The sequence below is a fragment of the Intrasporangium calvum genome (assembly GCF_028446585.1).
In the GTDB taxonomy this organism is placed as follows: Bacteria; Actinomycetota; Actinomycetes; order Actinomycetales; family Dermatophilaceae; genus Intrasporangium; species Intrasporangium calvum_A.
This window is the reverse complement of the sequence record NZ_JAPFQL010000011.1, coordinates 54254-109874: the sequence shown is the minus strand read 5'-3', so window position 1 is coordinate 109874 and position 55621 is coordinate 54254. Positions and strand designations below refer to the sequence as shown.

Annotated in this window: 56 protein-coding genes (2 of these 56 cut by a window edge); 16 read left to right on the top strand and 40 right to left on the bottom strand. The window is 69.1% G+C overall.

What is annotated here, in order from left to right; translation table 11 throughout:
* The 13 genes from nuoK to OO014_RS04345 all read right to left on the bottom strand — a co-directional run.
* Positions 1-207, bottom strand: the 5' portion of a protein-coding gene (gene nuoK, locus OO014_RS04405) for an NADH-quinone oxidoreductase subunit NuoK (protein ID WP_272461063.1). It extends 93 nt beyond the left edge of the window; only the first 207 of its 300 coding nucleotides appear in the window; its start codon is at positions 205-207; its stop codon lies beyond the left edge, outside the window.
* Positions 204-1058, bottom strand: a complete 855-nt coding sequence (locus OO014_RS04400) for an NADH-quinone oxidoreductase subunit J (protein ID WP_272461062.1) — start codon at positions 1056-1058, stop codon at positions 204-206. Before OO014_RS04400 ends, nuoK begins: the two co-directional genes overlap by 4 nt.
* Positions 1055-1807: an NADH-quinone oxidoreductase subunit NuoI gene (nuoI, locus tag OO014_RS04395; RefSeq protein ID WP_272461061.1), complete on the bottom strand. Its 753-nt coding sequence runs from the start codon at positions 1805-1807 to the stop codon at positions 1055-1057. The genes OO014_RS04400 and nuoI overlap by 4 nt, the downstream gene beginning before the upstream one ends.
* Positions 1800-3245 carry an NADH-quinone oxidoreductase subunit NuoH gene (nuoH, locus tag OO014_RS04390; protein WP_272461060.1) on the bottom strand — a complete coding sequence of 482 codons (1446 nt, stop codon included), beginning with the start codon at positions 3243-3245 and terminating at the stop codon, positions 1800-1802. Before nuoH ends, nuoI begins: the two co-directional genes overlap by 8 nt.
* Positions 3242-5740, bottom strand: coding sequence for an NADH-quinone oxidoreductase subunit G (locus OO014_RS04385; RefSeq protein WP_272461059.1), 2499 nt, complete (start codon positions 5738-5740; stop codon positions 3242-3244). The genes nuoH and OO014_RS04385 overlap by 4 nt, the downstream gene beginning before the upstream one ends.
* Positions 5737-7068, bottom strand: a complete 1332-nt coding sequence (gene nuoF / locus OO014_RS04380; RefSeq protein WP_272461058.1) for an NADH-quinone oxidoreductase subunit NuoF — start codon at positions 7066-7068, stop codon at positions 5737-5739. The genes OO014_RS04385 and nuoF overlap by 4 nt, the downstream gene beginning before the upstream one ends.
* A complete protein-coding gene (gene nuoE, locus OO014_RS04375) occupies positions 7065-7829 on the bottom strand; it encodes an NADH-quinone oxidoreductase subunit NuoE (protein WP_272461057.1) in 765 nt (254 codons plus the stop codon). Before nuoE ends, nuoF begins: the two co-directional genes overlap by 4 nt.
* A gap of 79 nt (positions 7830-7908) precedes the next feature.
* Complete coding sequence (locus tag OO014_RS04370) at positions 7909-9348, bottom strand: NADH-quinone oxidoreductase subunit D (protein ID WP_272461056.1); 1440 nt, start codon at positions 9346-9348, stop codon at positions 7909-7911.
* Positions 9348-10103 carry an NADH-quinone oxidoreductase subunit C gene (locus tag OO014_RS04365; protein ID WP_272461055.1) on the bottom strand — a complete coding sequence of 252 codons (756 nt, stop codon included), beginning with the start codon at positions 10101-10103 and terminating at the stop codon, positions 9348-9350. Before OO014_RS04365 ends, OO014_RS04370 begins: the two co-directional genes overlap by 1 nt.
* 67 nt (positions 10104-10170) lie before the next feature.
* Positions 10171-10725, bottom strand: a complete 555-nt coding sequence (locus OO014_RS04360) for a NuoB/complex I 20 kDa subunit family protein (protein WP_272461054.1) — start codon at positions 10723-10725, stop codon at positions 10171-10173.
* A gap of 91 nt (positions 10726-10816) precedes the next feature.
* Positions 10817-11176 carry an NADH-quinone oxidoreductase subunit A gene (locus tag OO014_RS04355; protein ID WP_272461053.1) on the bottom strand — a complete coding sequence of 120 codons (360 nt, stop codon included), beginning with the start codon at positions 11174-11176 and terminating at the stop codon, positions 10817-10819.
* Between the two features lie 183 nt (positions 11177-11359).
* The gene (locus OO014_RS04350; protein WP_272461052.1) at positions 11360-12667 is read right to left on the bottom strand and encodes a geranylgeranyl reductase family protein; all 1308 of its coding nucleotides are present in this window, start codon (positions 12665-12667) and stop codon (positions 11360-11362) included.
* 109 nt (positions 12668-12776) lie between these two features.
* Positions 12777-13469 carry a demethylmenaquinone methyltransferase gene (locus OO014_RS04345; protein WP_272461051.1) on the bottom strand — a complete coding sequence of 231 codons (693 nt, stop codon included), beginning with the start codon at positions 13467-13469 and terminating at the stop codon, positions 12777-12779.
* 111 nt (positions 13470-13580) lie between these two features.
* Between OO014_RS04345 and OO014_RS04340 the strand changes: the two genes are divergently transcribed.
* Positions 13581-14885 carry an isochorismate synthase gene (locus OO014_RS04340; RefSeq protein WP_272461050.1) on the top strand — a complete coding sequence of 435 codons (1305 nt, stop codon included), beginning with the start codon at positions 13581-13583 and terminating at the stop codon, positions 14883-14885.
* Positions 14886-14894: 9 nt separating this feature from the next.
* Complete coding sequence (menD, locus tag OO014_RS04335) at positions 14895-16580, top strand: 2-succinyl-5-enolpyruvyl-6-hydroxy-3-cyclohexene-1-carboxylic-acid synthase (RefSeq protein WP_272461049.1); 1686 nt, start codon at positions 14895-14897, stop codon at positions 16578-16580.
* Here the strand turns inward: menD and OO014_RS04330 are convergent.
* The 3 genes from OO014_RS04330 to cobT are packed head-to-tail and all read right to left on the bottom strand — an operon-like array spanning position 16577 to position 19439.
* A complete protein-coding gene (locus OO014_RS04330) occupies positions 16577-17338 on the bottom strand; it encodes a 3-keto-5-aminohexanoate cleavage protein (RefSeq protein WP_272461048.1) in 762 nt (253 codons plus the stop codon). The genes menD and OO014_RS04330 overlap by 4 nt on opposite strands.
* Positions 17335-18339, bottom strand: a complete 1005-nt coding sequence (locus OO014_RS04325; protein WP_272461047.1) for an o-succinylbenzoate synthase — start codon at positions 18337-18339, stop codon at positions 17335-17337. Before OO014_RS04325 ends, OO014_RS04330 begins: the two co-directional genes overlap by 4 nt.
* A gap of 47 nt (positions 18340-18386) precedes the next feature.
* Positions 18387-19439, bottom strand: a complete 1053-nt coding sequence (cobT, locus tag OO014_RS04320) for a nicotinate-nucleotide--dimethylbenzimidazole phosphoribosyltransferase (RefSeq protein ID WP_272461046.1) — start codon at positions 19437-19439, stop codon at positions 18387-18389.
* 189 nt (positions 19440-19628) lie between these two features.
* Between cobT and OO014_RS04315 the strand changes: the two genes are divergently transcribed.
* On the top strand, positions 19629-20510 hold the full coding sequence (locus OO014_RS04315; protein ID WP_272461045.1) for a hypothetical protein: 882 nt from the start codon (positions 19629-19631) through the stop codon (positions 20508-20510).
* Here the strand turns inward: OO014_RS04315 and OO014_RS04310 are convergent.
* Positions 20493-21074, bottom strand: coding sequence for an NUDIX hydrolase (locus OO014_RS04310; RefSeq protein WP_272461044.1), 582 nt, complete (start codon positions 21072-21074; stop codon positions 20493-20495). The genes OO014_RS04315 and OO014_RS04310 overlap by 18 nt on opposite strands.
* Positions 21075-21107: 33 nt before the next feature.
* Between OO014_RS04310 and OO014_RS04305 the strand changes: the two genes are divergently transcribed.
* Positions 21108-22043, top strand: coding sequence for a 1,4-dihydroxy-2-naphthoyl-CoA synthase (locus tag OO014_RS04305; RefSeq protein WP_272461043.1), 936 nt, complete (start codon positions 21108-21110; stop codon positions 22041-22043).
* Between the two features lie 30 nt (positions 22044-22073).
* On the opposite strand, the gene OO014_RS04300 is transcribed toward OO014_RS04305, so the two are convergent.
* Together OO014_RS04300 and OO014_RS04295 are read right to left on the bottom strand one after the other, a co-directional pair.
* Entirely contained in the window at positions 22074-23195 is a 1122-nt protein-coding gene (locus OO014_RS04300; RefSeq protein WP_272461042.1) for a tyrosine-type recombinase/integrase, read from the bottom strand.
* Complete coding sequence (locus OO014_RS04295; protein ID WP_272461041.1) at positions 23170-23697, bottom strand: hypothetical protein; 528 nt, start codon at positions 23695-23697, stop codon at positions 23170-23172. Before OO014_RS04295 ends, OO014_RS04300 begins: the two co-directional genes overlap by 26 nt.
* Before the next feature lie 530 nt (positions 23698-24227).
* Here OO014_RS04295 and OO014_RS04290 point away from each other — a divergent pair.
* Together OO014_RS04290 and OO014_RS04285 are read left to right on the top strand one after the other, a co-directional pair.
* Positions 24228-24446 (top strand): helix-turn-helix transcriptional regulator, encoded by a 219-nt coding sequence (locus tag OO014_RS04290; protein ID WP_272461040.1) that lies wholly within the window; start codon positions 24228-24230, stop codon positions 24444-24446.
* 385 nt (positions 24447-24831) lie between these two features.
* Positions 24832-26469, top strand: coding sequence for an AAA family ATPase (locus tag OO014_RS04285; protein WP_272461039.1), 1638 nt, complete (start codon positions 24832-24834; stop codon positions 26467-26469).
* A gap of 323 nt (positions 26470-26792) precedes the next feature.
* Here the strand turns inward: OO014_RS04285 and OO014_RS04280 are convergent, their stop codons facing one another.
* The 5 genes from OO014_RS04280 to OO014_RS04260 all read right to left on the bottom strand — a co-directional run bounded on the left by OO014_RS04280 (position 26793) and on the right by OO014_RS04260 (position 30931).
* A complete protein-coding gene (locus tag OO014_RS04280; RefSeq protein WP_272461038.1) occupies positions 26793-27686 on the bottom strand; it encodes a hypothetical protein in 894 nt (297 codons plus the stop codon).
* Complete coding sequence (locus tag OO014_RS04275) at positions 27683-28279, bottom strand: DUF6932 family protein (RefSeq protein WP_272461037.1); 597 nt, start codon at positions 28277-28279, stop codon at positions 27683-27685. Before OO014_RS04275 ends, OO014_RS04280 begins: the two co-directional genes overlap by 4 nt.
* Positions 28280-28582: 303 nt before the next feature.
* Positions 28583-29101 (bottom strand): hypothetical protein, encoded by a 519-nt coding sequence (locus tag OO014_RS04270; protein WP_272461036.1) that lies wholly within the window; start codon positions 29099-29101, stop codon positions 28583-28585.
* A gap of 362 nt (positions 29102-29463) precedes the next feature.
* Entirely contained in the window at positions 29464-30066 is a 603-nt protein-coding gene (locus OO014_RS04265) for a recombinase family protein (protein ID WP_272461035.1), read from the bottom strand.
* Positions 30067-30382: 316 nt separating this feature from the next.
* On the bottom strand, positions 30383-30931 hold the full coding sequence (locus tag OO014_RS04260) for a zinc ribbon domain-containing protein (protein WP_272461034.1): 549 nt from the start codon (positions 30929-30931) through the stop codon (positions 30383-30385).
* A gap of 103 nt (positions 30932-31034) precedes the next feature.
* Between OO014_RS04260 and OO014_RS04255 the strand changes: the two genes are divergently transcribed.
* Both OO014_RS04255 and OO014_RS04250 read left to right on the top strand, forming a co-directional pair.
* A complete protein-coding gene (locus OO014_RS04255) occupies positions 31035-31253 on the top strand; it encodes a helix-turn-helix domain-containing protein (RefSeq protein WP_272461033.1) in 219 nt (72 codons plus the stop codon).
* Positions 31254-31341: 88 nt separating this feature from the next.
* Positions 31342-31890: a hypothetical protein gene (locus OO014_RS04250; protein WP_272461032.1), complete on the top strand. Its 549-nt coding sequence runs from the start codon at positions 31342-31344 to the stop codon at positions 31888-31890.
* A gap of 34 nt (positions 31891-31924) precedes the next feature.
* On the opposite strand, the gene OO014_RS04245 is transcribed toward OO014_RS04250, so the two are convergent.
* The 5 genes from OO014_RS04245 to OO014_RS04225 all read right to left on the bottom strand — a co-directional run bounded on the left by OO014_RS04245 (position 31925) and on the right by OO014_RS04225 (position 35858).
* Positions 31925-32194 (bottom strand): hypothetical protein, encoded by a 270-nt coding sequence (locus OO014_RS04245; protein WP_272461031.1) that lies wholly within the window; start codon positions 32192-32194, stop codon positions 31925-31927.
* A gap of 59 nt (positions 32195-32253) precedes the next feature.
* Positions 32254-33135, bottom strand: coding sequence for a hypothetical protein (locus OO014_RS04240; RefSeq protein ID WP_272461030.1), 882 nt, complete (start codon positions 33133-33135; stop codon positions 32254-32256).
* Between the two features lie 129 nt (positions 33136-33264).
* Positions 33265-34281, bottom strand: coding sequence for a DUF4192 domain-containing protein (locus OO014_RS04235; protein ID WP_272461029.1), 1017 nt, complete (start codon positions 34279-34281; stop codon positions 33265-33267).
* A 244-nt stretch (positions 34282-34525) separates the two neighbouring features.
* Positions 34526-35557, bottom strand: a complete 1032-nt coding sequence (locus OO014_RS04230) for a restriction endonuclease (protein ID WP_272461028.1) — start codon at positions 35555-35557, stop codon at positions 34526-34528.
* 94 nt (positions 35558-35651) lie between these two features.
* On the bottom strand, positions 35652-35858 hold the full coding sequence (locus OO014_RS04225) for a hypothetical protein (protein ID WP_272461027.1): 207 nt from the start codon (positions 35856-35858) through the stop codon (positions 35652-35654).
* A gap of 338 nt (positions 35859-36196) precedes the next feature.
* On the opposite strand from OO014_RS04225, the gene OO014_RS04220 reads away from it, so the two are divergent.
* Positions 36197-36625, top strand: a complete 429-nt coding sequence (locus tag OO014_RS04220; RefSeq protein ID WP_272461026.1) for a helix-turn-helix domain-containing protein — start codon at positions 36197-36199, stop codon at positions 36623-36625.
* A gap of 67 nt (positions 36626-36692) precedes the next feature.
* Here the strand turns inward: OO014_RS04220 and OO014_RS04215 are convergent, their stop codons facing one another.
* The 4 genes from OO014_RS04215 to OO014_RS04200 form a co-directional block, all read right to left on the bottom strand.
* Entirely contained in the window at positions 36693-37184 is a 492-nt protein-coding gene (locus OO014_RS04215; RefSeq protein ID WP_272461025.1) for a DUF6994 family protein, read from the bottom strand.
* A 13-nt stretch (positions 37185-37197) separates the two neighbouring features.
* Positions 37198-38712 carry a type I restriction-modification system subunit M gene (locus OO014_RS04210; RefSeq protein ID WP_272461024.1) on the bottom strand — a complete coding sequence of 505 codons (1515 nt, stop codon included), beginning with the start codon at positions 38710-38712 and terminating at the stop codon, positions 37198-37200.
* Positions 38713-38832: 120 nt separating this feature from the next.
* A complete protein-coding gene (locus OO014_RS04205; RefSeq protein ID WP_272461023.1) occupies positions 38833-40089 on the bottom strand; it encodes a restriction endonuclease subunit S in 1257 nt (418 codons plus the stop codon).
* On the bottom strand, positions 40086-42848 hold the full coding sequence (locus OO014_RS04200) for a DEAD/DEAH box helicase family protein (protein ID WP_272461022.1): 2763 nt from the start codon (positions 42846-42848) through the stop codon (positions 40086-40088). Before OO014_RS04200 ends, OO014_RS04205 begins: the two co-directional genes overlap by 4 nt.
* A gap of 296 nt (positions 42849-43144) precedes the next feature.
* Between OO014_RS04200 and OO014_RS04195 the strand changes: the two genes are divergently transcribed.
* Positions 43145-43279, top strand: coding sequence for a hypothetical protein (locus tag OO014_RS04195; RefSeq protein ID WP_272461021.1), 135 nt, complete (start codon positions 43145-43147; stop codon positions 43277-43279).
* A 145-nt stretch (positions 43280-43424) separates the two neighbouring features.
* On the opposite strand, the gene OO014_RS04190 is transcribed toward OO014_RS04195, so the two are convergent.
* Together OO014_RS04190 and OO014_RS04185 are read right to left on the bottom strand one after the other, a co-directional pair.
* Positions 43425-44171 carry a hypothetical protein gene (locus OO014_RS04190; protein WP_272461020.1) on the bottom strand — a complete coding sequence of 249 codons (747 nt, stop codon included), beginning with the start codon at positions 44169-44171 and terminating at the stop codon, positions 43425-43427.
* A gap of 8 nt (positions 44172-44179) precedes the next feature.
* Positions 44180-44362: a hypothetical protein gene (locus OO014_RS04185; protein WP_272461019.1), complete on the bottom strand. Its 183-nt coding sequence runs from the start codon at positions 44360-44362 to the stop codon at positions 44180-44182.
* Between the two features lie 854 nt (positions 44363-45216).
* Here OO014_RS04185 and OO014_RS04180 point away from each other — a divergent pair.
* On the top strand, positions 45217-46509 hold the full coding sequence (locus OO014_RS04180; protein ID WP_272461018.1) for an HNH endonuclease signature motif containing protein: 1293 nt from the start codon (positions 45217-45219) through the stop codon (positions 46507-46509).
* A 225-nt stretch (positions 46510-46734) separates the two neighbouring features.
* Here OO014_RS04180 and OO014_RS04175 read toward each other — a convergent pair whose 3' ends face one another.
* The gene (locus OO014_RS04175) at positions 46735-47703 is read right to left on the bottom strand and encodes a hypothetical protein (protein ID WP_272461017.1); all 969 of its coding nucleotides are present in this window, start codon (positions 47701-47703) and stop codon (positions 46735-46737) included.
* Positions 47700-48275 carry an RNA polymerase sigma factor gene (locus tag OO014_RS04170; RefSeq protein WP_272461016.1) on the bottom strand — a complete coding sequence of 192 codons (576 nt, stop codon included), beginning with the start codon at positions 48273-48275 and terminating at the stop codon, positions 47700-47702. The genes OO014_RS04175 and OO014_RS04170 overlap by 4 nt, the downstream gene beginning before the upstream one ends.
* Positions 48276-48345: 70 nt before the next feature.
* On the opposite strand from OO014_RS04170, the gene OO014_RS04165 reads away from it, so the two are divergent.
* From OO014_RS04165 to OO014_RS04145, 5 genes are all read left to right on the top strand, one after another.
* A complete protein-coding gene (locus tag OO014_RS04165) occupies positions 48346-49899 on the top strand; it encodes an MFS transporter (protein WP_272461015.1) in 1554 nt (517 codons plus the stop codon).
* Between the two features lie 78 nt (positions 49900-49977).
* Complete coding sequence (locus tag OO014_RS04160) at positions 49978-50208, top strand: hypothetical protein (protein ID WP_272461014.1); 231 nt, start codon at positions 49978-49980, stop codon at positions 50206-50208.
* 34 nt (positions 50209-50242) lie between these two features.
* A complete protein-coding gene (menE, locus tag OO014_RS04155; RefSeq protein ID WP_272461013.1) occupies positions 50243-51421 on the top strand; it encodes an o-succinylbenzoate--CoA ligase in 1179 nt (392 codons plus the stop codon).
* A 57-nt stretch (positions 51422-51478) separates the two neighbouring features.
* Positions 51479-51790: a PLD nuclease N-terminal domain-containing protein gene (locus tag OO014_RS04150; protein ID WP_272461012.1), complete on the top strand. Its 312-nt coding sequence runs from the start codon at positions 51479-51481 to the stop codon at positions 51788-51790.
* A 29-nt stretch (positions 51791-51819) separates the two neighbouring features.
* Positions 51820-52698, top strand: a complete 879-nt coding sequence (locus tag OO014_RS04145) for a 1,4-dihydroxy-2-naphthoate polyprenyltransferase (protein ID WP_272461011.1) — start codon at positions 51820-51822, stop codon at positions 52696-52698.
* 208 nt (positions 52699-52906) lie between these two features.
* On the opposite strand, the gene OO014_RS04140 is transcribed toward OO014_RS04145, so the two are convergent.
* The 3 genes in view from OO014_RS04140 to resB are tightly spaced (at most 3 nt apart) and all read right to left on the bottom strand, a layout consistent with a single transcriptional unit that may run on beyond the window.
* The gene (locus OO014_RS04140) at positions 52907-53218 is read right to left on the bottom strand and encodes a DUF4229 domain-containing protein (RefSeq protein WP_272461010.1); all 312 of its coding nucleotides are present in this window, start codon (positions 53216-53218) and stop codon (positions 52907-52909) included.
* Between the two features lie 3 nt (positions 53219-53221).
* Positions 53222-54280: a c-type cytochrome biogenesis protein CcsB gene (gene ccsB / locus OO014_RS04135; protein WP_272461009.1), complete on the bottom strand. Its 1059-nt coding sequence runs from the start codon at positions 54278-54280 to the stop codon at positions 53222-53224.
* On the bottom strand, positions 54277-55621 hold the 3' portion of the coding sequence (resB, locus tag OO014_RS04130; protein ID WP_272461008.1) for a cytochrome c biogenesis protein ResB. Its footprint extends 302 nt past the window's final position; 1345 of the gene's 1647 nt are visible here — the last part of the coding sequence; its start codon lies beyond the right edge, outside the window; it ends in the stop codon at positions 54277-54279. Before resB ends, ccsB begins: the two co-directional genes overlap by 4 nt.

The following is a 55621-nucleotide window of genomic DNA, read 5'->3' as shown; positions in this document are numbered from 1 at the left end:
GGCGGCGACGACCATGACGAATAGCGCCATGACCTGCCCGTCGAGGCCCCCGTGGATCCGGGAGAACGTCACGAGCGCGAGGTTCGCCGCGTTGAGCATCAGCTCGACGCCCATGAAGACGATGATCGCGTTGCGGCGCATCAGGACCGTGGCCGTGCCGATCGAGAAGAGCACGATGGACAGGTAGATGTAGTTCAACGGGCTCACTGGTCCGCCCCCTTCTCGGCAGTCGTGGCGGAGTCGTCCGCGGCGCCGGGGCCGGCGGCGCGGCCCGGCAGCTCTTCACCGTGGGCCGACCGGAGGATGTGGCGCTCGACGTCGAGGAACTCGTCGGGCCGGGCCACCTGCTCGCGGGCCACGAGGACCCGGGAGACCGACTTGTCGCTCGGCGTGCCGTCCGGGAGCAGGGCCGGCGTGTCGACGGCGTTGTGCCGGGCGTAGACACCGGGGGCCGGCAGGCCGGCGACGAACTCGTTGTCGCGGACGCGGCGCGCCGCCCACTCGGCCTGGGTCAGCTTGGGGGCGATGCGCTCACGGTGCGCGAGGACCATCGCGGCCAGCGCAGCGGTGATCAGCAGGGCCGAGGTGATCTCGAAGATCCAGACGTACTGGCCGAAGATCAGCTCCGCCATCCCGGTGATGTTGCCGGTCTGGGCGTTGCTCGCCTCGAGGCGCTCGATCCCGGCCTGGACGGCGCCCTCGTCGAACGTGGCCGAGCCGATCGTCGAGGAGAGCAGTCCGACGAGGCCGACGGCGAGAATCGCGGACGACCAGCGGTGCCCCTTGATCGTCTCGACGAGGGAGTCGGACGAGTCGACGCCGACGAGCATGATGACGAAGAGGAAGAGCATCATCACGGCCCCGGTGTAGACGAACACCTGGACGGTCCCGAGGAAGTCGGCCTTCTGCATCAGGTAGAAGACGCCGAGGACGGTCATCGTGATGGCCATCCCGATGGCGGCGTGGACCGCCTTGCGCGCGAACACGAGGGCCAACGCCGCGAGCACGGCCAGCGGGGCCAGGACCCAGAAGAAGGCGGATTCGGTGCCGGAGGTCACGGGTTGGCCCCTTCCCGGGTCTGCGCCGCCGTCGGCGCCGTCGTGTGGACCACGTCGTGCTCGCCCGGCACGCTCGCGGCGAGGTTGCCGGGCTCGTTGTGGGCCAGCGGACTCTCGTCCACGGCCACCCGCGCGTCACGGGCCTCGACGTAGCCACGCTGGGCCGTCGTGGGACCGGTGACCTTGCCCTGGTAGTAGTCGCGCTCCTCCATGCCGTCGGCCATGGGGAACGGCGGCGGGAGCATGCCCTCCTGGAGCGGGGCCAGCAGCTGGTCCTTGGTGAAGATCAGCTTGCCGCGGTCGTTGTCGGCGAGCTCGTAGAAGTTCGTCATCGTGAGCGCCCGGGTCGGGCAGGCCTCGATGCAGAGCCCGCAGAAGATGCACCGCAGGTAGTTGATCTGGTAGACGCGGCCGTAGCGCTCGCCGGGGCTGAACCGGCCCTTGCCGCCGAGCTCGACCGGGGTGTCGTCGTTGTCGGCGCCCTCGACGAGGATGGCGTCAGCCGGGCAGGCCCAGGCGCACAGCTCGCAGCCGACGCACTTCTCCAGTCCGTCGGGGTGCCGGTTGAGCTGGTGACGCCCGTGGAAGCGCGGCTGGGTGGGACGTGGCTTCTCGGGGTACTCCTCGGTCGCCACCTTCCGGAACATCGTCGAGAACGACACACCGAAGCCCGCGACGGGCGCGAACATCTCGGCGAGGGCGCTCTTGCGCTTCCTGCCGCGGTCCTTGCTGACGTTGTCGTCAGCCATGGGTCTCCTCCTTGCCGGCGATGCCGTCGGTCGAGCTGGGAGCGGTGGGGTCGGAGGCCGAGCCCTGCACCGTCGTGCCTCGGGAGGCCGAGCCCGCGAGGACGCGGTCGGGCCGGGCCGGCTCGCGCAGTCGCTGCCCAGGCAGCGGGGGCACGGGGTAGCCGTCGGCGAACGGGTCGATCTCCTCGGGTGGAGCCGTCTCGGCGGCGGCCTGCTTGGCGTCGACCCGGTCGCCCCAGATCCACGTGACGACCAGGGCGAGCACGGCGACGACGCTGATCAGGATGAGCGTCGCCCGGTTGAAGACGAGGCCGGCGATGGTGACGCTGTCGTCACCGAGGAAGCCGAGCTGGGCGCCCCGGATGAAGGCGACGGCGACGACCCAGGCGAGGGTGATCGGGATGAGGAACTTCCAGCCGAAGCGCATGAACTGGTCGTAGCGGACGCGGGGCAGCGTGCCGCGCAGCCACACGAAGAACCACATGAAGAACCACATCTTCATCGTGAACCAGAGCAGGCCCCACCAGCCGCCGGTCAGCATGCCGTCGCCGATCATCGAGATCAGCGGGGGTGCCGCCGGGCCGCCGAGGAACATCGTCGTGGCCAGCGCCGAGACGGTGAACATGTTGATGTACTCGCCGAGGTAGAACATCGCGAAGGTCATCGCGGAGTACTCGGTGTGGAAGCCACCGACGAGCTCGCCCTCGCCCTCGGCGAGGTCGAACGGGAGACGGTTGGTCTCGCCGACCATCGTGATGACGTAGACGACGAAGCTGAAGAACGCGGGCAGGATGTACCAGAGCGAGCTCTGGGCCGAGACGATCTGGGAGGTCGACATCGAGCCGCTGTAGAGGAATACGGCGACGAGCGAGAGGCCCATCGCGATCTCGTAGGAGATGATCTGCGCGGTGGAGCGCAGCCCGCCGAGGAGCGGGTAGGTCGAGCCCGAGCTCCAGCCCGCGAGGACGACGCCGTAGGCGCCGACGGAGGCGACGGCGAGCACGAGGAGCACGGCCACCGGCACGTCGGTCAGCTGCAGCGGCGTCTCGTGGCCGAAGAGGGACACGACCCCGCCGATCGGGATGATCGAGAACGACACGAACGCCACGGTCGCCATGAGGATCGCGGCCGCCCGGTAGATGACCTTCTCGGCGTTGGCCGGCGCGATGTCCTCCTTGAGCATGGACTTCATGCCGTCGGCGAGGGTCTGCAGCAGGCCGAAGGGGCCGTTGCGGTTGGGGCCGGGACGCTGCTGCATCCGGCCGATGATGCGCCGCTCGAACCAGATGACGACCAGGGTCGACAGGAGCAGGTAGACGAAGATCAGGACGGCCTTGATCAGCGACAGCCAGAGCGGCGTGTCGCTGAAGTCGGCCGCCGGGTTCTCCGTCGCGGGCAGCGCCGAGACGAGGCCGTATGCCGCTGGGCTGAGTGTCATGCGACACCGTCCTTTGCGTGGGTGGCGGGGTCAGAGGCTGCGGCGCCAGCGGTCACGGCGACCCGGCGCCCGGCATCGGAGCCGAGCCCGGCTCGCACCGAGACGCCCCGGGAGTTGGTCGGCAGCCACACGACGCCGTCGACCATGCCGGCGGTGACGAGGGCGGGCACCGTGACGCTGCCGCGGGGGCCGGTGACGGTGACCGGGCCACCGTCGACCACGCCGAGGCGCTCGGCCGACGTGGGCGACAGTCGAGCCGCGGGGGCCTGCGCGGTGCCGGCGAGGAAGGGCTCCCCGTCCTGCATCCGGCCCTGGTCGAGCAGCGTCGGCCAGGTGGCGAGGACGTGGTCGCCGAGACCGTCGCCGACGGCCGGCGCGGCTGCGGCCTGGCCGGAGGCAGCCACGCCGCGGTCGCCGGACCAGGGGCCGAGCGCCGCGAACTGGGCGTGGACCTGGTCCGTGGTGCGCGTCTCGAGGAAGTGGCCGAGCTCGCTGGCCAGCATGTCGAGGGCGCGGTGGTCGCTGACGTGGTTGCTCGCGAGGGCCTTCTCGAAGGGCCGGACCCGGCCCTCCCAGTTGACGTAGGAGCCCACCTTCTCGGCCTGCGGCGCGACGGGCAGCACGACGTCGGCGAGCTGGGTCACCGCGGACTCGCGGATCTCCAGGGAGACGACGAAGGCCTTCTCGAGCGCGTTGCGGGTGTCGGACAGGCCGAGGTCGGCGGGGTCGATCCCACCGACGACGAGAGCATCCAGGTCGCCCGCCGCGGCTGCGGCGATGATGGCTGCGGTGTCGCGCGCCGGGGCGTCGGGCAGGGAGCCGACCTCCCAGGCCGAGGCGACCTCGGCGCGCGCGGCGGCGTCGGCCGTCGGACGCCCGCCGGGCAGCAGCGCCCCGAGGGCGCCTGCCTCGAGGGCCCCACGCTCACCGGCGCGGCGCGGCACCCAGGCCAGCCGGGCACCCGTCTCGGCCGCGAGCTGGGCTGCGGCTGCGAGGGCCCCGGGCGACGTGGCCGCCCGCTCGCCGACGAGGATGACTCCGCCTTCGGCGAGGCCGTCCCTGGCCGCGCTGCCCAGCTCGGTGCTGCGGAGGTCGCGCAGGACGTTGGCCTCCTGGCCGGGCACCGTCGGGATGAGCGAGCCACCCATCTTGGCGAGCCCGCGCGTGGGAGCCGGCCCAGCGGCATACACCTTGGTCTTGTTGCGGCGGAACGCCTTGCGCAGCCGCAGGAAGACGATCGGGCTCTCGTCCTCGGGCTCGAACCCGACGAGGAGGACCGTGCCGGCCTTCTCGAGGTCGGCGTAGGTCACGGACCCGCCCTCGGGGCCGGTGGCCGCGACGTGCTGGGCGAGGAAGGCGACCTCCTCGGCCGAGTGCGGCCGCGAGCGGAAGTCGACGTCGTTGGTGCCGAGCACGACCCGGGCGAACTTGCCGTAGGCGTAGGCGTCCTCAGTGGACACGCGGCCACCGACGAGCACGCCGGCCCGGGCCCCGGAGAGACCGGCCGCAGCGGCCGCGAGGGCCTCGGGCCAGCCGACGGCCTTGAGCTCACCGTTGGGCTGACGCACCATCGGGAACTCGATGCGGTCCGGCTGCGTCGCGTAGGTGAAGGCCCAGCGACCCTTGTCGCAGTTCCACTCCTCGTTGACATCCGGGTCGCGCAGGGCCATCCGGCGCAGCACGACGCCGCGCCGGTGGTCCGTGCGGATGGCGCAGCCGCTCGCGCAGTGCTCACAGACGGACGGCGTCGACACGAGGTCGAACGGCCGGCTGCGGAAGCGGTAGGCGGCGCCGGTCAGCGCGCCGACCGGACAGATCTGGACGGTGTTGCCCGAGAAGTAGCTCTCGAACGGCTGCTCCTCGTAGATGCCGACCTGCTGGAGAGCACCGCGCTCGACGAGAGCGATGAACGGGTCGCCGGCGATCTGGTCGGAGAACCGGGTGCAGCGGGCACAGAGCACGCACCGCTCGCGGTCGAGCAGGACCTGCGAGGAGATGTTGATCGGCTTCGGGTAGGTCCGCTTGACGTCCTCGAAGCGGGACACGGCCCGGCCGTTGCTCATCGCCTGGTTCTGCAGGGGGCACTCGCCACCCTTGTCGCAGACCGGGCAGTCGAGCGGGTGGTTGATGAGCAGCAGCTCCATGACGCCCTGCTGGGCCTTGTCGGCCACCGGCGAGCTGTGCTGCGTGTTGACGACCATGCCGGCCGACACCGTCATCGTGCACGACGCCTGCGGCTTGGGCATGGCGCGCGGGACGCCCTCCTTGTCCGGGAGGGCGACGTCCACGAGGCACTGCCGGCACGCGCCGACGGGCTCGAGGAGCGGGTGGTCGCAGAAACGCGGGATCTCGATGCCGATCGTCTCGGCAGCCCGGATGACGAGGGTCCCCTTGGGAACGCTGACGTCGACCCCGTCGATCGTCAGGTCTACGAGATCGGGGTTGGCCGGGGCTGCCGCGCCGCTCGCGGCGGCGTTGGTCGAGGTGGCGGTCATGCGGTCACCATCCCGCTGGTCTCCTTGGTCTGGACGTCGAAGAGGACCGACTTCTCCGGCGGGAAGAGCACGTGGGCGGGCGTGTGCATGCCTGCCTCGAACTCCTCGCGGAAGTACTTGACGGCCGAGGTGATCGGGCTGGTCGCCGCGTCCCCGAGGGCGCAGAAGCTGCGGCCGAGGATGTTGTCGCAGATGTCGACGAGCTTGTCGATGTCGTCCTGCGTGCCCTGGCCGTTCTCGATGCGGTTCATGATCTGGCGCAGCCACCAGGTGCCCTCGCGACAGGGCGTGCACTTGCCGCAGGACTCGTGGGCGTAGAAGTCCGTCCAGCGCGACACGGCGCGGACGACGGAGACCGTCTCGTCGAAGACCTGCAGCGCGCGGGTGCCGAGCATCGAGCCGGCCGCGGCGACCGAGTCGAAGTCGAGCGGCACGTCGAGGTGCTCCTCGGTGAAGATCGGCGTCGAGGAGCCACCGGGCGTCCAGAACTTCAGCTTGTGTCCCTGGCGCATCCCGCCCGCGAGCTCGATGAGCTCACGCATGGTGATGCCGAGCGGGGCCTCGAACTGGCCCGGGTTGGCGACGTGGCCGGAGAGGCTGAAGATGCCGAAACCGGTCGACTTCTCGGTGCCCATCCCCTTGAACCAGTCCGGTCCCTCGAGGATGATCCCCGGCACCGAGGCGATCGACTCGACGTTGTTGACCGACGTCGGGCGGGCGTAGAGGCCGGCGGCTCCGGGGAACGGCGGCTTGAGACGCGGCTGGCCGCGGCGGCCCTCGAGCGAGTCGAGCAGCGCCGTCTCCTCACCGCAGATGTAGGCGCCGGCGCCGGCGTGGACGGTGATGTTGACCTTGACACCCTTGCCACCGACGTTGTCACCGAGGTAGCCCGCCGCACGGGCCTCCTCGACCGCTCGCAGCAGGCGGCGGTAGACGTGGACGACCTCGCCACGCAGGTAGATGAAGGCGTGCTCGCAGCCGATGGCGTAGGAGCTGATGATGACGCCCTCGATCAGCGCGTGCGGGTTGGCCATCATGAGCGGGATGTCCTTGCACGTCCCCGGCTCGGACTCGTCGGCGTTGACGACGAGGTAGCGAGGGCCGCCGTCGGGCGGGCTCATGAACGACCACTTCATGCCGGTCGGGAAGCCGGCGCCACCACGGCCCCGGATGCTCGAGTCCTTGACGGCGCCCAGGACGTCGGCGGGCGCCATGTCGAGCGCCTTGCGCAGCGCGCGGTAGCCGTCGTGCTGCTCGTAGGTGGCCAGGGTCCAGGACTGCGGGGCGTCCCAGAACTTGGTGAGGATCGGGGTCAGCGTGTCAGTCACTTCGAGCCCTCCGTCCCGTCGGTCGGCGCCGCGGTGGAGTCGCTCTCGCCGGCGGGAGCGGTCCAGCCGTTGTCCTTGGCGATCCGCAGGCCGAGCAACGAAGCGGGCCCGGCGCCCGGGCCCTGGTCGGCGAGCCCGTCGTGGAAGCCGGCGAGGACGCGCGAGACCTGCTTGAACGTGCAGACCCGGTCGGGACCGCGCGTCGGCCGGACCTCCTTGCCCGCCCGCAGGTCGTCGACGAGCTGCACGGTGCTCTCCGGCGTCTGGTTGTCGAAGAACTCCCAGTTGGTCATGACGACCGGGGCGTAGTCGCAGGCGGCGTTGCACTCGACGCGCTCGAGCGTGATCTTGCCGTCGGCGGTCGTCTCGTCGTGCCCGATGCCGAGGTGCTCGGCGACCGTGTCGAAGATCTGGTCGCCGCCCATGATGGCGCACAGCGTGTTGGTGCAGACGCCGACGGTGTATTCACCGTTGGGGTGCCGCTTGAACTGCGTGTAGAAGGTCGCGACGCCGCTGACCTCGGCCTCGGTGAGGTCGAGCAGCTCGGCGCACAGCGACACGCCGCGGCCGGTGACGTAGCCGTCGACCGACTGAACCAGGTGGAGCAGCGGAAGCAACGCGGACCGCTTCTGGGGATAGCGGGCGATGACCTCGGCCGCGTCGGTGCGCAGCTGCTCGAGGACGTCCGGGGCGTAGGGCTCCTTCGACTCCGGGCGCAGGTGCAGGTGCCCGGAGGCGTGGGACGTGTCGTTGCCGCTCATGAGTTGTCCTTTCGCACGACGACGAGCGTTCCGGTCCTCGCTCGCTGGAGCTCGCTGCGATCCTCGCGCTCTGTCGCGCTCATCGGTCCACTCCTCCCATCACGGGATCGATCGAGGCCACGGCGACGATGACGTCGCCGAGCTGGCCGCCCTCACACATCGCGGCAACGGCCTGCAGGTTGTTGAAGCTCGGGTCCCGGAAGTGGGCCCGGTAGGGGCGGGTGCCGCCGTCGGAGACGAGGTGGCAGCCGAGCTCGCCCTTGGCGGACTCGACCGCGACGTAGGCCTGGCCCGGCGGGACGCGGAAGCCCTCGGTCACCAGCTTGAAGTGGTGGATGAGCGACTCCATCGAGGTGCCCATGATCTCGCGGATGTGGTCGAGGCTGTTGCCCAGGCCGTCCCCGCCGAGCGCGAGCTGCGCCGGCCACGCGATCTTCTTGTCCTCGACCATGACGGCGCCCTGGCTGCCCTCGGTCGCCTGAAGGCGGTCGGTGCACTGCTCGACGATCTTGAGCGACTCGTACATCTCGTCGAGGCGGATCCGCATCCGGCCGTAGGCGTCGGAGCTGGTGCGCGTGATGACGTCGAAGTCGTACGTCTCGTAGCCGCAGTACGGGGCGGACTTGCGCAGGTCGTGCGGCAGGCCGGTGGAGCGCAGGATCGGACCGGTGACGCCGAGGGCCATGCAGCCGGCCAGGCTGAGGATGCCGACGTCGGTCATCCGGCCCTTGACGATGGGGTTCTCGTTGACCAGGGCCTCGAGCTCGCCGATCCCGCGGCGCAGCTGCGGCACCATCTCGCGCAGCGCGTCGATCGCGCCGGGCGGCAGGTCCTGGGCCACACCGCCGGGGCGGATGTAGGCGTTGTTCATCCGGAGGCCGGTGACCATCTCGAAGATGCGCAGGATCCGCTCGCGCTCGCGGAAGCCGACGGTCATGACCGTGGTCGCGCCCATCTCCATGCCGCCGGTGCCGATGCAGACGAGGTGCGAGCTGATCCGGGTCAGCTCCATCATCAGGACGCGCAGGACGCTGGCCCGCTCCGGGATGTCATCGGTGATGCCGAGCAGCTTCTCGATGGCGAGGCAGTAGGCCGCCTCCTGGAACATCGGCGTCAGGTAGTCCATCCGCGTGCAGAACGTGACGCCCTGCACCCAGGTGCGGTACTCCATGTTCTTCTCGATGCCGGTGTGCAGGTAGCCGATGCCCGCGCGGGCCTCGGTGACCGTCTCACCGTCGAGCTCGAGGATGAGCCGCAGGACGCCGTGGGTCGACGGGTGCTGCGGACCCATGTTGACGACGATCCGCTCCTCGTGGAGCGCGGTCGCCTCGTCGACGAGGTCGTCCCAGTCGCCGCCCGAGGCGTTGAAGACGGTGGCGTCACCCGCGGCGGCCTCGTCGGCGGGCGTCGTCGCGTAGGGGTCCGCGCCGAGGCGCGGGTCGAGACCCGGGCTGGTGCCGTGCACCGTCTCGTCGTCCCCGCTGTCGGTGCCGGGGTGGGTGTTGGTGTGCGTGCTCATCAGTTGTACGACCTCCGCTGGTCCGGCGGGGGGACCGTCGCGCCCTTGTACTCGACGGGGATGCCGCCGAGCGGATAGTCCTTGCGCTGGGGGTGGCCCGGCCAGTCGTCGGGCATGAGGACCCGGGTCAGCGCCGGGTGACCGTCGAAGATGATGCCGAACATGTCCCACGTCTCGCGCTCGTGCCAGTCGTTCGCGGGATAGACCTCGACGATCGACGGGATGTGCCGGTCGTCCTCGGGGCAGGAGACCTCGACGCGGATGCGCCTGCTGCCGTGGGTGATCGACAGGAAGTGGTAGACGGCGTGCAGCTCCTCGCCGACGCGGTCGGGATAGTGCACCCCGGACACGCCGGTGCAGATCTCGAAGCGCAGCGCGGGGTCGTCCCGCAGGGCCCGAGCCACGGCGACGAGGTGCTCGCGGTGGACGTTGATCGTCATCTCGCCGCGGTCGACCACGACCGCAGCAACGGCCTCGCCGAACGACGCGGGGCCGCCGACGAGGGCGCGCTCGAGCGAGTCGGCGACCTCGTCGAAGTAGCCGCCGTAGGGGCGGGACGTCTCACCGGCGACGAGGATGGGCCGGCGGAGCAGGCCGTAGCCGGAGGTGTCGGCGCCCTGCTTGGCGCCGAACATGCCCTGCCGGTAGCCGACGACCTTCGGCGTCGTCTCGCCCGGCTGGACGAGCTCGATCTCGCCGGGGGTCAGGCCGCTCTCCTGGGTCTTCTCGAGGCCCTTGGCCACCTCTTCACTCATGCCGCACCTCCCCGCACGACTCCTACCGTGCTCCGGGCCTCGTTCCTCGTTTCCTCACACGGCGTCGTCATGCGAGCAGCCCCTTCATCTGGTGGGTCGGCGTCGCCTCGAGCGCCGCGGCCTCGGCGGCGCGGGCCGCCGCCTCGCGGTTGACGCCGAGCGGCATGCTCTGGACCTGCTTGTGCAGCTCGATGATCGCGTTGAGGAGCATCTGCGGCCGCGGCGGACAGCCGGGCAGGTAGATGTCGACCGGGACGATGTGGTCGACGCCCTGGACGATGGCGTAGTTGTTGAACATGCCACCGGAGCTCGCGCACACGCCCATGGAGATGACCCACTTGGGGTTGGGCATCTGGTCGTAGACCTGGCGCACGACCGGAGCCATCTTCTGGCTCACGCGCCCGGCCACGATCATCAGGTCGGCCTGCCGCGGCGTCGCGGAGAACCGCTCCATGCCGAAACGGGCGATGTCGTAGTCCGGCGTGCCGACGGCCATCATCTCGATCGCGCAGCAGGCGAGGCCGAAGGTGACCGGCCACATCGACGCCTTGCGCATGTAGCCGGCGAGCCCTTCGACAGTCGAGAGCAGGAATCCGGCTGGCAGCTTCTCTTCGATCCCCATGGTTTCTCCTAAGTCCTTCGTGCTCGCTGTGGCTCGGCCACGTCCACCAGGTGCTCCACGTTGCGCATCACTTCACGGCTCACCAAGTCGCTCAGTCCCACTCGAGGCCGCCGCGGCGCCACACGTAGGCGTAGGCGACGAACACGGTGAGGATGAACAGGACCATCTCCACGAGCGCGAAGAGGCCAAGCTGGTTGAACGCGACGGCGAACGGATAGAGGAAGACCGACTCGATGTCGAAGATGATGAAGAGCATCGCCGTCAGGTAGTACTTGATCGGCACGCGCCCGCCACCGGCGGGGTGCGGCGAGGGCTGGATCCCGCACTCGTACGCCTCGAGCTTGGCCCGGTTGTAGCGCTTCGGCCCGACGAGGAGCGAGGTCCCCACGGACAACACTGCGAACGCGAAGCCGAGCCCCAACATGAACAGGATCGGGACGTACGGGTTCATCCTCGGTCACATGCCTTTCGGTCGTGGCAGCAGTGGCGGTGGCGGCCACCCTGGCTGACGGTGCTCGGCGCACCCATCCTAGGGGCGTCGGAGACGATTGTGCTCGGGGTCACAAACCCCACCCCGAGCGGGGGCGAACGCCGCCCCGGGAAGCCGGCCCAGCGGCATACGACAGGGCTCGGGTCATGCGTCCGGCGCGATCTTCGACAGGGCGTTGATGATGCGGTCGCTCGCACCCTTGCCACCGGGCTCGGCCAGGTTGGCCATGATCTTCAGCAGGAACTTCATCAGCGTCGTGCGCGGCAGGCCGTACTTCGTCGCGAGGCGCATCACCTCGGGGTTGCCGATGATCGTCGCGAAGTGCCGGCCCAGCGTGTAGTAGCCGCCGAGGTCCTGCTTCATCCGCGTGTTGTAGGACTGCAGGACGCGCTCCCGGCTCGCCACGTCGGCTCGCGCGAACGCGTGCGCCACGACCTCGGCCGCGGTCCGGCCCGACTCCATCGCGTAGGCGATGCCCTCGCCGTTGAACGGGTTGACCATGCCGCCGGAGTCGCCGACGAGGAGCAGCCCGTCCGCGTAGTGCGGCTGCCGGTTGAAGCCCATCGGCAGCGCGGCGCCCCGGATCGGCTGCGTCATCGTCTCGTCGTTGTAGGTCCACTCCTCGGGCATCGTCGCGACCCAGCGACGCATGACGTCCTTGTAGTCGACGTTGCCGAACGCCTTGGAGGTGTTGAGGATGCCGAGACCGACGTTGCTCGTGCCGTCGCCGACCCCGAAGATCCACCCGTAGCCGGGCAGGAGGACGTCCTTGCCGGACGGGTCCTTGGCCCAGAGCTCCAGCCAGGACTCGAGGTAGTCGTCGTTGGTGCGCGGGCTCGTGTAGTAGGTGCGGACCGCGACGCCCATCGGGCGGTCGTCGCGCTTCTCACGGCCCATCGCCAGCGACAGGCGGCTGGAGTTGCCGTCCGCCGCGATGACGAGCGGCGCGCGGTACTCGTGGGTCTCCCCCGTGGCCCGGCCGTTCTCGTCCACCGACTTGGCGGTGACGCCGACGATCGCGCCGCGCGCGTCCGTGATCGGGCCGCTGACGTTGCAGCCCTGGATGAGGCGCGCGCCGTTCTTCACCGCGTGCTGGGCCAGGATGTCGTCGAAGTCCATCCGGGTGCGGACGAGGCCGTAGGGCGGGAAGGCGGAGTTCTCCGGCCAGTCGAGCTGGAGGCGCATGCCGGCACCGATGATCCGGAGGCCCTTGTTGCGGATCCAGCCGTCGTCCTCGGGCGTCGGGATGCCCAGGTTGATCAGCTCGCGCACGGCGCGCGGCGTCAGGCCGTCGCCGCAGACCTTCTCGCGGGGGAAGTACGTCTTCTCGAGGAGCAGCACGTCCAGGCCCGCCATCGCGAGGTAGGCCGCGGTGGCAGATCCTCCGGGGCCGGCGCCGACGACGATGACGTCCGCAGCATCGACCCGACTGTCGACATTCGTAGTGCTCATGGCTCCCTGCAGGTTCAGCATGCTCGCTCGCGCTGCTTGTGAATCAGTTCACGAACTCTCCAGCACCCTACTCCGGAGGGTTCGACGTTGTCAGATAAGGCAGCCCTTACTAACGCTTGACGGCCGTGTGCAGGGCGACGATGCCCCCGGTCAGGTTCTTCCAGCCGACACTCGACCAACCGGCCTGCTCGATGCGGCGGGCCAGCTCACCCTGCGGCGGCCACTCGCGGATCGTATCGGCCAGGTAGACGTAGGACTCGGGGTTGCTCGCCGTGCGCCGCGCGACGGCCGGCAGCACCCGCAGGACCACGTTGCCGTAGACGCCGCGAACAACCCTGTTGACCGGCTGGCTGAACTCGCAGTTGACCAGGCGGCCACCCGGCTTCGTCACGCGGAGGAACTCGCGGAGCGCCTGGTCGATGTCGGCCACGTTGCGCAGGCCGTAGCTCATCGTCACGACGTCGAAGCTCGCGTCGGCGAACGGCAGGTTCATCGCGTCGGCGGCGGTGAAGGCCATGTCGGGCCGTCGGCGCCGACCGACGCGCAGCATCCCGAGGCTGAAGTCGGCCGGCACGACCTCGATCTCCCGGTCGGCCCACGGCTCGCTCGACGTGCCGGTGCCGGCCGCGATGTCGAGGATCCGCTCACCCGGCTTGGCCGCGACGGCCTTGACCACGGCGCGACGCCAGAGCCGGTCGATCCCCGCGGTCATGACGTCGTTGGTGACGTCGTACTTCTCGGCGACGGTGTCGAACATCGATGCGACGTCGACGGGCTTCTTGTCGAGCTGGGCGCGAGTCATGGCCCCATCCTCCCACCCCGACGGGGCAGGGGTGTGGCGCTGGTCGCACCGAGCCCCCGCTGACCGGACGATGGCCTCGGAGGCGGTCCCGCGGTCGTAGAGTTACGGGCGATGTCATCGCTTCCCGCCCCCGAGGCACCGGCCGCAGCGACCGCCCCCGCGGTCGTCGTGCGGACCGTGCCGCTCGACTCCGAGGAGTCGCTGCTCGCCTACCTGCCGGCAGCGGGGGCGGACGGCCAGCCGGAGACGCTCGTCTCCTGGGTCCGCCGGGGCGATGGCCTCGTCGGCTGGGGCACGGCGCTCGAGTTCTCGGCCATGGGGGCGGACCGGTTCCGTGCGGCCGAGGCCTGGTGGCGCTCCGTCGCCTCCCGTGCCGTCGTCCGCGACGAGGTCGGCGTGCCGGGCACCGGGCTGGTCTGTTTCGGTTCCTTCCCCTTCGCCGACGACTCGTCCGACTCCGCGCGCCTCGTCGTCCCGTCCACCATCGTGGGCCGCCGCGACGGGCAGACCTGGCTGACGTCCGTGACGTTGGAGCCTCAGCTTCGACCCCTCGAGGCACCCACTGTCGCAAGCGATCCCCCGTCACCGGTCGGCGTCACCTTCGCGGACGGCTCGGTCTCCCCCAGCGACTACGCCCACGCCGTCGCCGAGGCCGTGCAGCGGATCAGCTCCGGCCGCCTCGACAAGGTCGTCCTCGCGCGCGACCTCATCGCCACGGCCCGGGAGCCGATCGACCCGCGGTGGGTGCTGCGGCGGCTGGCGGAGCGCTACGAGAACACCTGGGTCTTCGCGGTCGCCGGGCTGCTCGGCGCGACGCCGGAGCTGCTCGTCCGGCGCGACCAGGGGCTGATCACCTCCCGCGTCCTCGCCGGCACGATCCGCCGGACCGGGGACGACGAGGCCGACCTCGCGCTCGCTGCCTCGCTGGCCCGCTCGTCCAAGGACCTCGAGGAGCACGAGTACGCCGTCCGCTCGGTCGCCGAGGCGCTCGCCCCGCACTCGTCGTCGATGAACGTCCCCGAGGCGCCGTTCGTCCTGCACCTGCCCAACGTCATGCACCTCGCGACGGACGTTGCCGCGGTCAGCGCGGACGACGCCTCCTCGCTCACGCTCGCCGCGTCGCTGCATCCGTCTGCGGCGGTCGGCGGGACGCCCACCGCTGAGGCGGTCGCGCTGATCGGCGAGCTCGAGCACATGGACCGCGGTCGCTACGCCGGCCCGGTCGGGTGGATGGACGCCCGCGGTGACGGGGCCTGGGGCATCGCGCTGCGCAGCGGCGCGATCCTGCCCGACGACCCGACGAGCATCCGGCTCTACGCCGGGTGCGGGATCGTGGCCGGCTCCGACCCCGAGTCGGAGGTCGCCGAGTCCAACGCCAAGCTCATCCCCATGCGTGATGCGCTGACGAGCAGCTGACGTGGCCGTATGCCGCTGAGCTCGCTCCCAGCCCCCGGTGCCCACGCGCTGTCGCTCGCTCTCCTGCAGGCGCTGTGGACCCGAGGGGTGCGTGAGTTCGTCCTCGCTCCCGGTTCTCGCTCCGCCCCCCTGGCGCTCGCGCTCCACCGGGCCGACGCGGTCGGCGACGTGCGGTTGCACGTCCGGGTCGACGAGCGCTCGGCCGGCTTCCTCGCCCTCGGCCTGGCCAAGGGGTCCCGGAGGCCGGTCGCGGTCGTGACGACCTCTGGCACGGCCGTGGGCAACCTCCTGCCAGCCGTGATGGAGGCGCACCACACGGGCGTTCCCCTGGTCGTGGTGTCCGCTGACCGGCCGGAGCGGCTGCGGGGCACGGGAGCGAACCAGACCACGGTCCAGGCCGGCATCTTCGGCCCCTTCGCGGCCTGCCATGACCTGGCATCGGACGTCTCACCGGAATCCCTTGCGGCCGCGGCCGGTTCGGCCTGCGTCGCCACCGGCCCGACCCAGCTGAACCTCCAGCTCGACGGTGACCTCATGCCGCAGGATCCCGATCCCTCGACGTGGTGGTCCCGGCCGGACGCCGCCAGCGAGCCGACGGTGGCGGGTGCACCTCTGGTCGGTGCCGGCGTGCACGGTGGGCCGGTGGTCCTCTCCCGGGGGCCGCGCACCGTCGTCGTCGCGGGCGACGGGGCGGGCCCGGCGGCCCGGCTCCTCGCCGAGGCCGGCGACTGGCCGCTGCTCGCCGAGCCGACGTCCGGGGCGCGGATCGGCCGGCAGGCCATCCGCACCTACCGCCTGCTCCTCGGCGGTCCGCTGCGCGAGGAGGTCGAGCGCGTCGTCGTCGTCGGCCACCCGACGCTCTCCCGTCCGATCTCGGGCCTCATCAGCGACCCGGCGCTCGAGATCCTGGCGGTCCGCGACCGGTCCGGCACCGCAACGGATCCCGGACGGGTCGCGCAGGTCCTGGACGAGGTGCCCACGCTCGAGGACTCCCCCACCGCGACCAGCGGGACCGGCAGGTCGGATTGGTTCGAGCGCTGGCGGGCCGCTGACGAGGCCCTGTCCGCCCGGATCGACTCCTACGTCGCGGAGCGGCCGGCGAGCCCGCTCGCCCTCGCCCGGGTTGTCGCTGAGGCCGTCACGGGCCACACGACGCTGCTCCTCGGCTCGTCCAACGTGGTGCGCGACCTCGACGTCATCGCCCCGCCGTGGCCCCCGCACGAGCACCGCTTCGTCGTCGGCAACCGGGGCCTCGCCGGCATCGACGGCACCGTCTCGACCGCCATCGGCCTGGCCCTCGGACGCGCTGGCGCGTCCCGCACCATCGCCTACCTGGGCGACCTGACCTTCCTGCACGACACCAACGGCCTGCTCATCGGGCCGGAGGAGCCACGGCCCGACGTCACCTTCGTCGTCCTCAACGACGACGGCGGGGCGATCTTCGCGGGCCTCGAGCAAGGGGGCGTCCCCTACGCGCCCGCCTTCGAGCGGGTCTTCGGCACGCCACACGGCACGGACCTCGCCGCCCTCTGCCGCGCCCACGGCATCGAGCACGAGACGATCACCGAGCCCGAGCGGCTGGCCACGGCCCTGCGAAGCGAGCCCAGCGGCATACGTCTCATCGAGGTGCCGGTCTCGCGAGCCGACCGGCGAGCCGAGGGCGAGCACCTGCGCGAGCTCGCCCAGCTGACCTAGAGCGGGTCCGGGACCGGCCACTGGGTGGGCGCGCCGCCGTCCGACGCGAGGGCGGCGGCGACGAGCTCGGTGTTGTCGCGTGCCTCGCGACCGTCCGGCAGCACCAACGTGTCCTCCAACCCGATCCGCACGTCATAGCCGGACCGCTGCGCCCAGCGCAGCACCGGCCAGGCCCACGCTCGTTCGCCGTGGACCAGGACCGGCGCCGGTGACATGCCCAGGGCGGCGAGGACCCGCTCCGAGGCCCACAGGCCGTCACTCCCCCGCGTGTGCCCTGGGATCACCTCGACGAGGACGCGCTCGACCTGCCACGGCCAGTTCGTCGAGACGAAGGCCGTCGCGGCGTGTGGAGTCCAGATGCCGGCCTCGACCGCGATCCCGGTGGTGCGCAGGACGCCCGCCAGCCGCACGGCGCCGGGCTCGTGCCAGTTGACCGTGGCGCAGTCGGGGCCACCGTCTTCGGGAGCCGGCCAGGCGCGGATCTGCGCGAGCTTGTCGCGCTCGTCCGTGGCGATGCCGTCACGAGTGGTGACGCTGACGCGGACGTCCGGGACGAGCGCACGGATCGCACCCACCGTGGCGACGACGTCGTCCACGTCGAGCGACTCCCTCCCCTGGGCGTCACGCGGATGCACGTGGACCATGAAGGCACCGACGTCGACGACGTCACGGGCCGCGCGGGCCACCGCATCCGGGGTGACCGGCAGGCGGGGGTGCGCGCGGGGCGCTCGGTCACCGTTGAGGCACGCGGTGATCATGGAACCGCTCCGGAGCGCAGGACTGCGTGGCAGCGGGCGAGCCGGTCGCGCCACCATCGCTGCCGGTCCGGCGGCGCGGCCAGGGAGACGAGCACGTCCGGGTCGGGCACGACTCGGCGCGGGCGCAGGACGCCGTCGTGGGGGCGCATCGGCTCGGCCGCCACGTCCGTCACGAAGAGGCCGACGGTGCCGAGGCCGCAGGCATGGTCAAGGTGTGGAAGGGCTGCCGCGAGCGCGACGCCGGCCGAGATGCCAACGCTCGTGTCGAGGGCCGACGAGACCACTGCGGGCAGCCCGCAGGCCTCGACGATCTCGAGCGCGGCGGTCACCCCGCCCAGCGGGGCGACCTTGACGACAATGAGGTCGGCTGCGTTCTGGCGGGCGACGAGCAGGGGGTCCTCGGCCTTGCGGATCGACTCATCGGCGGCGATCGGGACGTCGATACCCTTGCGGGCCAGCTGCTTTCGGAGCGCGGCGAGCTCGTCGACGGTCGCGCAGGGCTGCTCGGCGTACTCGAGGTCGTGGGCCGCCGACCTTCGCAGGGCCTCCGTCGCCGTCTCGACGTCCCACGCCCCGTTGGCGTCGATCCGGATCCGGGCCTGTGGCCCCATCGCGTCCCGCACCGCGGCGATGCGGTCGAGGTCGTCGTCCAGGGACTGGCCCGGCTCGGCGACCTTGACCTTGGCGGTGGTGCAGCCGACGAACCGAGCGAGGACCTCTGGCACCCGCTCCGGCCGGACAGCCGGCACGGTGGCATTGACGGGAACGGCGTCCCGCACAGGGGCGGGGCGATCGGCATAGGCCTCCTCGATGCCGGCGGCGAGCCATCGGGAGGCCTCGTCGTCGCCGTACTCCGGGAAGGGCGCGAACTCGCCCCAGCCGGACGGGCCCTCGAAGACGAGGGCCTCCCGCACCTCGACCCCGCGGAAGCGCACGCGCATCGGTATCGACACGACGTGCGCCCCCTCGAGGAGCGCGGCGGCGGCTGGCAGGTCGGTCACCCCCACATCATGACTGAGGGGGTGACTCGACGCCGGTGAAGCTGCGGTCAGGGCGCCACGAGGTCCGCGAGCAGGGCCATCTCGCGCATGAGCAGGGCTGCGGACCGCACGAGCGGCACTGCGGCCATGGCGCCCGAGCCCTCGCCGAGACGCATCCCGAGGTCGAGGATCGGCTCCAGGCCGAGAGCCGCGAGCGCGTGGGCCTGGGCCGGCTCCGGAGAGCGGTGGCCTGCGACGAACCACGCCTGCGCGCCGGGGGCGAGGTCCGCTGCGACCAGGGCCTCGGCGCACGCGATGACCCCGTCGAGGAGGACCGGCACACCACGACGGGCGGCCTGGACGAGGAAGCCCGCCCCTGCCGCAAGGTCGGCCGATCCCAGCGCCGCCAGGCGCGCGACCGGGTCGGCAACGCGACGGTCCTCGTCGCAGACCCGCGCCAGGGCCCGGGCGAGGACGTCGAGCTTGCGGGCGCGGGCCGCATCGTCGATGCCGGTGCCGCGGCCGATGACGGCGTCGGCCTCCAGCCCGAGGCTCGAGGCGATGAGGGCGGCCGACGGGGTGGTGTTGCCGATGCCCATGTCGCCGAGGACCAGGAGCTGCGCGCCTGCGTCGACCTCGGCGTCGGCGATCTCGGCGCCGACAGCGATCGCCCTCTCGGCCAGATCACGGCTGATCGCGTCGGTGACGTCGATCGGGCCGGACGAGCGGGTGAGCTTGTGCGCCGTGACGTCGCCGGGGGCGCTCGAGAGGTCCGCGTCGACGCCGATGTCGAGGACGCGCACGGTCGCGCCGTGCTGTCGGGCCAGGACGCTGACGCCCGCGACTCCCGCGACGAAGGCGTGCACCATCGCGGCGGTCACGTCCTTGGGGTAGGCGGAGACGCCGGAGTCGGTGACCCCGTGGTCCCCTGCGAGGACGACGGCCCGCACCCGCTCGATGGGGTCCGGCGGACAGACGCCCTGACACGCGGCCAGCCACGCGCCCACCTGCTCCAGACGTCCGAGGGACCCGAGCGGCTTCGCGAGGCCGTCGAGCCGCTCGAGAGCGGCCGCGTGGGTCCGCTCGTCGGGCGGCGTGATGGTGGACGTCTGGGTCGGCATGGGGCCTCCGTTGCTCGATGTCATCAGGTCGTCCCATCCTGTCCGACCGCCGGCAGAACCCGCAGGCGGTATCCACATCCCCCTGGACCGGGCCCGGTTGTCCACAACCGGGCGGTTGCGCGGTGGCTGGTCTCGGGGCCCCGGGGAACAGTCGGGGCATCACCCCGAAGCCCCGAGGAAGGCGATGCGATGGACGGCTCGAGCTGGATGGACGACCCGTGGCGGGCCGAGTCCTACGAGATGGACGACCCGGTTCCGCCCTACTGGCTCATGGACCAGCCACCCTCCCCCGACCGGACGGTGGCGTACGTCGTGCTCGTCGACGGGCGGGTCATCGACACGTGGCAGGAGTCACTGCATGATTCGCCGTGGCGCCACGACCCGCGGGTGGAGCGGTCGCACCGACCGTGGCGGGAGGAACCCAAGCCGGTCCCGGAGCCCCGGCCCTGGGTCGAGACGGTGCGATGGCTCGAGCATGTCGTGGGCGGGTCGGATGTCCTCGCGTCCCTGGCTGCCGACCCGCTCCCGGACGAGGAGTTCGAGCTGCCGGAGCTCGCGTTCGGCGACGGGGACGTCGTCGCCCGGTTTCGCAGGACCGTGGCGCATCTGGACGGGATCGCCGACACCTTCTTCGACGTGGAGCTGCGCACGGCCTTCCGTCGAGCCCTCACCGCCGCGGGGCCCCACCTGTTTCGCAACGGCTCCTCCATCGACCCCGCCCAGACCGCCGCAGCCATCAGCTGGACCCTGATCCGGGCCAACGGGCTCAAACCCCCGATCGGCCCGCTGACCCAGAAGGAGCTCACCGCCCGGCTCGGCCTCTCCGGATTCCCCTCGTCGCGGGCCCACGCCGTCAACCGCCTGCTCGGCGTGCCGCAGCCAGCGTGGGTGAGGCGACCCGCGGGTGCCCTGGACCTCGAGGTCCTCGCACGCACCGACCTCCTCACCTCCCGGACGAAGCGGGAGATCTGCTCCCTCCGGGACAGGGCGCGGGAGGCCGAGGCCCAGGTGGTCGCCCGAGAATCCACCCAGCCGACTGACCTGGAGCTCGACCTACGACACGTCTCGTGACGAGCTGGTCCACCCTCCCAGCCGCACGTCCCGGGGGTTGTCGACAGCGCAAGCGATCCGGTCGAGGAAGTGCCGTCGCATCGCGGGCAGCGCATGGAGTCGGTGCCATCGAGCCTCGGTCGCCTCGTCGTCGCCCGGACGGGGCTTCCCGGACACCCAGCGGCATCGGAACGTGTGGTCGAGATACTGCGCCACGTCGCCGTTGTCGTGAACGACGGGAGGTCCGGCCGACACCCAGACGAGGCGTTCCACCTCGACCACGACCGACGCTTCTTCGAGAACCTCGCGCACAGCCGTCACGTGCGGGTCCTCTCCCGGGTCGACGATGCCGGTGACCGGCGTCCACTCCCCGTTGTCGGCCCGCCGGATGAGGAGCACCTCGTAACCGGCCCTGTCAGTGCCGTCCTCAGCGCCGTCCTCAGCGCCGTCCTCAACGCCGACCTCAGTGCCCTCGTCGGCGCCCTCCGTCGCCGGACGCAGCACCACCGCGGTGGCGCCGGGCAGCCACAGCAGGTCCTGGCCGACCTTGGTGCGCAGGTGGGCGACATAGGGCGGGATGGGCATGGGCCGACCCTAGCCGCCCGCTAGGGTCGGCCCGTGAGCAGCGAGATCTTCGACCCGGCCGAGTGGGACGTCGTCCCCGGTTTCGACTTCACCGACATCACGTACCACCGGCGCCGCCATGTCGAGGGCCGTCCGCGTCCGGAGTCCGGTGTCGTGCGGGTCGCCTTCGATCGGCCAGAGGTGCTCAATGCCTTCCGACCGCACACGGTCGACGAGCTCTACCGGGCCCTCGACCACGCCCGGATGACCCCGGACGTCGGCGTCGTGCTCATCACCGGCAACGGACCGTCACCCAAGGACGGCAAGTGGGCCTTCTGCTCGGGCGGCGACCAGCGGATCCGGGGCCGCTCCGGCTACCAGTACGCCGACGGTGAGACCGCCGAAACGGTCGACGAGGCGCGCGTCAAGGCGCAGGGCGGCCGCCTGCACATCCTCGAGGTCCAGCGACTCATCCGGACGATGCCCAAGATCGTCATCGCCGTCGTCAACGGCTGGGCCGCGGGCGGGGGCCACTCGCTCCACGTCATCTGCGACCTCACGATCGCGTCGCGCGAGCACGCCCGCTTCAAGCAGACCGACGCGGACGTCGGGTCCTTCGACGGCGGCTACGGATCTGCCTACCTGGCCAAGTCCGTCGGCCAGAAGTTCGCCCGCGAGATCTTCCACCTGGGGCGCACCTACACCGCCGAGGACATGCACCGGATGGGCGCGGTCAACATCGTCGCCGACCACGCCGACCTCGAGAAGGAGGCCCTCCAGGCCGCCTCCGAGATCATGGGCAAGAGCCCGCAGGCGCAGCGGATGCTGAAGTTCGCCTTCAACCTCACCGACGACGGGCTGATGGGCCAGCAGGTCTTCGCCGGGGAGGCGACGCGGCTGGCCTACATGACGGATGAGGCCGTCGAGGGACGAGACCAGTTCCTCGAGAAGCGCGACCCCGACTGGACGCCGTTCCCCTGGTACTACTAAGCCCCGGTGTCTTCGCAGGTCAGCGGCACTTTAGGGCTCCGCGGTCCGCAGTGAGTCCGCAGGAGGGGCCAAGGCCGCCCGCATGAGGCCTGCCGCAGCCTTCCTGGTCTGGTCCCCTGCCGTGGGCCACAGGTGTGCATAGGTGCTCAAGGTGGTGGTGGCCGTGGCGTGCCCGAGTGCTCGCTGGACCGTCACGACGCTGCACCCGTCCGCGATCAGCCCGCTCGCGTAGAAGTGCCTCAGGTCATGAAGGCGCACCCACTCGAGGCCGGCCGACTTCCTGGTCGCCCTCCATCGCCATGTCACCGCGTTGTCATGCATCGGCAGACCGTCTATCGAGAAGAGCCACGGCTCCGGCGTCTCATCGGTGAGTGACTTCACATGCTCTGACAGCAGCGCCAGCAACTCGTCCGGGAGAGAGACGACACGCTCTGATCCGTACTTCGGGGGCGCAACCATGTAGCCCCGGCCGTCTCGCTGGATCTGGCGGGACACCTTCAGTTCACGCCGCAGAAAGTCGATGTCTGTGACTTGCAGGCCGGACGCCTCCCCGAGCCGGAGACCGGCGAAAGCACACAGAGCAACATACGGCCGAAAACCCTTTCGCGACGAGACGCGCCCACTGTCCGCACACGCCAGCAGTCGCCCGACCTCCTCAACATTCGGAACCCGCATGGCAGCCTCAGGCTTCCGCGCGCGCGGCAGGACCACGCCATCGGCCGGGTCGGCCGCGATCACCTTGTCCTTGACGGCCGCACGGAACACCGAGCGAAGGATCACGAACTTGGTCTTGATCGTCGTCGCGGCCAGACCGTCCACGCTCATGGACTTGACCCATGCCTCGACGTGGGACCGCCGGATGGTCTTCATTGGCAGGTCCCCGAAGGGCACGGCCTTGATCGTGCGGTCCGCGTTGTCTCTTGTCGACGCGACCCAGAGTTGGCGAACGGACCAGTCCGCGTAAAACCTCGAGAACGTGATCTTGCCGGCACTCGGGTCGACGTACGTCCCCGTCACGACAGCGGTCGTGACCTCGTCAAGCCATCGCTGGGCATCGAACTTGCGCGAGAAGTGCCTCGCATGCTCCTTGCCAGCGTCGTCGCGGTAGCGGGCTCTCCATCGGCCGTCAGGCCTCTTCGCGATGCTTGCCATTTGCCGTCTCCCTTTCACGACGACGCACCTGCTTCAGTCGATTGCGTTCCCTCTGGCACTCGGGCTTGCGACAGTACGTGCCCTCACTCTCCTTCAGCCTCCGCTTGGGAGTGAACGGCATACTGCACGCCGAGCAGACGTACGTCCGATCGGCATCATCTGGAGCTCCCACGTGGGCCAGCACATCGGCGACGTAGAGGGCGCACGTCGTGTTCGCGACCAGCGCCAGTTCGGGCCGTCTCTGCTTTGGCCAACGCATCGTCGGCGCCAGCCAGCTAGAGGCCATTACGCGATCGAGTGAGTAGGTCAACAGATGACGCGTCGCATCCTGGTCGAAATCGCCCCTCTCGCGGGCCTCTCGGACTCTTCTTACATAGTGCTCGTCGAGGATCCCACCCTTGAGTACGTCATCGACCATCCAGTCGGGAGTCCGTTCTCTGCGCAGTCGTAGGTGGTCGGCGATGTGCTCGAGGCCCCGGAGATGCTTCACGAACTTGGTCACGGCCGAAACCTTGAGTCCCAGCGCACCATCTGGACCGGTGCCTGGGGCGCATGATGGGTTCAGGGAGCCGAACTGCCTAGACGATGCCCGACGGACGCGTGGTCCGTCATGCCAGAGCGGCAAACCATGCTCGCCGCACAGGTCAGGTGCGCCGAAGAGTCTGCAGTGAGACGCGAGCTGCTGGGCAGCTGCCTCGCGCTCCATCATCTCGAGCTCGCCAAGGTGAGTCATCACCTCGTGAAGGGTGTCCCCCAACGGACGAGCCCGACTGTCGTAGTCGTCGTCCGGCCGCACGCCTCTCGGCGACACCAACTCGGGCTGGCCCGGGAGCATCACCCACCACTCCCCCTCAAGGAGCTTGGCGTTGGCCGTCTCGTACCGCCAAATCCCTGGGCTCAGCACGTCCACTTTCCACCTCTAACCATTGACGTAACCGCTGAATAACCAATACATGCTCGACAACAGTCACATGCTTGACCACGCTGAGTCAAGAGGTTCCGACCGGAACCAACGACGAAAGGCGTTGAGACATGGATGAACTGCTCACACTCAGAGAGGTGGCGGACTGGCTCAGGGTTCCCGAGGCCACCTTGCGGTGGTGGCGCCACTGCAGACAGGGACCGGCGAGCTTCCGGCTAGGTCGCCGCGTCATGTACCGACAGGCGGCGGTTGAGCGCTGGCTTCAGGAGCAGGCCGCCGGAGATCCCACAGCCCAAGCATCATCAACGCCCCGACGCCGGTCCACGTGAGGCGGTGCGGTAACCGCGGCTCGCATGAAAAGCAGGACGGAGGTCTGGACAGATGAGCCATGGAACGCGCCGTGCCCGAGGCGGATCCGACACGGCGCTGAACAACTCGGCAGCGAGCCTTGAGCCCGATGCCAGTCAAGGAGGGGGCCATGACAGCGGTCCCTCGCCGCGACGGCGCCGTCGAGAGCCCACCCCGCTACGACCGCTCCGGAAGGCGGGCTCCACAGCGCCACGCTTCGCGGCCTTCCAGCGGCTCTGTGAGGCCCTGGAGGATCGACAGGGATCTGCGATCACCCGAAGCGCAACCAAGGCTCGGGCCCTCTGCCCCGGACACGAGGACTCCGAGCCGTCACTCTCCATCACCGGGATCGAGGGCTCGGTCCTGGTGTACTGTCACGCCGGCTGCGACACCGAGGACGTCCTCGAGGCGCTGGACCTCACGAAGGCGGATCTGTATGACAACCCCGCCGGCGCACACTATGAGTACGTAGACGGGGCCGGTCGCCCGACGCGCACGGTGACCCGCTCGGCCGACAAGCGGTTCAGCCAGACCGGCGGCAGCCATGCGAGTGAACTGTTCCGGCTGCCGGAAGTACTTTCTGCCGTGATCACCGGCGAGGTGGTCTATCTCGTCGAAGGTGAGAAGGACGTTTTCGCGCTCCAGGCGCTCGGCGTCACTGCCACGACAGCGCCGATGGGCGCCAGCAGCTTCCATCGTGTGGATGCGACTCCGCTCAGCGGCGCGCGCGTAGTCGCGGTCGTGGACCGCGATGGGGCCGGCGACGGCTGGGCGTTGCAGGTCCGGAAGAAGCTGCGCGAGGTGGGTGCCTCGGTGACGTTCGTGCGGGCGGCAGTTGGGAAGGACGCCGCCGACCACGTCGCTGCTGAGCGCGGGGTCGAGGACTTCGAGCCGTATGAGATGGGGCCGGCCCCCATGGAGGATGCGAGCTCCGACGATCGTGGCCCTTCCTGGGCCCCGATGGACTTGAGCGCCTACCTCGACGGCACTTTCCGCGCGCATGAACCAACACTGCTGGCACGTAGCGACGGCGTCAGCCTGCTGTATCGCGGGCTGACACACTCGCTCCACGGCGAGAGCGAGTCGGGCAAGTCCATGGTGATGCAGAGCGAGGCCGTCCGGCTGCTACAGGCTGGCGAGCTCGTCTTGTGGCTCGACTTCGACTCGGACCCCGCATCGGTAGTGGAACGCCTGAGGCTACTCGGAGCCACCGATGAGCAGATGGGCGCCGGGTTCCGCTACGTTCACCCCGAGGTGAGTCCGCACACTGACGCCAGTGAGTGGGCGGAGTGGGAGGCCCTGCTCACGGAGTCCTACTCTCTGGTGGTCTTCGACGGAGTCACTGACGCCCTCGTGCTCTTGGGCTACGAGACGATCAACAACGACCACATCGCCGCGTGGAACAGGACCTACCCGGCGCGGTTGGCTCGTGAGACCGGGGCGGCTGTGGTCATGATCGACCACGTCACCAAAGAGGGAAGCACGCGAGGCCGCTTCGCCATCGGTGGCCAGACCAAGATGGCCGGTCTCACCGGAGCGGCCTACACCGTGGCGGTCGACAAGCCACTTGGACGCGGACTGCGAGGAGTGATCGTCCTCCGAGTCGCCAAGGACCGGCCCGGCTATGTTCGCGGGCACTCGGGTGCCTGGCGAGCTGATCGGACTCAGGAGGCTGCCCGAGTGGTGGTGGACTCGACCGGCGAGACAGTGATCGTCTCCGTCGAGCCCCCGCAACGCCGAGACGATCCGACCGAGTTCCGCCCGACCACGCTCATGGAGCGCATCAGCGATGTGTTGGAGGATGAGCCACTTGGACTCAACGCGGTCAATAGGAGTATCCGCGGGAAGGCTGAGCACGTGCGGAGGGCGTTGAAGGTCTTGATTGATGAAGGCTACGTCCGAGTCGAAGACGGGCCGAAGGGCGCCCACATCCACCACCGGGTCCGAGCCTATCGGCAACGTGACGACGAGAAATCAGACCAGTACCAGTCCGGGACGCACTAGGTGGATCGCCAGGCACTGTGACCGTGTCCCCGTCCTAGAGAACGGGACGGGGACACACTCGATCACCGTGTCGGGGACGTGGTGGGGACACGGTGGGACACGGTCTTTTGCTAGACGCCATCGTTGTCCCCAGGGCTTCCTGTCACGTTCGCTCGAGCGACTCAGCCCGCGCGGCGACGGCTGGTGGGCCTACGTCGTGTGGACCGTCGTGGGCGAGGTCATGGTGGTGCAGCAGTGGCTGCCTGCTTGGCTACTGAGACCGGCCCGAGCTGCATCACCCTCTAGGCGAGGCCAGGGCGTCTTGCGTCGCACTCCGGGAACTATCAGTCCTCGAACAAGCGCCGAGAGTCACTGGCGTCGGACACGTACTCGATCCGCTCTGAGAGCTCGCGTCCGATCCTGTCAACTTCCACAATCCGTGCGACGCGGAAGTTGACCTGATCCCCAAGGGAGAGATGCTTCAGTAGAAGTTGTTCTGGCTCGAAATGGACCTCATGCGCCGGGGAGTTCTTCGCCACGGTCGTCTTCACCTTGGCCATGCCAGACATGCGCAGCTCGGTGATGCGCCCCGAGACGAACGTGTACTCGGTTCGCGTTGTGACCTCGCTCTGTCTAGCAAGGTACTCACGACCGCGACTAGTGAGACTCACCGCGCGCACTTCCCCGCCTGAGGCAGCCCACGTCATGTCCAGGTCGAGCTCGTGTTTACGCAGGACGTCCACGAACTTGCTCGCCGAGGTAAGGACGTCTGAGAAGGGCACTAGGTCACCCTCGTTCTCGACCTCTGCAAAGAGTTGCATGGTCCTGCGCACAGCGCCGTCAGCCACACTGGAGTCCACGGGAACGTCTGCAACGCGGTCCCGCTGCGTCACCAGAGGCCGTACATGAAGCACCGTGCTGCCCGAGGAGAGGCCCGTTAGTTCCAGGGGCACCTCGTCGTGGGCTGCTGCGGACACAGTGTCTTGAAGAGGACGGAAAAGCGCGTCGCCTATGTCGAAGGTCAGTCCCCCGCTGGCACTAGGTCCCACCAGCCGCAGCGTGAGTTCTTCAGTCAGCGTCGCGTCCGGGTCGAAGGACCGGAGGGCATCCAAGTAGTTCCTACGGCTCTCCGTCTCGAAGGCGTCAGGGGCCACAAGTCGATCCACAAGGAACCGCTCCAGATCCGACATCGCGTCCCTTCGGTGGCGCGCGAGGAGACGACGCTGGGCTTCGTTCACAACGTCACCTCCACGTAGCCTCGGACCGTCTTTACAGTGTCGACGGTAGGGCCACCCGGTGTCACTCCTGGAGTGCGGCATCTTTGCCACCAGTCGTCCCAAGCGCCACGCGCGCTGAGGTAGCGGTAGTCCGTTGGCGTGAGCTCGTTAGTCTTGAACGGAGACACGACAGGTCTGTATGGAACCTCAAGTGGACTCAACAGGTACTCGCGCCCGATGGACTCCCGCTGGAAGGCCCCTGTTATCCACCCCGAGCCAGGCTTCCCCTTGATGGCGTCCCGAGACTCTCCATCGAGCAGTACTGAGAGGTCGAGGTTGTTGGGGTCCAGTTTGCTGCTCACGAAGCTTCCGCCTAGCCACATCGCTTGGACGATGTCGCGGTCGCCGAGCACCGGTGCGTTCATCTCCTGGACTCTCAGGAAGGTCGCCCAGTACCGTTCGAGGCCGTCCCAGATCTTTGCCCGCGTTCTAGAACGTTGGAACTTGGGGTGGTGCACGAGCACGGCCTTGGCCTCGTCCAGCGAAACGCGGACCCGACCGGGCGGCGGAAACTGGGCGCCGTCATCCAACCAGCCCGCCCACGATGACGACATGATCCGCTCCCCCCGGATTGATCTTTGCACCAGTTCAACGGAGTTTGCCCGAACTGTCTCCGACCCGCTCGCCGAGGCTTCGGTTGAGACCAAACCGTGACTGCCGGCGTACTGAGGCGGCCGCCCCCGCTGCACGATGGAGGTCAGGCGAACGCACTCGTTGCGTTGGTCGCCGCCGGTGGCGTGTTGACGACATGCCACCAGGCGACACCAAGGGAAGCCAGTTGACCAGGGTCGATCCGCCACACAGGTTCGAACATGCGAGAGGCCGACCAGAAGTCCTGACCGGCCCCGCGACTGCTATCAGGCCTTTGCCGTTTCGTCGCGCCACTCCAGCGCCATCTTGACGACCTCAGCCGGCACGACGAACCCCTTCGCGCGCTGGAACCCCGACACGTTCGGATCGTAGTCGGGGGCGAGAAGGTCATCGGCGTCCTCGGGAAGCAGCCCGGCCTCCACCGCTTCGGCAGTCAGTCGGTTGACCGGGCGGGTGAAGCCCTTGAGCGAGCGGTTCGCCGGGTAGTTTCCCAGCTCGTATACGCGCTCCCGCGAGACGTATCCAGTGCCGTTCTTGATCGCGTCGAAGATGACGGCTACCTGGACGAAGTGCCGGCTGAGCAGCTTCCCGATCACATCCAGGTACGCCTCCTGGGTCCATCCCGACGGCTCGATCGCCTCTGTCGAAGTCGACACGTTACCGTTCGTCACGATGGACGACTGGCCGGTCACACGAGCCTCGAGCTGGTCGATGACCTGGAGCAACTCGATCCGCACCGGCGTAGGCCAGCTCGACACGTCGATGGTGATGTTGACCCCGTTCATGGGATCCTCCTGAGTGCTGGCCCCGGGGCGGTGATTCTCTGTGCAGGAGACGTCCCGGGACTGGTTTTCTCTGACAACAGAACTCTATAGACGACAACAGGTATACACAAGACTCTAAAGGTATCTAGTTGCTCTGGATAGTGCGGCTTCGTGCGGGAGCTCCAGCCGTGGCTGGGCTCAAGTGCCGGCGTGGGGAGGGGTCAGGTTCGTGCCACGAGAACGGAAGAGGGCGGCCATGGCCCCTCCCGCCGACTGATGAGAGGGGCCAGGTAGGGAACGGAAGAACTGCTAGTCGTGCTGCATCGCCGCGTCCCAGGTCACCGGATGGCCCCACCTGAGATCGTGGCCACCGTTGCGCGTGCTTACGGCAGCCGGGAGGGCTGCGAGCAAGGCCTCAGGGCGTCGTAAAGAGTTTGACGGGCGACGCCGAGGTCACGCGCGATCCGAGCCTTAGGAACCCCGGCCTCCACCTTCGCTCGGGCGGCCTCCACCTGTTCGGGGCTGAGTCGGCGGGCCCGGCCTCGGTAGACCCCTCGGGCCTTGGCAGCTTCGATCCCCTCGCGCTGTCGATCTTTGATGAGTGCTCGTTCGAGCTGGGCGAAGGCTGCCATGACCTGGAGTTGGAAGATGGCTAGTGGGTCCGCCCGGACTGCCGGCTGGAAGGTGAGTCCTTCCTTTAGGAAGCAGACCGCGACACCGTCGCGCGTGAGGTTGGTGACGAGCTGGTCGAGATCGATGACGCTGCGGGCAAGTCGGTCCATGGACGCGACGATGATCGTGTCCTCGTCTCTGGCGTGACCGAGCATGGACCTCAGGGCCGGGCGGTCTGTGCTGGCGCCGGAGGCGCGATCGGTGAACCATCGGTCGGGCTCGCCGGGCAGAGCATCGCGGATGGCCGTGAACTGCCGGTCGGGGCTCTGGTCGTTGGTGGAGACTCGCACGTAAGCGAGAACCTGTCCGGGCATGTCTTGACCTCCCTTCGGATGTGTCGATCGTCATCGGAACAGACCCCAACCGGACAGACTGGGGCGCGCTGATGTGGTGTCCGGCTGAGGTGTACTTGGTTGGGCATGGGACGCGAGCACTCAGGAACGCATTGCCGGCGCGATATTGCCCATTTGCGCGCATCACGCTGTCGCGGGGCAGCGTCGGGTGTGACGCCGCCCGGCAGGAGGCCCACGCCGATCTCGTGTCCCCCTTCCGGCACCATGTCTTGGCAGGCGGGTCTGCGGGGCCCATTCCGGGGACATGGAAGTTGGTCCTGCCGGAAGTCTCCAGCTCCTAGAAGTTCTTCGAGAGAGCTATGTTCCAGCTCTGAGACTCCATCTCGCTCTTGCTGTAGTTGAGGGTCTCGTTGCCAGCAGGGCCGTTGATCTCCAGGGTGTATGCCGCTGAGTCGACGACCTCGGAAAGGAAGACGATCCACGTGCAGGAGTTGGCGCCTCCCGTCCCGTCGCCTGCCATTGTTCCTGTTCCTGCGATTTCACCGTTGGCCAGGCGCAGGGTGACGTTCGTGCCGACGATGTACTTCGCCGAGTAGCTGGTGCTGGTGCAGTCCGAGTCTCCGGAGGGCAGATCGCTGATGGCCACCATGAGGGCATGGGTATCCGGGCGGGTGCCTTGGTAGATCGCGTAGGCAGCGGCCAGGATGGCGATCAGGACAACGCCGAGAAGGATCCGCGGCGACCGCCGAGGTTTCGGTCCGGGATGGGTCGGGGGGTGGACCCACGGCGCCTCAGGTGCTGCCGCTGCCTGTGGCAGGTGCCGGCCGCAATTTGAGCAAAACTTGGACGACGGTTCGTTGGCCGCGCCGCAGAGTTGGCAGGTCATTGGGGTTTCCCTTCAAGGTCGTTGGGTGGGCGAGTGGGAGTGGCGCGGCTGCTACTCATAGGTCTGTAGACCGAAAAGTAGCGGGCGGGAAGCCTTCCTGTTCGTGGAAGGCGATCTTCAGCGGGCTGTGGGTGTGAACCTGCGGCGCTACCGGCTGGAGAGAGGCCTGTCACAGGAGGCCTTCGCCGAGTTCGTCGGGGTACACCGCACGTACATGGGTGATCTGGAGCGGGGTGAGCGGAACCTGACCCTGCGCAGTGTCGAGCGGATCGCTGACCGACTCGGCGTGGATCCCTTGGGCCTGTTCCTGATTGACCGGTAGGCGGACGGGCGTCATGAGCTGGATCCAGACGGCCGTTGTCCGGCGCTGGCCGTAGTCTCGATGTCAGGCAGAGTCGACAGGGGATGAGATGGCGGACGTGACCAGCGTCGTGGACGTCGTCGTGACCACGGTGGCCCAGCGATCCGTTGGCGCGGGGTTCGGCGGCTTGGTCCACTTGCTCGGGCGCCGACGGAAGCCGTCGGATGGGGGCACGGACGCCGAGAGGGCCCAGGCCGCGGCCAGGTTCCTGCATGCCGTCATCGACTACAGGACGACGCTGACTGTCCTGGCCGGCGTCCGCGCCACCCTCAGCGGCGTGTTCATCACGGTCCCGCTGCTCGTGCGTCAGATCAATCGGATCCCGCACCTGACCACGGAGGTCACGGATGCGTACGCGGCCTTCTACACCGTCGGTTCGGCGTCCGTGCTGGCGGAAGCGGACTCGGTGCTTGTCTCACTGGACCGAGCCAGCGAAGTCTTCCACGCATCCTCGCGGCGCGAACGCGGCCGACGAGTCAACGAGGCGTTGGCGGATCTGGATGCCGCTATAGAGAAGCTCGTGGCGGTCGTGCGCGTCGACCGTCGGTTCAAGCCGATCGAGGGCGCGGCCCCAGAGCATCGAGCACCCGGCGTATGAGTCGTTCGGTTCTGCAGCCGAGCCGTGGTAGTGGCTACAAGGGCTCGTCGCCGAAGTCCGGGGCGTACGGGTAGCCCGCGCTGTAGCCGCCCCAACTCGTCGAGGCATTGAGCGGGGCTTGGGGGGAGCGGGACAGCACGTCGACGACGCCTTCGACGGCCTTGACGCAGACGATGACGACGTCGGCGAGGTCGCGGACGGCCCGGAGGCCCGCTGTACCGGCGTCGGGTGAGTGTTCTCGGAGCTTGCTGTAGGCGACGACCACCAGGGCAGCGGCTGCCGCGACGGACAGGACGATCAGCATGGGTTCTCCTTTGGCATGGGCAGGAGGCCCGCCACGCGACGGGCCTCCTGTGCGTGGGGTCAGTGCCGGGCGCGGGTGCGCTTGGCGTGGGCCTGAGCCTGCTGTTGGGCGCGGCGCTCGGCCCGGTTGCGCGGTGTGAGCAGCTCGTCCCACGCGTCCGCCTCGGTGGGGACCGCCTCCGCCGCTGTGGTGCTGGCCGCGCGCGGCGTGCCGCTGGAGGTCGCGGCCGCGTTCGGAGCCGAGCCGGAGGGGTTCTCTGGCACCGATCGCAGGTGCCGGCCGACGTGGGCGGTCAAGCCCGGTGCGATGACGAACGGCAGGACCAGGACCTCGAGCAGGCCCCGCAGCCACGGCGCCGCGACGAAGACCGCGGCGAGCCGGTGCACGACCAGGGACTGGCTGACCGGACGGACCAGCCGAGCCACCGACCTCACTGTTCGGGCGAGGGCCTGGCTGATCGGGTGGGTCGCCACGCGGGTGACGAACCCGCCGACGGCAGAGCCGGCCTCACCGAGGCTGTTGGCGATGCGGACGCCGGTCGGCCCGAACCTGGCGAGCGTGCCCCTGGTCCACTGCCAGAGGGCGCTGGCGCCCGCGGTCAGCTTGGCCCCGATCCAGCAGACGGCTCGGGTCGCGGCGCGCCAGACCGCCGGGACGCTCAGCACGGCGGCAGTCACCGTCCCTGGCCCGGCCGTCCGGATGAGGCTCCCGAGGCCGCGCAGGCGGGCGCTGAGGCGGGCGAGGGTCGGGTTGTTGGCGAAGGCGGACAAGACGGTGCGGGCGTGCCGGAGCACCCAGCCCGCGGCTGCGCGGGGGAGGGCGAGGGCGGTGTCGAGGGCTCGGCGTGCGCCGCGTCGCAGGCGGAGCAGGATCCCGAGGCGTTCCTTGGTGGTCGGGTCGGGGACGGCGTAGAGACGCCCGTCCATGGTGGCGGTGCTCATGATCTTCTCCTTCTGTGGGATGAGTCGCCCGGCACCGCTTGGCGCGCCGGGCATAACGAAGGCCCGCCACATCGGTGTGGTCGGGCCTGGTTCTTCGGTGCTGTTCTGTTGTGGGTGACGGCTCGCGTCCTAGCGGTCGGTGGGGGAGATGCCCTGGTCGACCATGAGCGTGAGCAGCTGCGCGAGCCGGTAGTCGGGATCGCAGCGCAGGGTCCGGTCGAGCGCGACCCGAGTCAAGGCGCCGTTGCCGTGCCACCAGGCATGGGCCGCCAGCACGGTCAGGGCCGGTGCGGCGTGACTGTCGGGCAGCAGAGTGCATAGCCGGACCAGCCGGGAACGCAGACGCAGGTCAACGCTCGGGTCGCCGCTCGTGTGGGGTGCCGGCCCGAGGAGCTTCAGGACTGCCTGGACGTCGTCGGGCAGGTCGGCCGGCTTGAGGGTGCCTGGGGTGAGCCAGGCGATGATCCCGTCGCGCAGGCCCACGTCCTGCAGGGTGCGGGTCGCCCAGGAGGCGTCCTGTGCCATGAGCTCGGGTGGGTCCTCGTCCGGGTCGAGGACCCTGGCCCAGATGCCGGCGACGACCCGCGGCTGGAGGACCCGCCGGGGTCGGGGCCGGTCGAGCAGCCGTCCGACGAGCCGGGCCTTCTCCGTCGGTTCGAGCTGGGCGGCAAGCGCGGCGCGGTCCGGCAGCGGCGCGACGCCCTGCCCGACGAACTCGGACGCGACCGCGGTGGCCGACTCGTCCTGCTCGAGCAGCGTGCCCTCCGGGGGGCAGCAGCCCGGGTCGGCGCACTCGAGGGATCGCCACCGGCCACCCGTGACGAGCAGTCGGTCTCTGATCCCGATGCCCTCTTCGGCCAGCACGGCGGCGAAACCGTCGAGAACGGTCGCCGCGTGTCCCGCGCTGTCGCCGTACCCGATCGCGATGACCTGGTCGGGTTCCTCCCGGAGCAGTGCAGGCATGAGCGCATCAACGGCGCGCTCGGGATGGTCGGGGGCGGGGAGGTCGATACGGGCAGTGAGCCCGACGCGCCCGTCCTTCAGGGCGATCGCGACGATGGAGTCGGTCGGCTGGAAGCCAAGGATGTAGGGGACTGCGGCGAGTAGTTCCGCTGGGGAGCGCAGATGCATGGTCGTAGTGCTCACGAGGGCGTCCTTCCGGTCTGGCCCGGAACTGCGTCAGGGCATGAGAAAAGGCCCGACACGGGAGCGTCGAGCCTTTGGTGCCGAGGGGGTTTGTCCAGCCCTCGTGCGGGCGTGGTGATCCCAGTTCCTCGTAGCACCTAGTATAGCGTATTTCTTTCTGTAAGAAGAACTTTGGCTTGGTTGATCACTCCGGCGAACCTGAACAGTGCCTCCCGGCGCTTCCGCGACGCGACGCGAGGTGTTGTCAGTCGACCTCGGGTTCCCGGTCCACGACTAGGACCTGCCTCAGGGGCAGCCGGGCGCGCCACCGGCCCGGGAGGGATGAGTAGTTGTCCAAGGTCAGGGTGGTGATGTCGGCACCGCTGAAGAGCCGTAGGTTCTGCCGCTCGCGCTCGAGCTCCAGGGCGTCTCGGCTGTACGTACCGAGGGTGACGAACAGCCCCAGCTCGCTCGATGAGAGTGTGCCGATCAGTCGCTGAACATCGGGCCGGCTCTGGGTGCCGGTCGTGTGTTTGCACTGGACCTTGATGATGGGCGGCTCAAGACCCAGCGGGTCGCGGTGGGCGATGACGTCGATGCCGCCGTCGGACGCGTAGGGGGTGACTCGGGCTTGGTAGCCAAGGGTGCGGAGTAGATCTGCAGTGAAGTGTTCGAACTCCTCGTGGGAGAGGTCGGTGAGGAGGGTGCGCAGGATGAAGTCGCGCGAGTACTGCTCGATCCGGGTTGCGTTGGGCTCTTCCTCGGCCCACACGGTCGCCCGCTCGCTCTGGTTCGTGATGGGGGTCGGCGCCGGGTCGAACGGCTCATCCGACTCTGAGTCGAGGAAGCGTTCGAACGTCTCTACGCCCTTGCGCACCTGGAACAGGGTGAGAGCCGACCCGATCTCGTACAGCACGGTTTGGGGGAACAGGCCCCGCGAGACGCCAGTCCTGGTCCATCGCACCCGGCGCCGGTGGGGGTGCCGTTTGACGTGCTGGTGGTACTCGTAAGGTCCTTCGACGACGCCGAAGTTGATAGTCCCGTCCGGTCTGTAGGGGGCCACAACGATGTCACCGACCTGCATGGTGTAGGCGAAGCGCAGCAGGATGCCTGCCCACACCGGGATGGCTCCGGCCTTGGCGCTGGGGTAGGTCCGCTCCAGGCTCGCCTTCATACGCTCACGGTCGTCACCGATCGTGCGCAGGTCAGGCATCTCTTCCCAGCCGATGGAGATGAACCCCTGCTCCACCAGCTCGGAGCCGAAGGCATCGTTGTGGATGCCCCACATGTTGGTCATCCGTCACGCTCCACGTCGCTGATGCCTGTCCGTCGCGTGGCGGGGTGCCCGCGCGCCGACCCCAACCATGAGCCTCCTGTGGCGGGCAACTGGATCACCCCATCTCGCCAGTGTCGGACTTGGGCCCGGTGTACCCGATGGCGGCCAGATGCGCCTCGAGCACCTCGTACAGGGCCTCGCCGTCACGGCTGACCAAGTGCCGGCTCGAGCCGTCCGGGCGCCGCGCCCGGTAGTGGATCTTTCCGGTCTCGCCCGTGTGACGCCAGGCAACCTCGATGACAGGAGTCGACAGCTTCGGCATGTGCTGAGCGTGCCACACCGCTCGGACGTTGGGGCGTTCATCTTTGACCGGATGGCTCCACGCACGACTCACATCCGGACGGGACCTCGAGGGTGGTAGTCGCCCGCTAGCCAGGCGAGGAAGGTGGCGGTGCGCCCGACGTAGGTCTGGACGGTGTTGCGCCGTAGCCCAGCGGCTTTCAACTCTCGTTCGAAGCGTTCCAGTTCTCGCTCAAGGTCTGCCAAGGTCCACGTTTGACGATCCATCGGTTCCTCCGTGACTCGGTCGTCTCAGTCCATGGTGACGCGACACGGGCGTGCTGCGGATGTTCGACCGGGGTGGCTGTGACAATGGTTCTCATGAGCACCGCAGCAGCGCTCCCCCGGGTCGAGGGACGGCACCGCAACACGGCCCTCGCCGCTGCTCGTCGTGCCCGGGCAATCGAGCTACGCACCCAAGGCTGGACTTACCAAGCCATCGCCGACGAGCTCGGCTACGCCAGCAAGGGCACCGTGTATCGGCTCGTGGCCCAGGCACTGGCGCGGGAGATCAGCGATGCCGTCGAGGAGCTGCAGCAGCTCGAGGCCGCTCGCCTGGATGCGCTGCAGGCGGCCATCTGGGAACAGGCCATGTCCGGCGATGTGGACGCCGCTCAAGCGGCCCTGTGCATCGTCATGTCCCGATGCCGGCTACTCGGGCTCCTCGACCGGCCGAAGGGGCTCAACGAGCCCTGGCAGCCGAGGACCGTCGTCCTCACGGCCGACGACCGGGCGGCCTTGGGCCTATGACGGGTTGCCTGCCTATGGGTTGCCTCCAAGGGACGAGATCGACCGCACGACGGTCGCGCGTCTTCCCTTAATGGGGAGCGCCCCGGTCCGGCAGAGCGGGGCGCCCGTGTTGCACCGACCCCGGCTTGCTTCGGGACCTTGCGCACTCGAGCGTCAGATCCATCCGATCGGCGATCGCACGGCTCATCCCGCGCGCCATGTTGATGGTCCACTTCCCGTCCACCTTGTTACTCGGGAAGACCATCATCCCGCCGATGGTGTAGCCGACCGCCACGAAGCTCTCCACTTCGTTCGGTGGCACGCGAGCGATCCGTGCAGCGGTTGACTGCCAATGGTCGTACGTGGGGATCACGGAGTCGCTGCTCAGGAAGAACTCCCCGAGATCCGATCTGTGGTGCAGGTACTCCCATGGGGTGGTGGTGTCGAGGTCGAATCGGTGGCCGTTGGGCAGCGGCTTGCTCCATAAGGCTTGGTGGTAGCGGCGAAGAGTCGGGCTGCTCCGGTCGGGGTCGTCCGTCGTCGCATCCGAGCGGAAGTCGAAGGTGACGTCGATCGTCATGCCGACCCGCCCGTTACTCCGAGACTGAGGATGCCGAGAGGTCGCCGGCACCCTCGAGCTGAGCCTCCAGCGCGCTCGCCACTGCCTCGAACTCGACAAGGGCGGCGGTGAGGTCTTCGACGATTTCCCGGGCGATCACGTCGGGGGAAGGCAGGTTGTCGAGGTCCTCAAGCGAGTCGTCCCGCAGCCAGGTGATGTCGAGGTTGGCCTTGTCCCGAGCGATGATCTCGTCGTAGGTGAACGACTTCCACCGCTCCGACTCGCTCCGCTCGCTCGTGGGGGATCCGGGCCTGTAGGCGGCCACGAACTCGTCGAGGTCGGCTCGACGGAGTGGGTTCTGCTTAAGGGTGAAGTGCTTGTTCGTGCGCAGGTCGTAGACCCAGAGCTTCTCGGTCCACGGGTGGCCAGGCCGGGCGACCTTCTTGTCGAAGAAGAGCACGTTGGCCTTGACGCCTTGGGCGTAGAAGATGCCGGTCGGCAGCCGGAGCATGGTGTGCAGGTCGAAGTCGGTCAGCAGCTTGCGGCGGATCGTCTCGCCGGCGCCGCCCTCGAAGAGGACGTTGTCGGGCAGGACGACGGCGGCGCGGCCGTTGGTGTCGAGGATGGTCATGATGTGCTGGACGAAGTTGAGCTGCTTGTTGCTCGTCGTGGCGACGAAGTCCTGCCGCTCGATCTCCCTGTCCTCGCGGACCTCCCGGCCGTCGGCTCCCACCATCGTCAGGGACGACTTGCGCCCGAAGGGCGGGTTCGACAGGACGATGGACCACCTCTGACCGGGGTCGGCGATGAGGGAGTCTCGGACCTCGATGAGCGACTCGCCGTTCGCGGTGCCCATGCCGTGAAGGAGCAGGTTCATCGCAGCAAGGCGGGCAGTGTTGTCGACGAGCTCGTAGCCGCTAACCAGCCCGTCGCGCAGTTTCTCCCGCTCGGAGGGCGTCATGGACTCCGCCCCGTGGGAGGCGTGCTCATGGGCGACCAGGAGGAAGCCAGCCGTTCCGCAAGCCGGGTCGACGACGGTGTCCGCGACGGTGGGTTGGATGACGTCGACGATGGCTTGGATGAGTGGACGGGGCGTGAAGTACTGGCCGGCGCCGGAGCCCTTGTCCGAGGCACCCTTTGACAGCAGCTCCTCGTACGCGTCGCCCTTGATGTCGGTGCCTGACTGCGACCAGTTCTCCTTGTCGATCAGGTCGACGATGAGCCGCTTCAGTTTCGCCGGGTCCTGGATCCGGTTCTGAGCCTTTCGGAAGATCGTCCCGATGACGCCAGGCTCTCTTGCCAGCCCGACGAGGATCTTGGTGTAGGTCAGCTCGAGCTGGTCTCCTTGGGCGTCGAGCAGGCGCTGCCAGGAGTACTCGTCCGGCACGATCTGCTCGGGCCTGAGCCTCCGGGTGGCCCGCTCGTGGGCCATCTTCAGGAAGAGCAGGTAGGTCAGCTGCTCGGTGTACTCGATGACCCCGACGCCGTCATCGCGCAGTACGTCGCAATAGGACCACAGCTTGTCAACCAGACGGCGGGCATCATTCATGTCGTTCATCTCCGTGCGCCTCGCGGCTGCACTTGCTCAGAGTGTCTTGATGGATTCTCGTCGAGACGGAGTTGGCTGACCGTACCGTAGGTTTGAAGGTCCAAGCCCGCGCTACTGACCTCAGACATTCGCAGACTCCAAAAGCAGTTCAGGCTGCATGCTCCCACCAGTCAACCTGCCCTCGAAGGCCGCCGTCAGCACCGCTTGCCTGAGCGACATAGTCCGTCGACGGGCGAGCTCGAGCGAGTTCTCGAGTTGGGTGCATGCCTCGAGGAGTGGCTCGACTTCGGCTAATGCAGACTGCTGCTCCTCAAGGCTCGGTAGCTGTAGTTGAATTTGAAGGTACTCGCTCGCCTTAATGTTGCGGATGTTGGTCGATGCAGTCTGCATCGGCGCAGTACCACCGGATTGGTGAAAAGCGTTGAGTACTAGATGCAGGAAGCGCGGCAGGACGCGATCTGGATTGGGGCGCATCAAGTGCATGAAGTTCGCACAGACCGACGGTTCATCTACGTGGCGCACCAACGCAACACGACCTACCGGGGTCTTCGGTCCCCCGCCAGACTTTTCCAAGAGGAGATCACCGGGGTGGAGCGCTCGGCCTTCGTACTGATTTCGTGTCAGGGACCGGGTCGCGGCGGTCGAGATCTCCAGTTCTCCATGACGCTTCAGTTCAGTGACCCGGATAACGCGAACGTCCATCTCATCCGCACCGCTCTCGCGGCCCCAGAGGCCACCGACGGAATGGGTCAGCAGATCGACGAGCGAAACGTACTTTGCTTCAGGCGTTGAGGTCGCGCGATTGATCCCACTGATGCGGAGCCCCTCTATGCGCTTCTGTTGATGCCGAAGTTCGACACTCGCAGCGTCCAAGCGGGAGAGGTGGTCTTCGATGAGTTCGACGATCATTCGCTGTTCCCGAATAGCATCGGGAAGAACAATCGGCCAAGACTTAAGGATCGTTTGACTAATGTTTCTCTGGGTCGCACCTTTGCCCATCGCGTCCAACTGGCGCCGCTGACTCATGAGGTAGTAAAAGAGGAACTTTGGATCGAGCTCGTGCCCGGGGATTGCAAAGGCAATCGCCTGATTTGTGGTTAGAGGGATACCCGCGATGCCCAGCTTGCCGATGGATCCGTACATGGCCACCAAGACAGCCCCCTCGGGGACCCGCTTGGCGGAGGAGCAGTCGAGCCCGAGTTGCGTGATGCTCTTAGCCGTCTTGGTCACGAGACCGTCGCTCAAGTCACCAATAACGGCCCAAGGAATGTCGCCTCCGTAGAACTGCTTGTTGCCAGCGGCTGGGGTTCCGCCGCTGCCCCAGCTAGCCACCTCAGACAGGGTCTTGCGCCGCCAACCCTTGGGCACACTGCTCACGCCGTCAGCTCCGCGTTCAGTTGGTCGAGGAGTTCGCCGGCGCGTTCGCCGAGGTCGCGAAGTGCGCCGTCGACGCCGCCCTTTTCCAAGAACGGGGCCTGGTCGAGGTTGTCGGCGGTGATGCCGGCGGAGGATGCGATCACTTCGACCATGCGGTCGAGCCACCACCTTTCGTGTGGGCTGAAGGTTGTCCCGGCTTGTTCCTGTTGGGCGAGCCACCCGGCATACCGTTCGCGGACGCGGTCGGCGTAGGGGACGAGTTCTGGTTCGGTTCCGACGGTATAGCGCAGCAGTGACACGAGGTCGGTCAGGGTGTGGTGATCGTTGCGGCGGACCCGGTCGACGTCGATGGCGGCGTACGCGTCCCAGATGAGATCGGGCGTCCAGTTGTACGGTGGCCGGGAGATGCGATCGGCGAGTTCCTGGATGTCCGCGAAAGCGATGCGGCGCTCCTTCGCCTCGCTGGCGAGCTGGATCGCGGTGATCTCGTCGCGGTGCTTGGTCAGGTAGGCGGCCCAGGACTTGACGATGGACCTGGCGCGGGTGGTGTCGACGACGCCGTGTGCGTCGATGAGCGTGTCTTGGTTGATCTCATCGATGACCCGGTCGTGGGTGGCACGGAGCTCCAAGAGGCGGGACCTCAGTTGAGGGTTGGCCGCCAAAGGCCTGATCGCCTCATCGAGCAGGTCCTGAAGGGCAGCGGCGGGGTCGGTGGCACCTTGGGTGACCTGTGCCTGGACGTCGGGATCGACGGCATCAACGAGGCGCCGGACGATGTCTCGCACCGGTGAGCCGGCGACGTCGTCAAGCTCGGCCCGCTCCTCCGGGGTGAGCTCGAGCTCGAGCTTGGCCAGGCGGGAGGCGAGCGTGGCGGTCTCGTCCTCGGTCAGGGACAGCGCGGCGGCCTTGTCGAGCAGCTTCTTGAGGGGGACGGCCTTGTCCCGGTTGAGAGGCGGCTCGACAAAGTCGTGTTCCGTGACGCCGACGGCGTCCACGATGACGAACCGGGTCTTGGCGGTGGCGTCCGGGGTGACCGACTGGAAATCGGCGGGAGGGATGGTGCGGGCGCCGCGGCCCTTCATCTGTTCGAAGTACTGCGCAGAGCGCACGTCACGCATGAAGAAGACGCACTCGAGGGGCTTGACGTCGGTGCCGGTGGCGATCATGTCCACGGTGACCGCGATGCGCAGCGACGGGGAGGTTCGGAAGGCCTGCAGTTGGCCCTTCGGGTCCTTTGCGGCGTACGTGATCTTGGCGGCGAAGTCGTTGCCCTTGCCGAACACCTCACGGACGGTGGTGACGACCTCCTCAGCGTGTGCGTCGTCCTTGGCGAAAATCAGCGTCTTGGGGACGGTCGAGCGGCCGGGGAAGATCTCGGTGAAGAGCCGATCCCGGAAGGTCTCCAGGACGAGACGGATCTGGGACTTGGCGGTCACGGCGCGGTCGAGCTGCTTGTGGGTGTACTCGTAGTCCTCCTCGAGCTGCTCGAGGCGCTCCTTGCGGGTGCGGCGATCGACCTTGGGGACGTAGAGGCCGGCGTCGATCTTTCCGCCCTTCTCGGAGATCTCGGTGCGGATCCGGTAGATGTCGAAGTCGACGTTGACCCGGTCGGCGACGGACTGGGGATAGGTGTACTCGGAGACAAGGTTCTGGCGAAAGAACGCGAAGGTCTGCTTACCCGGGGTGGCTGTCAGGCCGATGACGTGGGCGTCGAAGTACTCCAGGACGCCCCGCCAGACCCCGTAGATGGAGCGGTGCGCCTCGTCGACGATGACCAGGTCGAAGGTCTCTGGTGGCATCGCCGCGTTATACGCGACGTTGACGGGCGCGTCCGGGACGTAGTCGTCGAGCCCGGGGTCGTCGCCGGTGGTGACTTCCTCGTTCTTCAGTGCCATGAAGACTCGCTGAATCGTGGAGACGACGACGCTGGACGAGCTCAGCATCCCGGCCGAGGAGAGCTTGTCAACGCCGTAGAGCTCGGTGAACCGTCGACCGTCGCCGGGCGTGCGGTAGTTCTGGAACTCCGCGAGTGTCTGCTCGGCGAGGTTGTTGCGGTCGACCAGGAAGAGGATCCGCTGGAACCCGCCATACGTCAGGAGCCGGTAGGCGCTGGTGACGGCGGTGAAGGTCTTGCCGGCGCCGGTGGCCATCTGGACGAGGGAGCGGTCGAACTGCTGCTTCTTGAGGCTGTTCTCGATGCCGTTGATCGCGGTGACCTGGGCAGGTCGCAGGGGCGTCTCGTCGAGCTCTGGGAGGTCGCGCACCTTGGCGCGCCACGTCGGACGGCCCGGGTCGGCTTCAGCGTCGCGGAGGATCTTGGCCAAGGTCTCGGGCTTGGGGAAGTTGAAGACGCGGCGCGCGCGGGCGTCCGGGTCGTACCCGTTGGTGAAGTGGGTCTCCGTGCCACTGGCCTCGAAGACGAAGGGTAGCCGCCCGTCCACCGTTCGCGCGCTGAGCCGGACGTCAGCCGGCAGCCCGGCCGCATACATCGCCGACTGCCACTCCACGCCGCTCAGGGTCGTGCCCTCGGGCTTGGCCTCGATGACACCGACGACCTTCTTGTCGACGTAGAGCAGGTAGTCCGCCCGGCCGTGGCCGGGCTTCATCACCACCTCACGGCACGCGATCCCGGTCCCGGCGAAGAGGTTCAGGTTCTTCTTGTCTTGGACGGACCAGCCTGCCTCGGTGAGTTGGCGGTCGATGATCACCCGCGCGCGCTGCTCTGCGGCGAGCCGGGCCTCGCTGTCGACGTCCCCCATGTCCGCCACCATAGCCAGACCGAAGTCCCTTCATGGGACATATCGCTCGGTCGCGGTGGGCTCTGCGCCGTGCCTGGAGAGGTCTGGGGCAGTGGCGCAGGCTCGCGGGGGGTCACGGCGATCGGGCTCGCGGTCGTTGGTTGTAGCTGGGGGCAGCGTTAGGGCTTGCTCAGCGTGACCTACGAGGGCTCGACGTATCCACCGAAGTCCTTCACACATCCATCGACGTCAACGACAAGGCGCTGCACGTGTAGGACGCCTTCGGTGGGAAGAGCGATCAACGTTCCTGTGACGGCATGGGCCCGCCCATCGTCGCTGGCTCGCCACCTGAGCCGGCCGAGTTCTCCTATCGCGTCCTGTGCGACCCAATGATCGTCGTGACGCCGGATCGCGAGGCGGTCACCAATGCGGACCTCGCCGACCCTCACTGATGGTGCGGGTCTGGCCGCGAGGCCGTGGACGGGTGGCGTTCCGGCCCGGTACAGATCCTCGGCACTGGTCTCAGCAATGCCGACGAGCCGGTCGCCATTGGCTCGGGTGGAGATAACCGGGTAGTCGTCGAAGTGGGCCACGGGATCAGGCCCTCGTGAGCTTCGTCAGTCGCTCAGGCGCAGGGCCCGCCACCGGCTCATCGACGCGATAGCCCATCTCGCGCAGCGTTGTGGCGGCCGCGCCCGGAGCATCACGGACCGACGCTGAGACCTGCCGTCTGCGCCATCGCGCTCGACCCGCTTCGATGACATAGGTGAAATCGCGAGTGACGTCGATGGAACACTCGACTCGGAGCATCTGTAGCACGTCCTCCAGGCACGGCCTCATCCGTGGCCCGCCCAGCGCGAAGTGAAACTCGGACAACTGGGGAGTAGCCCGCTTCTTCGTGCCCTCGACCGCTTTGGCTCTCACCGCCGGCTTGCCGTGACCTCCTCGGAACAGCGCGAACACAAACTCGTCCCGGTGAGCATGGACGTGGAGGTGCGCGCAGGGCACATCGTCCCCGACAGCGTCGTGGAACTCGTAGCGGAACAACGGCGTCGAGCCACTGCGTGGCACAACACCCATCGACGCCTTACTCACGGCAAGGAACGCTTCCTTGTGGTCCCATCGACACTGGAAGTCCACGATGAGTGACAGGGCGCGGGCGCTGTCGATGGTCAGGGGGATCTCCGCGCTGCCGACCGGATGGACCGCCACTCGCGTCACCGGACCGCTGGGCTCTGGCGCCTGCTCCGCGACGAACGCTGGGACGTGGCTACCAAGCGCCCCGTGAACCGTCGCCGTCAGTTCGTCTGCGAACTCTTGCGCCTTGTCGTGAAGGGATGTCACAAGCGCGTTCAGTCCCGTCCCAGGAGGAAGTCGATCTCATCGAGACGGCGCAGGAGTCGCGCCTCCTCGTGAGTGAGGAGGAAGTCCTCCGCGCGTGCGCGTAGGTCCTCCTCACCACGCGGCGTTTCCGCCAGCAGGCGTGCGCGCTCCGATTCCAGCTCTGGAACGGTGGGCGTGAGCAGCGTGGCCATCAGACATCCTTCCGTGGAGGCGGTGGTTTCACTCTGGCACATCTTGTCTCACCGCACTGACATTGCCCTTGACTCGCGAGGGCATCCATCGCAGAGGTCGCGGCCCTTCCAGCGCCTCGCTTGAAGGACACATATGCCGGCGAGCCGTGCTTGGTGGCCACAGGTTCAGCGTCTGCCAGGCGGAGCTGGGCGGTGGATTCGCCCGGGCGCCACCTGCCACCGGAGGCGGCCAGACCGCGCATGAGCAGGCGTGTGACTCGCGCGGGGTGCCGTCGAAGGGCGCAGCCTTCCGTCCCGAGCTCGGACAGTCCGCAGAAAGTCCGCAAGAAGTCCAGCCGAGCCCAACTCTCGCCAACGCCAGCCAACACATCTCCGCAGGTCAGGCCAACGGTGCCAACTCTTGTCGGTGGGGACCGCCACGCTGGGCCCAGTTCCCCTGGTACTTCTGACGGTCTCCGTCCCCCGTGCGTGATCGGCTGCCGAGCCACGCAGACGCGCCCATAGTGGCGAAAATGGGTTGACCTATGCACCCAATCGAACATATGTTCGATGACATGGGAAACGGATCGGCGCTTGACGATCTGCGGGCGCGGCTCGCGGAGGTCGAGTCGCGCCATCGGGCCGATGGCCAGGCGGCCGCCGCAGCGTTCTGGTCGTCGCTCGACTGCGCATCAGGTGAGGCTCGAGCCTCTGCGGTCGGGGCCGCGAGCCCGGCCGGACGGCCTGAACCGGCACCTGGCCAGGGTGCGGGGAGGGGGCGGCGTCCGAGGCTGCGTGAGGTGGTTCGGCCTCGGTCGAGTGGGTTGTGGCCGGGGGTCTGGCCTGATGAGCCGCTGCCGTTTCATCCGCGGGAGGTGGAGTCGGTCAGTCTCGAGGAGCTGGACCTGGAGGGGGCTGATGCGGACTGGTTCGAGGCGAACTTCACTGGCCGGGCGGCGTCGGACGGTCCGAGGTTCGGCGAGCCGGTCGAGGTGAAGATCGACGCGTTGCTCGGCAAGCCGCTGGTTCGGCATGCCTCGGACCTGCTCTCGCATGCGCTGGAGCATCTGGCCGCCGTGCGCGCCCAGCATGAGGTGATGCTGGTCAACGTGCTGGCCGAGCTGGTCGCGCGCGGCGAGGAGCCGCCGGGCGGGCTGCGGGTCACCGACTGGTTGCGGACCCTGGATCCGGGGTTGACCGCGGGGGCGGCCAAGGACCTGGTGACGGTGGCTCGCGCCGTGACGCAGCCCCGGTGGTCCGAGCTCGCGTCCAGGGTGACGATGCAGCATGTGACGGTCGCCAAGGCTGCGCGGATCATCGAGTTCCAGGAGCGCAACGAGCGGGTCGCCGACCCGGCGGAGATGACATCGGCGGTGCAGGACCTGGTGACCCGGGCGCCGGACCTGATCCACGAGGACTTCACCGCCCTGGTGCGTCAGCACACCGAGCAGGTCCGTCCACCGCGCGATGAGGAGCGTCTCGACGAGGGCCGTCGGGCCTCGCGGGGGCTGTGGTTCGGGGCGCCGTCGCGCAGCGGGATGGTCCCGATGCGTGCGGTGCTCGACCCCGAGGCCGCCGCGGTCATCAAGTCCGCGCTCGACCCGCTGGCCACGCCGTGTCCGAGCACGGACGGCTACGGGCGCACCGTGGCCGCGGACCCGCGCACCCCGGCCAAACGCCGCGCCGACGCGTTGCTGCAGGTCATCGAGCGCGGCGTGACCGCAGGCGAGCACCTGCCCACCACGGACAAGGCGAAGGTGGTCGTCACCATCGACCACGACGTGCTGGCCGGGACCGTCCGGGGCGCGGGCCTGGCCATGTCCGGCGACGTGCTGTCCAGCTCGACGGTGCGCCGGCTGGCCTGCGACGCCGCGATCATCCCGATGGTCCTGGGCACGAGGGGTGAGCCGTTGGACGTGGGCCGGGAACGGCGCCTGGTGACCAAGGGCCTGCGGTTGGCGCTGTGGCAACGCGACGGTGGATGCAGCTTCCCCGGGTGCACCATCGCGCCGCAATGGACCGACGCGCACCACGTGCAGCACTGGTCCGCGGGCGGGCGGACCAGCCTGCTCAACCTGGCCCTGCTGTGCCGCCGACACCACACTCACGTGCACCGCCACGACCTGAGCGCCACCGTGACCACCACCAGCGCCACCTGGCGGGAGTAGGCCACTGGATTCGGGACCGCCCCCTGGCTGAGCCCTTGCCTGTGGCCCGGTGCACGAACCTGGGCACAGTCTCCGGTCGGGCGCCGCGACCCACGATCCACGGCCCACGGCCCACGGCCCACGATCCACGACCCACGACCCACGACCCACGACCCACGACCCACGACCCACGACCCACGGTCCCGTCCGCGGGATGCCTCCGGAGGACTCCCACCGGCACGGGGCCTACGTTTGGGGGGCCACGCCGCCCCCGGTGTCGGGCCGGGCCAGCTCCTCGGCCGTACGGCCGCTCAACTCCTCGACCGACACCTTGCGGGTCGTCCCGTCGCGCAGCGTCACGGTGGCACCGGTGATCTCGGGAGCCGTGGCGGCGTTCTCCTTGGCCTCCGTCGTGGGAGCGTCGGGCCACCACGCCGCGAAGTGCCCATCCCTCACGGTGGCCGTGACCGGGCCCTTGGCCACGCTGTCGAGCACCACCCCGACGACGTCCGAGCCCACGTTGCCCGTGACGCCGCGGATGCTTCCGCCCGAGGTGCTGAAGACGGCACCGAGGTCGCCGTGCAACGAGTCAGCCGCGAGCGCGGGCAGTGGCTCGCTCGTGGGCGTCGCCGCCGAGCCACCTGTTGCGACGACCTTGCCGTCCATGACGTAGCAGGTCACGTGGGTCGGGGCAGGCTTCGAGTCGGTGGCGTAGACGAGGACCAGCGACCCGCGCAGCTCGGTGATGACCGGGCGCAGCGCTGTCCGGACCGGGCGCTCGTCGGTTTGGAGATCGAGCCCGGCCCAGCGTTCCTGCGAGTCGCGGATGCTGGCGTCACAGGCTTTCTGCGCCTCCTGTGCCTGCTCCGCCGTCAGGGACTGCGGCCGGGCCGACCAGGCCAGGGCCGTACTGGCCCCGAAGAAGTTCGGCGCCACGACGGACCCGGCGGCCAGGGCAGCGGCCACGGCGCCGACCGCCGCGGCGCGCCGCGCCACGGACGGCCGGCCAGACCCCCGACTGTCCCGCTGCCCGCTGGTTCCACGGGCCGAACTGCCCCAGGCAGCCGGTTCAGCTGCCTCCTCCGGGGTCGCGACCAGGCGCGCGAACAGTGCGCGAGCCCGCTCGCCGTTCTCGGGGCCGGCAGGCGGGGACTGCGCTGCATCGAGATCGCGCAGGACAACGTCCATCGACTCGTTCGACTGGGTCTGGTTCATGAGGTGCTCCTGGGGGCTGCGGCTTCGGCCGCACGGACCGGCGTCCGGTCGGGAAGGGACTGGGTGTGCGCGCGCAGCGCCTTGCGCGCCCGGCTGAGGCGCAACCGGTAGGCCACCGGCGAGATGCCGAGGACGCGCGCGGCTCGCGGCGCGTCGAGGCCGTCCCACACAGCGAGCGCGAGGGCTTCCTGGTGGACGGCCGACAGGCGCTGCCAGGCCTGGGCGACGTCCATCCGGCGCGCGAGGAACTCGACGTCGAGCTCGGCCGTCCGGTCTCCGAAGGAGTTCTCGGCGATGCGGACCGCGAGCGCCTGCTGCCGCTGCTGACCACGGAGCCCCGCCAGCAGCGTGCGCCGCGCCACACCGAAGAGCCAGGCGCGGGCATCATCGAGGTCGGGCGGCAGCTCGTCCAGCCGGCGCCACGCGACGAGGAAGACGTCAGCGACGATGTCCTCGGCGTGGCTGGGGTGCACGCGGCGCTCGACGAAGCGCAGCACCGGGGCGTACGCGTGGTCGAACAACCGGGCGAACCGCTCCTCGCGGCCGGGCGGTCCAGTCTCGTGAATGCTCATGCCCTCTCATGTCGTCCGAGGCCACGAGTGTGTCGCACGAACCGACCCGGCGAACAGGCAAGATGGCAGGGTGACCACCCATCACGACGGCCGCCAGCGGGACCACCCTGACGTGCCGGCGGGCGGGCACCCCGCGGACCACCGCCAGCCGGCCCGGACCACCGCGCTCAATGCGACCAGGACCGTGGGACGAGGGATCGGCCGGGTTGCCGTGGCGAGCGCGCGGGCGACGGCGGCGACGTCGCGCTACGCCACGGGGCGGTTCCACGCCTTCACCCACTCCGGCGGCGCCGGGGAGACCGGGCTCGCGCGCGTCACCGAACTGCACGCCAGCCACACGGCCGGCGACGCGGCGATGATGCTGGCCCTGGCCGGGACGCTCTTCTTCGACCCGCAGACGGCGGAGGTGCGCAGCCAGGTCGCGCTCTTCCTCGCCCTGACGATGGTTCCCTACACCCTCGTCGCGCCGCTCATCGGGCCGTTGCTCGACCGGTTCAACCACGGGCGCCGGTGGGCGATCGGCACGACGATGGCGACGCGTGCCTTCCTCTGCTGGGTCCTCGCGGAGGCCATCAACAACGACAGCAGCTGGCTCTACCCGTCCGCCCTGGGCGTCCTCGTCGCGTCGAAGGCCTACAACATCAGCCGCTCAGCCGCGGTCCCCCGGTTGCTGCCGCCCGGCATCTCCCTCGTCAAGGCGAACTCCAGGGTCTCGATCGCCGGGGTCATCGGGGCCGTCATCGGCGGAGGCCTGGCCGCCGCCGCCCTGACGTTCGGCCCCGAATGGGCCCTCCGCGTCGGCTTCGTCCTCTTCGTCATCGGCACGGTGCAGTCGATCCGTCTCCCCGAGCAGGTCGACAGCCCCGCCGGCGAGGTCTCCGTCGGCGACACCCAGCCCGTCGAGGACGGAGCGAGACCGCGCGAGCGAGCCCAGCGGCATACGACCGCTTCAGGGTCCACTCCCGAGGGCGCCGCGCTCGAGATCGACTCAGCGGGAGTGATGGGGCGCTTCCTCCGCAAGCTGCACGCCATCCCGTGGCCGGTCCGGCACGCCATGTGGACCACCGGTGGGACGCGGCTGCTCACCGGCTTCCTCATCATGTTCATGGCGTTCCTCGCCAAGGAGCACCCGATCAGCGGGATGCGCGGCGAGCTCGTCCTGGCGCTCACCGTCGGCGCGATCGGAGTCGGCAACGCGCTCGGCAGCCTCCTCGGCAACCAGCTCCGCGAGCACCGCCCGGAGCGCGTTGCGATGGTCTCGGTGCTCGTCGCGACGCTCGTCTGCATCGCCACCGCGGTCTGGTACGGCGTGTGGACCCTCGTCGCGCTCGGCCTCGTCCAGGGTCTGACGGCACAGCTGGCCAAGCTGTGCTTCGACGCCCTGGTCCAGCGCGAGGTCGCCGAGAACGTGCGCGCGTCGGTCTTCGCCTGGTCCGAGACGATGCTCCAGATGCTCTGGGTGCTCGGCGGCGGCCTCGGCATCCTGCTGCCCCTCAACCCCTACGTCGGGTTCCCGGTGTGCGCCGCCATGCTCGTGTGGACCGTCCTCATGGCGGCTCGCCAGCGCACGATCGGGTCAGGCGCGCCCCGCCCGGCCCGCCGTGCGGCGCGTCGGGACCGCTGACGGCGGGACCTTCGACTCTGTCGGCCCCGGGCCGGAGCGCGGGACAGTCCGCTCAACATCCGAGGGAGGGGAACCCCGATGAACAACCGACCCGAGCCGCCGAACGGCTTCCTCCGCAACTTCCTCGTCCTGCAGGGCGCCTTTGTCGTGTTCCTTCTCATCGCGAGCATCAACGAGCCCCCGTCGGCATACAACCCTGCCGCTCCGGCCACCCAGATGGCCTTGGTCACCGGTCTCTGGCTGCTCACCGACCTGACGGCGGTGGCCGTCCACGCCGTCCGGGTGCACACCCATCGCGCCGACCGCTGACCGAACGGCGCCGGCGCACCGGCAGAATGTGGCCATGACAGCGCCGCGTCCCCTGCCCGTCCCCGCAGGCCCGGACGCCCTGAGCATCCTGCCGGCGCTCGAGGCCGCGCTGACCGGCCGCTCCCCCGTCATCCCGTATGCCGCTGAGCTCGCTCCCCCGGTCATCCCCCCTCACGACCCTGCCGACCTCCCCGACGGGTTGGCCCTGGCCGTCGGCACCTCCGGCTCGACAGGGCGCCCCAAGCGCGCGCTCCTCACGGCCGACGCGGTGACCGCCTCGGCGACCGCGACTCACCACGTCCTCGGGGGCAGCGGCGGCTGGTTGCTCGCCCTGCCGGCGCACCACATCGCCGGACTCCAGGTGCTGACCCGGTCACTCGTCGCCGGGACGGTGCCGACGGTGATGGACCTGCGGGGCGGCTTCACCGCAGCGGCCTTCGCGCGGGCGGCCGGCTGCCTGGCCGCGCCGGCCGGTGGCTCGCGCCGCTACACCTCGCTGGTGCCGACCCAGCTCGGACGGCTGCTCGACGACCCGGCCGGACTCGAGGCTCTCCTGACCTTCGATGGTGTCCTCGTCGGCGGTGCGGCGACACCCCTGGCGCTCGAGGAGCGGGCCCGCGCCGCCGGTGTGCCCCTCAACCTGACCTACGGCATGAGCGAGACAGCCGGCGGCTGCGTCTATGACGGGGTCCCCCTGCCGGTGACGAGGATGCACATCGACAACGACCGACACGTCGTCCTCGGCGGCGACACCGTCGCGCACGGCTACCTCGGCGAGCCGGAGCTCACTGCGAACGCGTTCTCCACCGACGCCGACGGGATGAGGTGGTTCCGGACCGACGACCTCGGCCACATCGACGACGACGGCCGGCTGGTCGTCGACGGCCGCGCCGACGACGTCATCATCACGGGTGGCATCAAGGTGACCCCCGGTGTCGTCGAGGACGCCATCGCTCGACACGTCCACGAGGTCGGTGACGTCGTGGTCCTCGGCCTGCCCGACCCTGAGTGGGGTGAGGCGGTGTGCGCGGCACTGACCCTCCTCGACCCCACCACCCACCTCACAGCCACCGACCTGCGGTCCCGGCTCAGCGGCATACTCCCCGATGCTGCGCTGCCGAGGCGGGTCGTCATCCTGCCGACGATCCCGCTCCGCGGCCCCGGCAAACCGGACCGAGCGGCCATCCGTCTCGCGGCCGAGGAGCACGCGTGATGGTTTGGTGACCCTGCGGTGGCACTATGGAGGGGTTACAGGAGAAGGAGCCCCACCGTGCCTCGCGTCATTCTCGTCGCTCTCGTGGTCTTCGCGACGATCTACGCCCTCGTCGACTGCATCCAGACCGACGGGCGGCTGATGCGGATCATGCCCAAGCCCGTGTGGCTGCTGGTGTGCCTGATTCCCGTCCTCGGGCCCCTCATGTGGCTGGCTGCCGGCCGGTCCGACGCTCCGGGGTCGCGCGCGCTCGGACTCGGGCCCAGGGGCGGCGGGGCCCAGCGCCCGCAGAGGCGCCCGGCCCCCGGTCCCCTCGGCCCGGATGACGACCCGGACTTCCTGCGCCGCCTGCGCAAGCCCAAGCCCTGACCACCGCACCGCACGACCCACAAGGACCCATGGCCACGCTCGCCCAGTGGATCGAAGGTGCGCGCCCACGCACTCTTCCTGCCGCCATCGCCCCCATCCTCGTCGGCGCCGGTGCCGCCTACCAGCAAGGTGACATCGTCTGGGGCTACGTCGCGCTCGCCGCACTCGTCGCCCTGGCCCTGCAGATCGGGGTCAACTACGCCAACGACTACAGCGACGGAGTCCGCGGCACCGACGAGGTCCGCGTCGGCCCGATCCGTCTGGTGGGCCAGCGGCTCGCCGCGCCCCGGTCGGTCCGGACCGCGGCGTTCGCGGCCTTCGCGGTCGCCGCGGTTCTCGGGCTGGCCCTCGTCGTGCTCTCGGGGCTGTGGGTCATGCTGCCCGTCGGGGCGGTCGCCGTCCTCGCGGCGTGGTACTACACCGGTGGCTCCCGGCCCTACGGCTACCTCGGCCTGGGCGAGGTCTTCGTCTTCGTCTTCTTCGGCCTCGTCGCCACCTTGGGCACGATGGCGACGATGACCTCCTTGACCGCCGCCGGCTGGTGGGGTGCCATCGGCGTCGGCTCCGTGGCGTCTGCGATCCTCGTGGCCAACAACCTGCGCGACATCCCGACGGACTCGGTGACCGGCAAGCGGACGCTGGCGGTTCGGCTGGGTGACCGCGGCACGCGCACGCTCTATGTCTCCCTCATCGCGGTGGCCTTCCTGATGGCTGGCCTGGCGGCCCTGACCACGCCGTTCGCTCTGCTGGCGCTGCTCTCTGCGCCACTCGCCGTGCGTCCGGTCCGAGCCGTCGCCGGCGGAGCCATCGGCCGCGATCTGATTCCGGCCCTCGCTGGCACCGGGATCTTCGAGCTCGCCTGGGCGGCGCTGCTCGCCCTCGGTCTCGCGCTCGGCTACCACGCCTGACCGACGCGCCCGCGCCAACTCGAGTGGCCCCGTCCTCCACAGGCTTGGTGGGGACAACAGGGCCACTCGAGTCCCAATCGGTGCCCTTGAGGTTCTTGCTCGAGTGGCCCCGTCCTCCACAGGCTTCGTGGGGACAACAGGGCCACTCGAATGAGTGGGTGGCCCGTCCCTGGGGATTCCCGGGCCACTCGAGTGGGTGCGCGGGGGGTCAGCGCGCGGGGTCGGTCCCGTCGGTCCGACCCGCCTGGTCCACCTCGGCGTCCTCAGCAGCCTCGTCCTCGGCGAAGGCGCTCGGGCCGGGCCGACCGGCCTCCTTGGCACGCAGCTTCGCCTCGTGGCGCTCCATCAGCTTCGTGGTCATCTCGTCGCGCATGCCGCGCAGCAACGCATAGGCGATGGCGGCCGAGATCAAGGCCGAGAGACCGATGAGCAGGACCGGATTGTCGCGCAGACCGAACAGCGACAGGGTGAGCAGGACCCCGAAGAAGATGAGCAGTCGGAGCAGGGTGTAGCGGACCACGGGTCACATCCCGGAGTAGTTGTGCATGCCGACGAACGTCGACACGAGGTTGACAAGCGTGAAGTTGATGATGACGCACACGAAGCCGACCAGTGCGATGTACATGGACCGCCGCAGGTCGACGCCAGCGGTCGCCCGCCCGTGCATGTAGGCGGCGTAGACGGTCCAGATGACGAAGGTCCAGACCTCCTTGGGGTCCCACTGCCAGTAGGCACCCCAGGCCTGCTTGGCCCAGATGGAGCCGGCGATCAGGGTGAACGTCCAGAGGATGAAGGCCACCATGTTGAGGCTGTAGGCCGTCCGCTCGAGGGCGGCCGACGAGGGCAGCGACTCGATGAAGCTGCGTTTCGCCGGCGGCTTCTCCTCACGGCGCAGCCGGACGAGGTAGACCATCCCGATGGCGGCGGCGATGGTGAAGAACCCCACGGAGATGAAGGCCACGCCGACGTGGATGGCCAGCCAGTACGACTTGAGGGCCGGCATCAGCTCGCCGGCCTCGGTGTAGAGCACGGCCAGGGACAGGCCGAGGGTCAGCAGCACGGGCGACACGATGAAGACGCCGAGCCACTGCCAGCGGTTGCGCTTCGCGAGCACCGAGTAGGTCAGGCCCACGGCAGCCGCAGACGCCGTCGCGAACTCGAACATGTTGCCCCACGGCGGGCGGGCGACCGCGAAACCGCGCAGCACCACGGAACCCACGAGCAGCGCCGTGGCGAGGTACGTGAGCATCAGGGCGATGTTGCCTCGCTGCCGCGACGCCTCGCTCTCCTGGCCGCTCTCGGTCAGGCCGGCCGCGGACGACACCGGTCCACCCGCAGACGACGACCCTGCCCCCGTGGTCCCCGCGGAGCCGACGAGGACTTCCTCGCGGTCGGCTGTCTCGGTCGCGGCGACCTGCGCCGAACGGGCGGCGAGGTGCCAGGCGAACATGAGCATGGCCAGTGTGTAGGCGATCATCGACGCGTAGAGCGCCATGTTGGCGTTGCTGGCGAGCGCGAGGCTCGCCTCGTCGACGGTGGGGGTCAGCTGAGGGGCCAGGATCGTGGCGATGCTGGGTGTCACGAGCGGTCCGTCCGTTCTGCGTGGGGGTCCTGCGCGGCTGCGCCGATCGCGCGCACGATGGCGGCAAGGCCGGGATCGGCGTCCTTGGAGAGGCCACCGACGGTGACCACGGTAGCGGGTGCGCCTGTGTCCCCCGTCGCCTCTGCCGGGCGCACGCGCACGAAGACTCGACGGCGCTTGACGGTCAGCCCGAGGATCAGCCCGAGCGTGGCGAGGAGCGCGCTCACCAGGCTGATCGGCGCCCCGGGGTCGGTGCGGATCGAGAGTCCCGCGAACCGCTTGACCTCGTCGAAGGTGATCGAGCCGCGCCCACCGGGCAGCTCGAAGGTCTCCCCCGGCTTGAGCCGCACCAGCGTGGGCTGGCCGTCGTCGCCCGGCACCTGGGTCATCTGCTCGGTGTTGAGGGTGTAGACGGACTGCGGCGCGCCGCCGGGGAAGAGGGTGCCCTCCCACACGGAGAGCGCGAGCTCGGGGTTCTGGGCGTCCGGGAAGATGGACACCGGCCCGTTGGCGAAGCTCGGCTCGGCCGTGGGCAGGAAGAACCCGGTGAAGCCGAGCTGCTTGGGGCTGGCCGACGGGACCTTGACGACGCCGACGGACCGGTAGTTGCCGTCCTGCGCGAGGAAGGGAGTCGCCTCGCGGTAGAGGACCTCACCGGCGGCGTCGCGCACCGTGATCACCGGGGTGTAGCCGTTGCCGAGCAGGAAGACGTCGGCCCCCTTGATGACGAGGGGGTGGTTGACGGCGATGTCCGCCTCGCGGGTCGGCCCGCCCGGCTCGTCGGCCACCGTGACGTGTGCGGTGAACTCTCGCGGCGTGCCGAAGGACCGGCCTGGTGTCTCGATGAAGTCCACGTCGAGGTCGTCGAGGGTCATCACGAAGCCAGGCACCGCGTCCTCGCCGACGAGGGGCCCGGGCGAGAAGGTGTTGTAGGTCGTGGCGCTCGAGGCGAAGTCGTCCCCCTCGGGGAGGATGAGGTCCCCGCGCCACCCGAAGAGGTGGCCGACCGCCATGCCGACGATGATGCCGGTCAGGGCGAGGTGGAACAGCAGGTTGCCGCTCTCGCGGAGGTAGCCGGACTCACCGCTCACGGTGGTCGTGTCGTGGCTGTGCACGCGGAACCGCTTGCCGCGCAGGGCAGCCCGGGCCGCCGCCAGAGCCTCGTCCGGAGGCAGCGTGGTGGTGACCTCGACGTGCTCGTCGAGGCGGGCGAGCCGCGCAGGGGCCCTCGGCGGGGTGGAGCGCAGCGCCTTCACGTGCTGTCGCGTCCGGGGCAGGATGCAGCCGATGAGGGACACGAACAGCAGCAGGTAGATGGCGGAGAACCACGGCGACGCATAC

Coding starts and splice junctions, on each gene's coding strand:
- nuoI (WP_272461061.1), bottom strand. CDS start 1,807: ATGGCTGACGACAACGTCAGCAAGGACCGCGGCAGGAAGCGCAAGAGC.
- nuoH (WP_272461060.1), bottom strand. CDS start 3,245: ATGACACTCAGCCCAGCGGCATACGGCCTCGTCTCGGCGCTGCCCGCG.
- OO014_RS04385 (WP_272461059.1), bottom strand. CDS start 5,740: ATGACCGCCACCTCGACCAACGCCGCCGCGAGCGGCGCGGCAGCCCCG.
- nuoE (WP_272461057.1), bottom strand. CDS start 7,829: ATGAGCGGCAACGACACGTCCCACGCCTCCGGGCACCTGCACCTGCGC.
- OO014_RS04370 (WP_272461056.1), bottom strand. CDS start 9,348: ATGAGCACGCACACCAACACCCACCCCGGCACCGACAGCGGGGACGAC.
- OO014_RS04365 (WP_272461055.1), bottom strand. CDS start 10,103: ATGAGTGAAGAGGTGGCCAAGGGCCTCGAGAAGACCCAGGAGAGCGGC.
- OO014_RS04360 (WP_272461054.1), bottom strand. CDS start 10,725: ATGGGGATCGAAGAGAAGCTGCCAGCCGGATTCCTGCTCTCGACTGTC.
- OO014_RS04355 (WP_272461053.1), bottom strand. CDS start 11,176: ATGAACCCGTACGTCCCGATCCTGTTCATGTTGGGGCTCGGCTTCGCG.
- OO014_RS04350 (WP_272461052.1), bottom strand. CDS start 12,667: ATGAGCACTACGAATGTCGACAGTCGGGTCGATGCTGCGGACGTCATC.
- OO014_RS04345 (WP_272461051.1), bottom strand. CDS start 13,469: ATGACTCGCGCCCAGCTCGACAAGAAGCCCGTCGACGTCGCATCGATG.
- OO014_RS04340 (WP_272461050.1), top strand. CDS start 13,581: ATGTCATCGCTTCCCGCCCCCGAGGCACCGGCCGCAGCGACCGCCCCC.
- menD (WP_272461049.1), top strand. CDS start 14,895: ATGCCGCTGAGCTCGCTCCCAGCCCCCGGTGCCCACGCGCTGTCGCTC.
- OO014_RS04330 (WP_272461048.1), bottom strand. CDS start 17,338: ATGATCACCGCGTGCCTCAACGGTGACCGAGCGCCCCGCGCGCACCCC.
- cobT (WP_272461046.1), bottom strand. CDS start 19,439: ATGCCGACCCAGACGTCCACCATCACGCCGCCCGACGAGCGGACCCAC.
- OO014_RS04315 (WP_272461045.1), top strand. CDS start 19,629: ATGGACGGCTCGAGCTGGATGGACGACCCGTGGCGGGCCGAGTCCTAC.
- OO014_RS04310 (WP_272461044.1), bottom strand. CDS start 21,074: ATGCCCATCCCGCCCTATGTCGCCCACCTGCGCACCAAGGTCGGCCAG.
- OO014_RS04300 (WP_272461042.1), bottom strand. CDS start 23,195: ATGGCAAGCATCGCGAAGAGGCCTGACGGCCGATGGAGAGCCCGCTAC.
- OO014_RS04290 (WP_272461040.1), top strand. CDS start 24,228: ATGGATGAACTGCTCACACTCAGAGAGGTGGCGGACTGGCTCAGGGTT.
- OO014_RS04275 (WP_272461037.1), bottom strand. CDS start 28,279: ATGTCGTCATCGTGGGCGGGCTGGTTGGATGACGGCGCCCAGTTTCCG.
- OO014_RS04270 (WP_272461036.1), bottom strand. CDS start 29,101: ATGAACGGGGTCAACATCACCATCGACGTGTCGAGCTGGCCTACGCCG.
- OO014_RS04265 (WP_272461035.1), bottom strand. CDS start 30,066: ATGCCCGGACAGGTTCTCGCTTACGTGCGAGTCTCCACCAACGACCAG.
- OO014_RS04260 (WP_272461034.1), bottom strand. CDS start 30,931: ATGACCTGCCAACTCTGCGGCGCGGCCAACGAACCGTCGTCCAAGTTT.
- OO014_RS04250 (WP_272461032.1), top strand. CDS start 31,342: ATGGCGGACGTGACCAGCGTCGTGGACGTCGTCGTGACCACGGTGGCC.
- OO014_RS04245 (WP_272461031.1), bottom strand. CDS start 32,194: ATGCTGATCGTCCTGTCCGTCGCGGCAGCCGCTGCCCTGGTGGTCGTC.
- OO014_RS04240 (WP_272461030.1), bottom strand. CDS start 33,135: ATGAGCACCGCCACCATGGACGGGCGTCTCTACGCCGTCCCCGACCCG.
- OO014_RS04230 (WP_272461028.1), bottom strand. CDS start 35,557: ATGACCAACATGTGGGGCATCCACAACGATGCCTTCGGCTCCGAGCTG.
- OO014_RS04225 (WP_272461027.1), bottom strand. CDS start 35,858: ATGCCGAAGCTGTCGACTCCTGTCATCGAGGTTGCCTGGCGTCACACG.
- OO014_RS04220 (WP_272461026.1), top strand. CDS start 36,197: ATGAGCACCGCAGCAGCGCTCCCCCGGGTCGAGGGACGGCACCGCAAC.
- OO014_RS04215 (WP_272461025.1), bottom strand. CDS start 37,184: ATGACGATCGACGTCACCTTCGACTTCCGCTCGGATGCGACGACGGAC.
- OO014_RS04210 (WP_272461024.1), bottom strand. CDS start 38,712: ATGAATGATGCCCGCCGTCTGGTTGACAAGCTGTGGTCCTATTGCGAC.
- OO014_RS04200 (WP_272461022.1), bottom strand. CDS start 42,848: ATGGGGGACGTCGACAGCGAGGCCCGGCTCGCCGCAGAGCAGCGCGCG.
- OO014_RS04195 (WP_272461021.1), top strand. CDS start 43,145: ATGGGCCCGCCCATCGTCGCTGGCTCGCCACCTGAGCCGGCCGAGTTC.
- OO014_RS04185 (WP_272461019.1), bottom strand. CDS start 44,362: ATGGCCACGCTGCTCACGCCCACCGTTCCAGAGCTGGAATCGGAGCGC.
- OO014_RS04175 (WP_272461017.1), bottom strand. CDS start 47,703: ATGAACCAGACCCAGTCGAACGAGTCGATGGACGTTGTCCTGCGCGAT.
- OO014_RS04170 (WP_272461016.1), bottom strand. CDS start 48,275: ATGAGCATTCACGAGACTGGACCGCCCGGCCGCGAGGAGCGGTTCGCC.
- OO014_RS04160 (WP_272461014.1), top strand. CDS start 49,978: ATGAACAACCGACCCGAGCCGCCGAACGGCTTCCTCCGCAACTTCCTC.
- menE (WP_272461013.1), top strand. CDS start 50,243: ATGACAGCGCCGCGTCCCCTGCCCGTCCCCGCAGGCCCGGACGCCCTG.
- OO014_RS04145 (WP_272461011.1), top strand. CDS start 51,820: ATGGCCACGCTCGCCCAGTGGATCGAAGGTGCGCGCCCACGCACTCTT.